The 57,671-nt window shown below is 69.5% G+C and carries 50 protein-coding genes (1 of these 50 cut by a window edge); 28 read left to right on the forward strand and 22 right to left on the reverse strand.

Features of this window, described 5'->3' with window-relative positions:
- The 3 genes in view from G6N45_RS12060 to G6N45_RS12070 are tightly spaced (at most 46 nt apart) and all read right to left on the reverse strand, a layout consistent with a single transcriptional unit that may run on beyond the window.
- Positions 1-2,092, reverse strand: the 5' portion of a protein-coding gene (locus G6N45_RS12060; protein ID WP_163722554.1) for a molybdopterin-containing oxidoreductase family protein. The gene continues 80 nt to the left of window position 1, outside the view; only the first 2,092 of its 2,172 coding nucleotides appear in the window; the start codon lies at positions 2,090-2,092; the stop codon falls past the left edge of the window.
- Between the two features lie 46 nt (positions 2,093-2,138).
- Positions 2,139-4,040, reverse strand: coding sequence for an ABC transporter ATP-binding protein (locus tag G6N45_RS12065; RefSeq protein ID WP_163722555.1), 1,902 nt, complete (start codon positions 4,038-4,040; stop codon positions 2,139-2,141).
- Complete coding sequence (locus G6N45_RS12070; RefSeq protein ID WP_163722556.1) at positions 4,037-5,764, reverse strand: ABC transporter ATP-binding protein; 1,728 nt, start codon at positions 5,762-5,764, stop codon at positions 4,037-4,039. The genes G6N45_RS12065 and G6N45_RS12070 overlap by 4 nt, the downstream gene beginning before the upstream one ends.
- A gap of 118 nt (positions 5,765-5,882) precedes the next feature.
- Between G6N45_RS12070 and G6N45_RS12075 the strand changes: the two genes are divergently transcribed.
- The gene (locus G6N45_RS12075) at positions 5,883-6,455 is read left to right on the forward strand and encodes a DUF3558 domain-containing protein (protein ID WP_163722557.1); all 573 of its coding nucleotides are present in this window, start codon (positions 5,883-5,885) and stop codon (positions 6,453-6,455) included.
- 2 nt (positions 6,456-6,457) lie between these two features.
- Positions 6,458-7,000 carry a DUF3558 domain-containing protein gene (locus G6N45_RS12080; RefSeq protein WP_156394848.1) on the forward strand — a complete coding sequence of 181 codons (543 nt, stop codon included), beginning with the start codon at positions 6,458-6,460 and terminating at the stop codon, positions 6,998-7,000.
- Here the strand turns inward: G6N45_RS12080 and G6N45_RS12085 are convergent.
- The gene (locus tag G6N45_RS12085) at positions 6,997-7,503 is read right to left on the reverse strand and encodes a SixA phosphatase family protein (protein ID WP_163728272.1); all 507 of its coding nucleotides are present in this window, start codon (positions 7,501-7,503) and stop codon (positions 6,997-6,999) included. The two genes, G6N45_RS12080 and G6N45_RS12085, sit on opposite strands and share 4 nt — an antisense overlap.
- A 105-nt stretch (positions 7,504-7,608) precedes the next feature.
- Here G6N45_RS12085 and G6N45_RS12090 point away from each other — a divergent pair, with 105 nt between their 5' ends.
- From G6N45_RS12090 to G6N45_RS12100, 3 genes are read left to right on the forward strand one after another with little or no spacing between them, the layout of a single operon-like run.
- A complete protein-coding gene (locus G6N45_RS12090; protein ID WP_163722558.1) occupies positions 7,609-8,757 on the forward strand; it encodes a metallophosphoesterase family protein in 1,149 nt (382 codons plus the stop codon).
- Positions 8,754-11,408 (forward strand): AAA family ATPase, encoded by a 2,655-nt coding sequence (locus G6N45_RS12095; RefSeq protein WP_163722559.1) that lies wholly within the window; start codon positions 8,754-8,756, stop codon positions 11,406-11,408. Before G6N45_RS12090 ends, G6N45_RS12095 begins: the two co-directional genes overlap by 4 nt.
- A 23-nt stretch (positions 11,409-11,431) precedes the next feature.
- Positions 11,432-12,973, forward strand: a complete 1,542-nt coding sequence (locus G6N45_RS12100) for a GMC family oxidoreductase (RefSeq protein ID WP_163722560.1) — start codon at positions 11,432-11,434, stop codon at positions 12,971-12,973.
- Here the strand turns inward: G6N45_RS12100 and G6N45_RS12105 are convergent.
- Entirely contained in the window at positions 12,962-14,317 is a 1,356-nt protein-coding gene (locus G6N45_RS12105) for an LLM class flavin-dependent oxidoreductase (protein ID WP_163722561.1), read from the reverse strand. The two genes, G6N45_RS12100 and G6N45_RS12105, sit on opposite strands and share 12 nt — an antisense overlap.
- An 11-nt stretch (positions 14,318-14,328) precedes the next feature.
- Entirely contained in the window at positions 14,329-15,543 is a 1,215-nt protein-coding gene (locus G6N45_RS12110) for an acyl-CoA dehydrogenase family protein (RefSeq protein ID WP_163722562.1), read from the reverse strand.
- Between the two features lie 110 nt (positions 15,544-15,653).
- On the opposite strand from G6N45_RS12110, the gene G6N45_RS12115 reads away from it, so the two are divergent.
- The gene (locus tag G6N45_RS12115; RefSeq protein ID WP_163722563.1) at positions 15,654-16,922 is read left to right on the forward strand and encodes an alpha/beta hydrolase; all 1,269 of its coding nucleotides are present in this window, start codon (positions 15,654-15,656) and stop codon (positions 16,920-16,922) included.
- Here G6N45_RS12115 and G6N45_RS12120 read toward each other — a convergent pair.
- From G6N45_RS12120 to G6N45_RS12140, 5 genes are all read right to left on the reverse strand, one after another.
- Entirely contained in the window at positions 16,909-18,576 is a 1,668-nt protein-coding gene (locus G6N45_RS12120; RefSeq protein ID WP_163722564.1) for an oligopeptide ABC transporter substrate-binding protein OppA, read from the reverse strand. The genes G6N45_RS12115 and G6N45_RS12120 overlap by 14 nt on opposite strands.
- Before the next feature lie 11 nt (positions 18,577-18,587).
- A complete protein-coding gene (locus G6N45_RS12125; RefSeq protein WP_163722565.1) occupies positions 18,588-20,426 on the reverse strand; it encodes an oligopeptide ABC transporter ATP-binding protein OppD in 1,839 nt (612 codons plus the stop codon).
- Positions 20,423-21,310, reverse strand: a complete 888-nt coding sequence (locus G6N45_RS12130) for an oligopeptide ABC transporter permease OppC (RefSeq protein WP_163722566.1) — start codon at positions 21,308-21,310, stop codon at positions 20,423-20,425. The genes G6N45_RS12125 and G6N45_RS12130 overlap by 4 nt, the downstream gene beginning before the upstream one ends.
- Positions 21,307-22,284: an oligopeptide ABC transporter permease OppB gene (locus tag G6N45_RS12135; RefSeq protein WP_163722567.1), complete on the reverse strand. Its 978-nt coding sequence runs from the start codon at positions 22,282-22,284 to the stop codon at positions 21,307-21,309. The genes G6N45_RS12130 and G6N45_RS12135 overlap by 4 nt, the downstream gene beginning before the upstream one ends.
- Positions 22,285-22,357: 73 nt before the next feature.
- Positions 22,358-22,912, reverse strand: coding sequence for a hypothetical protein (locus tag G6N45_RS12140; protein ID WP_246228963.1), 555 nt, complete (start codon positions 22,910-22,912; stop codon positions 22,358-22,360).
- Positions 22,913-23,084: 172 nt separating this feature from the next.
- Between G6N45_RS12140 and G6N45_RS12145 the strand changes: the two genes are divergently transcribed.
- The 12 genes from G6N45_RS12145 to G6N45_RS12200 all read left to right on the forward strand — a co-directional run bounded on the left by G6N45_RS12145 (position 23,085) and on the right by G6N45_RS12200 (position 36,788).
- Positions 23,085-23,789, forward strand: a complete 705-nt coding sequence (locus G6N45_RS12145; RefSeq protein ID WP_057148184.1) for a response regulator transcription factor — start codon at positions 23,085-23,087, stop codon at positions 23,787-23,789.
- Positions 23,767-25,371: a sensor histidine kinase gene (locus G6N45_RS12150; protein ID WP_163722568.1), complete on the forward strand. Its 1,605-nt coding sequence runs from the start codon at positions 23,767-23,769 to the stop codon at positions 25,369-25,371. The genes G6N45_RS12145 and G6N45_RS12150 overlap by 23 nt, the downstream gene beginning before the upstream one ends.
- A gap of 34 nt (positions 25,372-25,405) precedes the next feature.
- Positions 25,406-27,265 (forward strand): glycosyltransferase family 39 protein, encoded by a 1,860-nt coding sequence (locus G6N45_RS12155; protein ID WP_163728279.1) that lies wholly within the window; start codon positions 25,406-25,408, stop codon positions 27,263-27,265.
- 29 nt (positions 27,266-27,294) lie between these two features.
- The gene (locus G6N45_RS12160) at positions 27,295-28,575 is read left to right on the forward strand and encodes a bifunctional glycosyltransferase family 2/GtrA family protein (RefSeq protein ID WP_163722569.1); all 1,281 of its coding nucleotides are present in this window, start codon (positions 27,295-27,297) and stop codon (positions 28,573-28,575) included.
- Positions 28,572-30,467, forward strand: a complete 1,896-nt coding sequence (locus tag G6N45_RS12165; protein WP_163722570.1) for an ArnT family glycosyltransferase — start codon at positions 28,572-28,574, stop codon at positions 30,465-30,467. Before G6N45_RS12160 ends, G6N45_RS12165 begins: the two co-directional genes overlap by 4 nt.
- A 48-nt stretch (positions 30,468-30,515) precedes the next feature.
- Complete coding sequence (locus G6N45_RS12170; RefSeq protein ID WP_163722571.1) at positions 30,516-31,007, forward strand: beta-class carbonic anhydrase; 492 nt, start codon at positions 30,516-30,518, stop codon at positions 31,005-31,007.
- Positions 31,008-31,102: 95 nt separating this feature from the next.
- Complete coding sequence (gene cysD, locus G6N45_RS12175; RefSeq protein ID WP_407664321.1) at positions 31,103-32,035, forward strand: sulfate adenylyltransferase subunit CysD; 933 nt, start codon at positions 31,103-31,105, stop codon at positions 32,033-32,035.
- Between the two features lie 31 nt (positions 32,036-32,066).
- Positions 32,067-33,911: a sulfate adenylyltransferase subunit CysN gene (gene cysN / locus G6N45_RS12180; protein ID WP_163722573.1), complete on the forward strand. Its 1,845-nt coding sequence runs from the start codon at positions 32,067-32,069 to the stop codon at positions 33,909-33,911.
- A complete protein-coding gene (locus tag G6N45_RS12185) occupies positions 33,908-34,648 on the forward strand; it encodes a 3'(2'),5'-bisphosphate nucleotidase CysQ (RefSeq protein ID WP_163722574.1) in 741 nt (246 codons plus the stop codon). The genes cysN and G6N45_RS12185 overlap by 4 nt, the downstream gene beginning before the upstream one ends.
- A 9-nt stretch (positions 34,649-34,657) precedes the next feature.
- A complete protein-coding gene (locus G6N45_RS12190; protein ID WP_163722575.1) occupies positions 34,658-35,257 on the forward strand; it encodes a cysteine hydrolase family protein in 600 nt (199 codons plus the stop codon).
- Between the two features lie 9 nt (positions 35,258-35,266).
- Complete coding sequence (locus tag G6N45_RS12195; protein ID WP_163722576.1) at positions 35,267-35,743, forward strand: Rrf2 family transcriptional regulator; 477 nt, start codon at positions 35,267-35,269, stop codon at positions 35,741-35,743.
- A 25-nt stretch (positions 35,744-35,768) separates the two neighbouring features.
- The gene (locus G6N45_RS12200) at positions 35,769-36,788 is read left to right on the forward strand and encodes a nitronate monooxygenase (RefSeq protein ID WP_163722577.1); all 1,020 of its coding nucleotides are present in this window, start codon (positions 35,769-35,771) and stop codon (positions 36,786-36,788) included.
- On the opposite strand, the gene G6N45_RS12205 is transcribed toward G6N45_RS12200, so the two are convergent.
- The 3 genes from G6N45_RS12205 to G6N45_RS12215 are packed head-to-tail and all read right to left on the reverse strand — an operon-like array spanning position 36,785 to position 39,661.
- A complete protein-coding gene (locus tag G6N45_RS12205) occupies positions 36,785-37,657 on the reverse strand; it encodes a DUF4097 family beta strand repeat-containing protein (RefSeq protein WP_246228964.1) in 873 nt (290 codons plus the stop codon). The two genes, G6N45_RS12200 and G6N45_RS12205, sit on opposite strands and share 4 nt — an antisense overlap.
- A 37-nt stretch (positions 37,658-37,694) precedes the next feature.
- Positions 37,695-38,339 (reverse strand): response regulator transcription factor, encoded by a 645-nt coding sequence (locus tag G6N45_RS12210; protein WP_057148144.1) that lies wholly within the window; start codon positions 38,337-38,339, stop codon positions 37,695-37,697.
- Positions 38,327-39,661 (reverse strand): sensor histidine kinase, encoded by a 1,335-nt coding sequence (locus G6N45_RS12215; RefSeq protein WP_163722578.1) that lies wholly within the window; start codon positions 39,659-39,661, stop codon positions 38,327-38,329. The genes G6N45_RS12210 and G6N45_RS12215 overlap by 13 nt, the downstream gene beginning before the upstream one ends.
- A gap of 91 nt (positions 39,662-39,752) precedes the next feature.
- Between G6N45_RS12215 and G6N45_RS12220 the strand changes: the two genes are divergently transcribed.
- From G6N45_RS12220 to G6N45_RS12235, 4 genes are read left to right on the forward strand one after another with little or no spacing between them, the layout of a single operon-like run.
- On the forward strand, positions 39,753-40,877 hold the full coding sequence (locus tag G6N45_RS12220; protein WP_264060698.1) for a TDT family transporter: 1,125 nt from the start codon (positions 39,753-39,755) through the stop codon (positions 40,875-40,877).
- 39 nt (positions 40,878-40,916) lie between these two features.
- Positions 40,917-41,639: a FadR/GntR family transcriptional regulator gene (locus G6N45_RS12225; RefSeq protein WP_163722579.1), complete on the forward strand. Its 723-nt coding sequence runs from the start codon at positions 40,917-40,919 to the stop codon at positions 41,637-41,639.
- Complete coding sequence (locus tag G6N45_RS12230; protein WP_163722580.1) at positions 41,636-42,316, forward strand: sterol desaturase family protein; 681 nt, start codon at positions 41,636-41,638, stop codon at positions 42,314-42,316. The genes G6N45_RS12225 and G6N45_RS12230 overlap by 4 nt, the downstream gene beginning before the upstream one ends.
- A gap of 42 nt (positions 42,317-42,358) precedes the next feature.
- Entirely contained in the window at positions 42,359-43,240 is an 882-nt protein-coding gene (locus G6N45_RS12235; protein WP_163728289.1) for an LLM class flavin-dependent oxidoreductase, read from the forward strand.
- Positions 43,241-43,278: 38 nt separating this feature from the next.
- Here the strand turns inward: G6N45_RS12235 and G6N45_RS12240 are convergent, their stop codons facing one another.
- From G6N45_RS12240 to G6N45_RS12250, 3 genes are read right to left on the reverse strand one after another with little or no spacing between them, the layout of a single operon-like run.
- Positions 43,279-44,955: an NAD-binding protein gene (locus G6N45_RS12240; protein WP_163722581.1), complete on the reverse strand. Its 1,677-nt coding sequence runs from the start codon at positions 44,953-44,955 to the stop codon at positions 43,279-43,281.
- 50 nt (positions 44,956-45,005) lie between these two features.
- Entirely contained in the window at positions 45,006-46,112 is a 1,107-nt protein-coding gene (locus G6N45_RS12245) for an acyl-CoA dehydrogenase family protein (RefSeq protein WP_163722582.1), read from the reverse strand.
- A 16-nt stretch (positions 46,113-46,128) separates the two neighbouring features.
- Positions 46,129-47,304 (reverse strand): acyl-CoA dehydrogenase family protein, encoded by a 1,176-nt coding sequence (locus tag G6N45_RS12250; protein ID WP_246228966.1) that lies wholly within the window; start codon positions 47,302-47,304, stop codon positions 46,129-46,131.
- A gap of 250 nt (positions 47,305-47,554) precedes the next feature.
- Here G6N45_RS12250 and G6N45_RS12255 point away from each other — a divergent pair, with 250 nt between their 5' ends.
- The 5 genes from G6N45_RS12255 to G6N45_RS12275 all read left to right on the forward strand — a co-directional run bounded on the left by G6N45_RS12255 (position 47,555) and on the right by G6N45_RS12275 (position 52,961).
- The gene (locus G6N45_RS12255) at positions 47,555-48,586 is read left to right on the forward strand and encodes a hypothetical protein (protein ID WP_163722583.1); all 1,032 of its coding nucleotides are present in this window, start codon (positions 47,555-47,557) and stop codon (positions 48,584-48,586) included.
- Between the two features lie 171 nt (positions 48,587-48,757).
- Positions 48,758-49,666, forward strand: a complete 909-nt coding sequence (locus G6N45_RS12260; protein WP_246228967.1) for a peptidoglycan-binding protein — start codon at positions 48,758-48,760, stop codon at positions 49,664-49,666.
- A 42-nt stretch (positions 49,667-49,708) separates the two neighbouring features.
- The gene (locus G6N45_RS12265; protein ID WP_246228969.1) at positions 49,709-52,240 is read left to right on the forward strand and encodes a zinc metalloprotease; all 2,532 of its coding nucleotides are present in this window, start codon (positions 49,709-49,711) and stop codon (positions 52,238-52,240) included.
- 262 nt (positions 52,241-52,502) lie between these two features.
- The gene (locus tag G6N45_RS12270) at positions 52,503-52,739 is read left to right on the forward strand and encodes a hypothetical protein (RefSeq protein WP_163722584.1); all 237 of its coding nucleotides are present in this window, start codon (positions 52,503-52,505) and stop codon (positions 52,737-52,739) included.
- A gap of 21 nt (positions 52,740-52,760) precedes the next feature.
- Positions 52,761-52,961: a three-helix bundle dimerization domain-containing protein gene (locus G6N45_RS12275; protein ID WP_057148132.1), complete on the forward strand. Its 201-nt coding sequence runs from the start codon at positions 52,761-52,763 to the stop codon at positions 52,959-52,961.
- Between the two features lie 9 nt (positions 52,962-52,970).
- Here G6N45_RS12275 and G6N45_RS12280 read toward each other — a convergent pair whose 3' ends face one another.
- Positions 52,971-53,273 (reverse strand): hypothetical protein, encoded by a 303-nt coding sequence (locus G6N45_RS12280; RefSeq protein WP_163722585.1) that lies wholly within the window; start codon positions 53,271-53,273, stop codon positions 52,971-52,973.
- A 192-nt stretch (positions 53,274-53,465) separates the two neighbouring features.
- Between G6N45_RS12280 and G6N45_RS12285 the strand changes: the two genes are divergently transcribed.
- Positions 53,466-54,602 (forward strand): tyrosine-type recombinase/integrase, encoded by a 1,137-nt coding sequence (locus G6N45_RS12285; RefSeq protein WP_163722586.1) that lies wholly within the window; start codon positions 53,466-53,468, stop codon positions 54,600-54,602.
- Positions 54,603-54,609: 7 nt separating this feature from the next.
- Here G6N45_RS12285 and G6N45_RS12290 read toward each other — a convergent pair whose 3' ends face one another.
- From G6N45_RS12290 to G6N45_RS12305, 4 genes are all read right to left on the reverse strand, one after another.
- Positions 54,610-55,917 carry a hypothetical protein gene (locus G6N45_RS12290; RefSeq protein ID WP_163722587.1) on the reverse strand — a complete coding sequence of 436 codons (1,308 nt, stop codon included), beginning with the start codon at positions 55,915-55,917 and terminating at the stop codon, positions 54,610-54,612.
- Positions 55,918-56,152: 235 nt separating this feature from the next.
- Positions 56,153-56,857 (reverse strand): hypothetical protein, encoded by a 705-nt coding sequence (locus G6N45_RS12295; protein WP_163722588.1) that lies wholly within the window; start codon positions 56,855-56,857, stop codon positions 56,153-56,155.
- Positions 56,858-56,946: 89 nt separating this feature from the next.
- Positions 56,947-57,279 (reverse strand): hypothetical protein, encoded by a 333-nt coding sequence (locus tag G6N45_RS12300; RefSeq protein WP_163722589.1) that lies wholly within the window; start codon positions 57,277-57,279, stop codon positions 56,947-56,949.
- A gap of 18 nt (positions 57,280-57,297) precedes the next feature.
- Complete coding sequence (locus G6N45_RS12305; protein ID WP_246228971.1) at positions 57,298-57,558, reverse strand: HNH endonuclease; 261 nt, start codon at positions 57,556-57,558, stop codon at positions 57,298-57,300.
- Positions 57,559-57,671: the final 113 nt, after the last annotated feature.

The following is a 57,671-nucleotide window of genomic DNA, read 5'->3' on the forward strand; positions in this document are numbered from 1 at the left end:
CGTCGACCAGCAGATTGCGGTTGACGCCGAAGGACTCGGCGGGTGCGCCGCCGCGCGGATCGTAAACCCTTGAGCCCCAACCATGGTCGATGATCACCACGCCGGGTCGCGGCTCGTCGCCGACCGACGCGGTGAGCTCGATCCGCCCGACCTTCGACGTGACGCGGACGCGGTCGCCGTCGGTGACACCGAGGCGGAGCGCGTCATCGGGGTGAATCACCACCTCAGTGCCCTTGCCTGAGGGGTGCAGCCCCGGCAACTCGTTGAGCCAGGAGTTCATCGAGTGCCTGCGACGTCGGTTGGCCAGCGAGAACGGGAACTCCGCCGGTGGATCGGCGGGCGGCTGGGCGAGCAGGTCGCGGGCGCGGGCCACGAATTCGGGGGGCGCGAGCCGGACCTTGTGCTCCGGGGTGCGCAGCGCGTCCCGGAAGTGCCCGAACTCGCGGGGGCCGAGAACCCAGCCGTGGGGGTGGGCGCGCACGTCGCGCCATCGGATCCTGCGGCCGTTGACCTTTCGGCCCGTCGCCAGCACCAGCCGGTCGATCCAGTGAGGGCCGAACTCGAGCCCGCGGATGCCTGTGAGGCGGGCCAACTGTCGGGTCGCGCGGATGAACGTGTTGAGACCCGGGGCGCGAAACAGGGGCCGGCGCATCGCAATCGCGAGATCGACGAAGATGCGCCACTCCTGACGCGCACCCGGTGGTGGCTCGATGGCTTTCGCGCCGTACTGCACGTACGGCTCGTCGTGCATGTTGCTCGTGAACGCCAGCAGGTCGTCGCGCTCCAGCCAGTGCACGGCCGGCAACAACCAGTGCGCATGCCGATGGCTCTCCCGCTGCACGAAATCGACGGCCACCAGCAGATCCAGTTCGGCCAGCGCCTCGTCGAGCGCGGCCCCGTCCGGACCCGACACCACCGGGTTGCCGCAGTTGATCACCAGCGCCCGGATCTGACCCCGTCCCGGGGTGGTGATCTCGGCGGGGAGTTCGGACAGTGCGTGCCCTCCCGCCACCATCGGCCGGCCCGACAGCCGGTTGCGGTGCCGGCTCGCGCCGACCATGCCGGACATTCGGAGCGCGTCGACGTAGCCGGGCTCGTAGCGGCGGCCCCCTGGGCGGTCCATGCGCCCGGTGATGACGTTGAGCGCATGCCCCAGCCATTCCCCGACGGTGCCGGTCAGGTGCATCGACACGCCGGTCCGGGTGACCACCATCGCGGCCCGGGCGGTGGCGAAACCCCGTGCCACCGATTCGATCTGGGCCCGTGGCAACCCGCACCGCAGCGCGAGGTCGTCGAGGTCCGCCTCCGCGGCCAACGCGCGCAGCTCCGCGACTCCGGTGGCCAGCTCGGCACAGTCCTGCCGGTGCTCGAGGCCCTCGTCGAAGATCACCTTGATCATCGCGAGCAGCAGCGCCCAGTCCTGCGCCGGCCGCACCGGGAGATGGAGGTCGGCCCTGGCGGCGGATTCGGTCCGCAGCGGGTCGACGACGACGAGCGTGGCGCCGTGGGCCTGCCGGTCCAGCGCCCGCCGCCAGCCACCCGGCACCGTCTCGAGCCAATTCCAGGCGCTCACCGCGGGATTGGTGCCGACCAGCAGGAAGTAGTCGCAGTTGTCGACGTCGGACACCGGGGCCATCAGCATCGAGCCGTACATGGCTTCGGCGACCACGTGCATCGCGTTCTGGTCGATGGAGCCGACGAAGTACCGGCTCTGGGTGCCGACCGCGTCGAGCCAGCCGTTCATGAAGATGATGTTCGACGACGAGAAGCCGGCCGGATTCCCGTAGTACACGCCGACGGCGTCGGGGCAGTCCGCGTCGATCACGGCGTTCATCCGGGCGGCGATGTCGGTGATGGCCTCCTCCCACGTCGCCTCCACGTAGGAGTCGCCGACGCGGCGCATCGGGGCCACGATCCGCCGGGGATGCTCGACCAGTGCGGCAGCGGTGCGGCCCTTGGCGCAGAAATCCCGCCAGGTGTGCGGGTTCTGCTTGTCGGGCGAGATCTTGAGCACGCGGTTGCCGTCGACGGTGACGTCGACGCCGCAGGACGCCAGGCAGTACCGACAGAACGTGTGCACGGTCCGGGTCATACCGTCATGCTGCCGCAAGCAGATCGCTTAATCCGGCGATCGGCACTCAGGCCTGGATCATCGTCCAGTACTCACCGCGGCGCGCCATCAGCTCGGCGTGCGTACCGCGTTCGACGATCCGGCCGGACTCCATCACCAGGATGATGTCGGCGTCGCGGATCGTCGAAAGCCGATGCGCGATCACGAAACTGGTGCGGTCGCGGCGCAGTGAGGCCATCGCGTGCTGAATGAGCACCTCGGTACGGGTGTCCACGGAGCTGGTGGCCTCGTCGAGGATCAGCAGCTGCGGCCTGGCCAGCACCGCGCGCGCGATCGTGATGAGCTGACGCTCGCCGACGCTGATGTTGGTGCCGCCGTCGGCGATCCGGGTGTCGTACCCGTCGGGCAGCGTGTGCACGAAGCGGTCCACGTAGGCCGCGGTGGCCGCCTCGATGACCTCGTCCCGATCGGCGTCGGGGCGGCCGTAGGCGATGTTGTCGTAGACCGTGCCGGCGAACAGCCAGGTGTCCTGCAACACCATGCCGATGCGGGACCGCAGCGAGGCTCGGCTGACCGAGGTGATGTCGACGCCGTCGAGCAGGATCGCGCCCGCGTCGACGTCGTAGAACCGCATCAGCAGGTTCACCAGCGTGGTCTTGCCCGCGCCGGTCGGCCCGACGATGGCCACCGTGGTGCCGGGCTCGGCCACCAACGAGAGATCTTCGATCACCGGCGCGCCGGGACGGTAGGCGAACGACACGTCGCGGAACTCGACGCGGCCGCTGCCCGGTCCGCCGGCGGGGAGCTCGCGCAGCGATGCCGGCGGTTCCTCCTCGGCGTCGAGGAGATCGAAAACCCGCTCGGCGCTGGCGATCCCGGACTGCAGGGTGTTGTACATGCCGGCGATCTGGGTGAGCGGCTGGTTGAACTGTCGGACGTACTGGATGAACGCCTGGATACCGCCCAGCGTGATCTGCCCGGTGGCGACCTGCAGCCCGCCGACCACCGCCACCGCCACATAGCTCAGGTTGCCGACGAAGATGGTTGCGGGCGAGACCAGACCGGAGAGGAACTGGGCGCCGAAACTCGCGTGGTACACATCGTCGTTGAGTTTGCGGAACTCTTCCTCGGCCAGCGCGCGGTGACCGTAGGTGGTGACCACCGTGAAGCCGCTGTAGGTCTCCTCGATGTGCGCGTTGAGCTTTCCGGTGTTGGTCCACTGCGCCACGAACAAGCGGCGCGACCGCCGTGCGATCGACCGGGTGATCCACAGTGACAGCGGGACCGTCACGACGGTGAGCAACGTCAGCAGGGGGGAGATCGTGAGCATCATGACCAGCACGGCCACCACGGTCAGCACCGAGGTCAGCAGCTGGGTGATCGACATCGACAGCGACTGCTGCAGGTTGTCGACGTCGTTGGTGACCCGGCTGAGCACCTCACCGCGCTGCCGGGAGTCGAAGTAGCGCAACGGCAACCGGTGGACTTTGTCCTCGACGTCGGAACGCAGCGCCACCATCGTCTTCTGCACCACGATGTTGAGCAGTCGCGCCTGCAGCCAGACCATCAGCGCGGCAACCAGATACAGCCCCAGCGCCAGGGCAAGGGTGCGGGCCACCGCACCGAAGTCGACGCCCTGGCCCGGCACCACGTTCATGGCCGAAAGCAGGTCGGCGAATGTGGTGTCGCCACGGGCCCTGGCCGCCTCGACGGCCTGCTCCTTGGTCCGGCCCGAGGGCAACTGCCGGCCGATGACCCCGTTGAACAGCAGGTCGGTGGCATGCCCGAGGATGCGCGGACCGATGACACCGATCGCGATGCCGCCGATCCCCAGCAGCATCACCGCCACCGCCAGTCCACGGTGCGGAATCAGCCGCCTCACCAGCCGCAGTGCCGAGGCCGTGAAATCGCGTGAGCGGGCCTGCGGGGGCTCGGCCATCCGCATGGAACGCGCCAGCGGTCCGCTCATACCGTCCCCACCGACTGCGAATCGGCGAACTGCCGGTACTCCTCGCACGAACCGATCAACTCGTCGTGGGTGCCGGCGCCGACCACCCGCCCGTCGTCGATCACCACGATGTGATCGGCTTCGGCGACCGTCGAGATGCGTTGCGCCACCATGACGATCGTCGCTCCCGCGGACACCTCCCGCAAGCGGGACCTGACCGTGCGGTCGGTGTGCACGTCCAGCGCGGAGAACGCGTCGTCGAACAGGTACAGCCTCGGTCTGCGGATCACCGCGCGCGCGATCGCAAGGCGCTGGCGCTGTCCACCGGAGAAGTTCATGCCGCCCTGCGCGACGGGCTGGTCGAGACCGTCGGGATGGGCGGCGACGAAGTCGTCGGCCGCGGCCACCCGCAACGCCGCCCACATCTCGTCGTCGGTCGCGTCGGCCTTACCGAAGCGCAGGTTGTCGGCGATGGTGCCGGAGAAGAGGTAGCCGCGCTGGGGCACCAGACCGACCGCCGCCCAAAGCGTCTCGATGTCCAGATCGCGCACGTCGATCCCGTCGACGCGCACCGCACCGTCGGTCACGTCGTAGAGCCGGCAGATCAGCGACACCAGCGTCGACTTCCCCGACCCGGTCGACCCGACGATCGCGGTGGTCCTGCCCGGTCGCGCGGTCAACGAAACACCCTGCAGCACGGGCCGATCGGCTCCCGCATAGCTGAACGTCGCGTTGTCGAACCGGACCTCGCCGGTGATCGCCTCCGGTGTCAGCGCCGCGGCCGGACTGGTGATCGCCGGCCGGGTGGACAGCACCTCGGTGATGCGTTCCGCGCACACCGAGGCCCGCGGGATGATGACCAGGATGAACGTCGCCATCAGGACCGCGAAGAGGATCTGCATGAAGTAGGACAGGAACGCGATGAGCGAGCCGACCTGCATCTGGCCGGCATCGATGCGAAGGCCGCCGAACCAGATCAGCGCGACACTGGAGACGTTGATCACCAGCGTCGTCACCGGCAGCATCAACGCCTGCCACCGGCCCGCCTCGATCGCGGCGTCGGCCAGCGCATGGTTGGCCTCGGCGAACCGGTTGCGCTCGTAGCCTTCCCGCGCGAACGCGCGCACCACCCGCAACCCAGTGAGCTGTTCGCGCATCACCCGGTTGATCCCGTCGATCAGGCGCTGCAGCCGGCGGAAGATCGGCAGCAGGTGCGAGACGATCCAGTAGTTGGCCAGTGCCAGCACCGGAACACTGACGAGCAGCAGCCAGGACAGCCCGGCGTCCTGGTGCACGGCCATCGCGATGCCGCCCACACACATGATCGGTGCGGTGATCAGCATGGTGGCGGTCAACTGCACCAGCAGCTGGATCTGCTGCACGTCGTTGGTGGTGCGGGTGAGCAGCGACGGCGCACCGAAGCGGGCGGTCTCCTCGGCCGAGAAGCCGGTGACGTGGTGGAAGATCAGCGACCGCAGGTCGCGTCCGACGCCCATGCTGGCCCGCGAGCCGAAGTAGACGGCGCCCACCGCGCACACCACCTGCAGGGCGGACACCCCCAGCATCACCGCGCCGAGTTCGACGATGCGGCGCAGGTCGCCCTGGGCGACACCGTCGTCGATGATCGCGGCGTTGACGGTGGGCAGATACAGCGTGGCCAGCGTGCTGATCACCTGCAACGCCGCCACGATCGCCAGCAGCGGGCGGTACGGACGGGTATGCCGTCGGAGCAGGCCGAAGAGCATCCCGCTACTGTCGCATACCCGCCGACACCGGCGCCCGTCCGGCGGGCGCACCTGAGAATCGGCTGAACTCGCAGGTCAATCGGCATGTCGGTGGTTGACCCCTGAGCCTGCCGCTACAGTGCATGGCGTGACCGGAAGCCAGCGTGGACATCGACGGCCGTTGAGGGCCGTCGTTGCTGCCGCGGCCATCATCCCCGTGCTCGCGGCGTGCTCGAACGATCAGCCGTCGTCGCCCACGGTCCCGTCGGGTGACGCGCCGCCGCAGGCGGCCAAGCACGGACCGTTCTTCCCGCAGTGCGCCGGCATCAGCGACGAGGAGATCATCAAGCAGACCCAGGTGCCCGGGCTGACCAACACGGCGCAGAACTCGGTGGGCTGCCAGTGGCTGGCCGGCGGCAGCATCGTCGGCCCGCACTTCTCGTTCACCTGGTTCCGCGGCAGCCCGATCGGCCGTGAACGCAAGACCGAGGAGCTGTCGAGGACCAGCGTCGAGGACGTCAACATCGAGGGCCACGACGGCTTCATCGCCTCCAACGACGATCCCACCCTCGGCACCAACCTCTGCGAGATCGGCATCGGCTTCGGCGACGACTTCATCGAGTGGTCGATCAGCTACGCCCAGAAGCCGTTCCCGGATCCGTGCGACGTGGCCAAGGAACTCACCCGCCAATCGATTGTGAACTCCAAATGAGCATGCGTCGGGGAAGGGCCGCGGCGGCCGCCGCGCTGGCGGGCCTGGTCGTGCTGACCGGGTGCACGCAGACCGTCGAGGGCACCGCCGCCAAGTCCGGTTCCGGTGACGTCCCCCGCAACAACGACTCGCAGCAGAAGTACCCGAACCTGCTCAAGGAGTGCGAGGTCCTGACCGAGGACATCCTCGCCCAGACGGTCGGGGCGGATCCGCTCGACATCCAGAGCACGTTCGTCGGTGCGGTCTGCCGGTGGCAGGCCGCCAACCCGGCAGGGCTGGTCGACATCACCCGGTTCTGGTTCGAGCAGGGCGATCTGGAGAACGAACGCAAGACGGCTCAGCAGCTCAACTACCAGATCGAGAACCGGTCGATCGCAGGCATCCAGTCGTTCGTGATGCGGCCCAACGACCCCAACGGCGCCTGCGGCGTGGCCAGTGACGCCGCGGGAGTGGTGGGCTGGTGGGTGAACCCGCAGGCACCCGGCATCGACGCATGCGGCATGGCGATCAAGCTGATGGAGCTCACGCTCGCCACCCGCGCCTAGCGCGGCACGTGGAAGTCGACGAGTTCGGCCCCGCCGAGTCCCAGCTGCCCCCACGGCACGGCGGTACGCAGCACCGCGATCGCCGACGTCGGGTACTTCGCCGAGACCTTCTCCGCGACAAGGCCGTTGGCGCTGTCCTCGTCGGCCAGCCCGAGCGCCAGTGACGACATCACCGGCTCGTGGCCGACGACCAGCAGCGCGGTCACGTCGTCGGTGATCCCGTTGATCTCCTCGATGACGATGCCCGGCGTGGCCTCGTAGATGCGGCCCGAGAACTGCGCGGGCGCGGCAATTCCGGTGCGGTCCAGAGTCTGCCGGGTCCGGGTGGCCGTCGAACACAGCACGGCGTCGATCTGCCCGAGGTGTTCCCGGATCCAGTCGCCGGCCAGCTCGGCCTCCCGGACGCCGCGCGGCGCGAGCGGACGCTCGTGATCGCCCACCCCGTCGGGGTAGTCCGATTTGGCGTGCCGCATGAGCACCAGCGTGCGTGTTCGATCGCTCATCGGGAGATAACGGTAGTCCATCCGGTGCGCGTCCCGGGACTTGTCGGCGGCCCGCAATAGACTTCCCGCAACGACGACGCCGACGACGGAAAGGACGGTCATCCGATGCGATTTCTGCACACCGCCGACTGGCAGCTCGGCATGACCCGGCACTTCCTCAGCGGCGAGGCCCAGCCCCGGTACTCGGCGGCCCGGCGCGGCGCGGTCACCGCCCTGGGGCCGCTCGCCACCGACACCGGCGCCGAGTTCGTGGTGGTCGCCGGGGACGTCTTCGAGCACAACCAGCTCGCCCCGCGGGAGGTCAGCCAGTCGCTCGAGGCGATGCGCGGCATCGGCGTGCCGGTGTACCTGCTGCCCGGCAACCACGACCCGCTCGACGCCGCCTCGGTCTACACCAGTGCGCTGTTCACCGCTGAGCGCCCGGACAACGTGATCGTCCTCGACCGGCCGGGCGTGCATCAGGTGCGCCCCGGGCTGGAGCTGGTCGCGGCACCGTGGTCGTCGAAGTTCCCGACCATCGATCTGGTCGCCCAGGTACTCGACGGTCTGCCCGCCGACGGGGTGACCCGCATCGTGGTCGGGCACGGCGCGGTCGACATCCTGGTGCCCGACAAGGATCGGGCGTCGCTCATCGGGCTGTCCGCACTGGAGGCGGCGCTGGCCCGCGGCGCGGTGCACTATGTCGCGTTGGGCGACAAGCATTCTGTGTTGAACGTCGGATCCTCGGGCCGGGTGTGGTACTCCGGTGCGCCGGAGGTGACGAACTTCGACGACGTCGAACCGGATCCGGGCAACGTGCTGGTCGTCGACATCGACGAGGCGGACCCTCGCCGGCAGGTGCGGGTCGATCCGCGCCGGGTCGGCACCTGGCGGTTCCTGTCGCTGCGCCACGGCGTGGACAACAGCCGCGACGTGGCCGATCTCGACATCAATCTCGACCTGATGCCGGACAAGGAACGCACGGTGATCCGGCTCGGGCTGACCGGGTCACTGACCGTCACCGACAAGGCAGCGCTCGATGTCTGCCTGGACCGCTACGCCCGCGTGTTCGCCGCTCTGGTGCCGTGGGACAGGCAGACCGACATCGCGGTGATGCCCGCCGATGGGGAGTTCGACGACCTCGGTATCGGCGGGTTCGCCGCCGCCGCGGTCGACGAGCTGGTCGCCACTGCGCGCTCGTCGGGAGACGACGCCGAGGACGCCCGCGCGGCGTTGGCCCTGCTGCTGCGCCTGACCGAGGGGGGAGCAGCGTGAAGCTGCACCGGTTGACGCTGACCAACTATCGCGGAATCACCCACCGGGACATCTGCTTCCCCGACAGCGGCGTCATCGTGGTCAGCGGCGCCAATGAGATCGGCAAGTCGTCGATGCTCGAAGCGCTGGATCTGCTGCTGGAGTCGAAGGACCGCTCGACCAAGAAGGACGTCAAGCAGGTCAAGCCCACCCACGCCGACGTCGGCGCCGAGGTGACGGCCGAGATCTCCACGGGCCCCTACCGTTTCGTGTATCGCAAGCGTTTCCACAAGAAGCCGGAAACGGAACTGACGGTGCTCGCGCCCCGTCGTGAGCAGCTCACCGGCGACGAGGCGCACGAACGGGTCCGCGCGATTCTCGCCGAGACCGTCGACCTCGACCTCTGGCAGGCGCAGCGGGTCATCCAGTCGGCGTCGACGTCGGCGACCGACCTGTCCGGGTGCAACGCGCTGTCCCGGGCCCTGGACGTGGTCGCCGGCGAGGTCGACGCGACGCCCGTCGCCGGCGCAGGGCCGGTCGACACGCTGCTGGTCGACCGCATCGATGAGGAGTATCGGCGCTATTTCACCGCGACCGGGCGGCCCACCGGCGAGTGGCTGACGGCCACCACCCGCCTGCGCAGCGCGGACGAGGACGTGGCCCGCTGCGCCGCGGCGATCGCCGAGGTCGACGACGCCGTGCGCCGGCACGCGACGCTCACCCGTGACCTGAACGCGCTGGCAGCTGAAAAGGTCGCTGCCGCAGCATCTCTGACGGCAGTGCGCGCCGCAGCCGAGGCGATCGCCGTCCTCACCGGAGAGCTCGCGCAGGCCAGAGTGCGCGCGGGGGCGGCGGAATCCACGCATGCCGCGTCGCTGGCAACCCTCACCGAGCGGCGGCGTACCCGGGCCGAGATCGACGAGCGCACCGCGACCGTCACCCGCCTGCAGCAGGAGGCCCAGACCGCCGCCGACGATGCCGACACCGCGCGCGAGATGCGGGTGAGCGCCGACGAGACCGCGCAGCAGGCCCGGACGCTGCTCGAGGCCTGCAAGCAGCGCGTCGACGCGGCGCACGCCGCGGTGGCACTGCTGGCCGACCGGGAGGAAGCCGACCGCCTCGCCGCGCGGATCGCCACCATCGAGCGGCATCAACGCGAACTCGACGCCGCAACACGGGATTTGGCGAAGATCACGCTCACCGCCGAGCTGATGTCGACCATCGAGAAGGCGGCGGCCGCGGTCGACCGGGCCGCGTCGGCCGTCGACCTGACCTCGGCCCGCATCGAGATGACCGCGGCCACCGACGTGGATGTCGCGGTCGACGGCGAGGCGGTGACGCTGCAGCCCGGCCAGCGCTGGTCGGCGGCGGTGACCGGCGCGACGGAGCTCGACATCCCGGGTGTGCTGACCGTGCGGGTGGTGGCCGGCGCCACCGCCAGCAGCACCCAGGCGGCACTGGACCGCGCGACCGAGACGCTGGGCGCCGCGCTGCGCGAGGCCGGGGTGCCCGACCTCGACGCCGCCCGGGCGCTCGACGCCCGACGGCAGGAACTGCAGGCGGCAGGCAGGCAGGTACGGGCGATTCTGGCGGCGCTGTCCACCGACGATTCGCTCGATGCGCTCCGGACGCGGCTGGCCGACGTGCGGGGCCGGCTGCCGGCCGAGGACGGCCTGTTCGACGCCACCACGGCCGCGGTGCAGGATCCCGCCGCGCAGCGTCGTGAGCTGATCGAGGCCACCGCGGCACACCAGCAGGCCCTGCGTGACTGCGAGACCCACGCCAAGGTCGCCGAGGCTGCCGCCACGCTGGTGACCGAACGGGAGCTGCGCGCCGCCCGCGTCAAGGAGAAGCTCGCCGTCGTGGCCGAGGAACTGGCCGCCGCGGGGCACCGTCTGGCCGAGGCCCGCGCCACGGTCGCCGACGACCAGCTGGCCGTCACGACCCAAGCCGACGCCGACGCGGCGACGGCGGCGGCGGCAGAGGTGGCCCGGCTGACCGAGGAGCTGGCCCGCCACGCCCCCGAGGAGGTCGCCGCGCGCCTCGACGAGGCCGAGCGTGTGGCCGCGAGTGCCGTCGCGCGGCACGACGAGGCCGCCGAAGCCCTGCGCGAGGTCGCCGCGCAGCTGAAGGTCTTCGGCACCGAGGGGCGCAAGGGAAGGCTCGATGCCGCCGAGACCGAACGGGAGCGGGCCCACGCCGACTACGGGCGGGTGCAGCGCCGGGCCCGCGCCGCGCAGCTGCTGCGGACGGTGATGGGCCGGCACCGAGACGCCATGCGGTCGCGCTATGTCGATCCGTTCCGCACCGAGGTGGAACGCTTGGGCCGCATCGTCTTCGGGGAGACCTTCGAAGTCGACGTGGACAGTGAGCTGCGTATCGGCCACCGCACCCTGTCAGGGCGAACGGTCCCGTATGACTCGCTGTCCGGTGGCGCCAAGGAACAGCTGGGCATCGTCGCCCGGCTGGCGGGGGCCACGCTGGTCGCCAAGGAGGACAGCGTGCCGGTGGTGATCGACGACGCGCTCGGCTTCACCGACGCCGAGCGGCTGACCCGGATGGCCGAGGTGTTCGACGCGGTGGCCGGTGACGGGCAGGTGATCATCCTGACCTGCAGCCCGCAGCGCTACGCCGGGGTGCAGACCGCGCGCCACATCGAACTGGTCACGTAGCCGCGCGGCTAGACTTCGCGGTCGTGGATGCCGACTACGTGGTGGTGGGGACGGGTTCGGCCGGCGCGGTGGTGGCCAACCGGCTCAGTGCCGATCCGTCCGTCCGCGTGGTGGTGCTCGAAGCAGGCAAGCGTGACCGCGACCCCTTCGTGCACATCCCGGCCGGCTTCTCGAAGCTGATGCGCGGTCCGCTGGACTGGGACTACCTGACCGAACCGCAGCAGGGGCTGGCCGGTCGGCGGGTGTACTGGCCGCGCGGCAAGGTGCTCGGCGGGTCGTCGTCGATGAACGCGATGATGTGGGTGCCCGGCTTCGCGGCCGACTACGACGCATGGGGCGAACAGGCGGGTCCGTCGTGGGACTTCGCCCACCTCGAGCCGTATCTGCAGCAGGTGCAGGCCGGCCCGCTCGTCATCTCCGAACAGCGCAGCCCCCGCGCCTCGACCGCCGCGTGGCTGACCGCCGTGCGCGAGTGCGGGCACCGCGTCGAGGAGCCGACGTCAGCGCAGCCCCAAGGCTTTTGCCAGACCAAGGTCACTCAGCGGCGCGGCGCACGGTGGAGCAGTGCCGACGCCTACCTGAAACCCGTTCGCCGGCGTAAGAACCTCACCGTGCTCACCGAAGCGACCGCGACCCGGGTCGTGTTCGCCGGGGACCGCGCGATCGGAGTCGAGTTCGACGGCAAGGGCGGGCGCACCGTCGTCACCGCGCGCCGCGAGGTGGTGCTGTGCGCCGGGGCGATCAACACGCCGCAATTGTTGATGCTCTCCGGTGTCGGCGACCACGACCAGCTCGCCCGCCACGGCATCACCACGGTGGCGCACCGGCCGGCGGTTGGCGCGAATCTGCTCGACCACCTCGTCGTCCCGCTGGGCTTCGACGTGCCGTACGACACGCTGTTCGCCGCCGAGAAGCCGCTGGAGCTGCTCAACTATCTGCTGCGCCGCCGCGGCATGCTCACCTCGAACGTCGGTGAGGCGTACGGCTTCGTCAAGAGCCGTCCCGAGCTCGAGCTACCCGACCTCGAGCTGATCTTCGCTCCCGCACCGTTTTTCGACGAGGCCATCGGCGATCCCTACCTCAACCACGCCGTCGTCATGGGGCCCATCCTGCTCACCCCGGCCAGCAGCGGCGTGATCGCGCTGCGCTCAGCGGACCCGTACGACAAGCCGCTGATCGATCCCCGCTATCTGAGCGATTACGCCGGGGCCGACCGCGAGGCGTTGATGTCGGGCCTGCGGATGTGCGCCGACATCGCCAGGTCCCCGGCGCTGCGCGGCACCATCGGCCGGATCGCCCGCCCGCTCAACGCGACCGAGCTCGACGACGACACGCTGGCGCGGGCGCTGGAGACGGTGTCGCACACCCTGTACCACCCCGTCGGCACCTGCCGCATGGGCACCGACGAGGCCAGCGTCGTCGATCCGGAACTGCGGGTGCGCGGTGTGCGCGCCCTGCGGGTGGCCGACGCATCGGTGATGCCGACGCTGATCCGCGGCCACACCCATGCGCCGACCACGGTCGTCGGTGAGAAGGCCGCCGATCTGATCCGCTCAGCTCACTGACTGCAGGCGCTGCGGCGCGTCGAACGTCACCGGTGGAAGGCCGAGGTGGTCGCGCAACGTGTTTCCGGTGTACTCGGTGCGGAAGAGCCCGCGCCGCTGTAGCTCCGGGACGACGGCGTCGACGAAATCGTTGAAGGTGCCCGGGGTTTGGGCCGCCGACACCATGAAGCCGTCGGCCTCACCGGCCCGGAAAGACTCCTCGATCTGGTCGGCCACCTGGCCGGCGGTGCCCACGAACTGTGGCAGCAGCACGCCCTGGGCGTACCAGTTCCCGATGTCGCGCAAGGTGAGGTTGTCCCGGTTGGCGACCCGTCGCGCGGTGTCGAACAGTCCCTGCGTGCCGCTGACGGTGACGTCTTCGACCGGGGCGTCGAGGTCGTAGACCGAGAAGTCGTGGTCGGTGTGCACCGACAGTGTGATGAGCCCGGAGATCGGGTCGGCCAGTTCGTTGTGGAACGCCTGTTTCTCGCGGGCGATCGACTCGGTCTCGCCGATGAAGGGGATGAACGCCGGGAAGATCAGCACCGAGTCGGGGTCGCGGCCGACGTCGGAGGCGCGGGACTTGATGTCGTCGTAGTAGGCGCGCCGGCCTTCCGGCGTCGGGTCGATCTCGAAGATCGCCTCCGCCCACCTCGCGGCGAAGTCCCTGCCCGTCGCGGAGGAGCCGGCCTGGATCAGCACCGGGCGGCCCTGCGGTGAGTGCGGAACGTTGAGCGGTCCGCGGGTGCGGAAGTACTCGCCGTCGTGGTCGACGCGGCGGATGCGCGTGGGGTCGGCGAACACGCCGGACTCCTTGTCGAGCACCAGCGCGTCGGGGTCCCAGCTGGACCACAGGTCCAGTGCGGTCCGGACGAATTCATCGGCGCGCTGGTAGCGGTACTCGTGGGCGAGATGGTCGTCGTGGCCGAAGTTCTGCGCTTCGCTCTGCGTCAATGAGGTCACGATGTTCCACGCCACCCGGCCCGCGGTGATGTGGTCGAGGCTGGCGAAGATGCGCGCCAATTCATAAGGGTGGAAGTAGGTGGCCGACTTGGTGATCGCGACCCCGAGCTTGGAGGTGACCGCCCCGATGCTGGCCGCCACGATCGAGGGGTCCAGGGTCGCGGTGGCCTGCGTTCCGCGTCGCAGCGGTTCGGTGATGTCGTCGCCGTAGCGCACCGGCGCGGCCAGCAGGTCGGCGAAGAACACGAAGTCGAACTTGCCGCGTTCCAGGATGCGTCCGATCCGGTGGTAGTAGTCCGGTGTGGTGAAGCGGGTGTCGCTGGCGGGATGACGCCAGGCGGCATGGGAGTGGGTGACCTGCGAGGCGATCTGAAATCCGCCGAGGTGCAGTTGTCGAGTCATGGTGGCTCCGATCAGAAGTAGGCGTTGGCGGGCAGGGCGGTGCCGTGCAGAAGGTTCTGGCCGATCGCCCGCGCCTTGAGCCCCACCGGGTTGTGCAGCGTGATGGTGCGGATGTTGCGCCAGTGCCGGTCGAGGTTGCGTGTTCTGCTCGACGCGCTCGCCCCGCCCAGCTCGAGCAGCCGCGTCGCCGCCTCGGGCGCCACCGCGTCGAGGTGCACCTTGACCTTGGCGACCTTGAGCTGCGCCTCGGTCGCCAGCTCGGCGTCGGGCACCCCGGTGGCGGCCTGGGAGTCGGTGGCGGCACCGATGGCTGCGGCGGCGTCCAGCACGGCCGCGCGGGCGATGAACGCGGTGCTCGCGATCTCGCCGAGCTGGCGCTGCAGCAGCGGATCCTCGGTGGGCCGTTCGGTGACGGCGTGACTGAAACTGCGCTCCCGGGAGCGCAACAGTGCCACGCCGTCGTCGACCACCGACTCGAGGATCCCGGCGACCACGGCGTGGATGAACAGCTGCAGCGACGCGTACTGCACCGTCGGCTCGGCTTCGGCGTCGTACGGCGTGTCGGTGAGCAGCTCGCCGGGAGCCACCGTCACATCGCTGAACACCGTGGTGCCGGTGCCCGTGCGGCGCTGCCCGAAGCCGTCCCAGTCGTCGATCAGCCGCACGCCGGCCCGGTCGGCGGGCACCACGACGGTGGCCACCGAGTCGTGGTCGGTGGTGGCCGCGACAGTCAGGTAGTCGGAGAACAGGGTGCCGGTGCTGTAGAACTTCTCCCCGTCGAGCCGGTACCCGCCGTCGGCGGGCAGCAACCGGGTGTTGAACACCAGGCTGCCGACCGCGTTGGCGCCTTTCTCGCTGAACGCGTTGCCGAACGTCTTGCCCTCGACCACCTTGGCCAGCCACGCCTGCGAGGTGGGCTTCTCGGCGGTGCGCAGCCTCTCCTCGACGAACCAGAAATGGGTCCGGAAGATGTGCGCCACAATCGGATCCGCGCGCGCGACGTCGACGACAGCGGAGAACAGTTGCGGCACAGACAGTCCCGGCCCACCGAAGCGGGCGGGCAGCCGCAGCGCACCGAAGCCGGCCCGCTTGAGTGCGCTCACCTGGTCAAAGGGGTTCTCGTCATTGCGATCTCGATCGCTGGCGCCGGCGCCGATCTCGGTGAGCAGGGCCGCGAAGCCGGCGGAATCGGGAAGCAGTGCGTGTGCGTGGTCCACGGAGGTCATGGGGTCAATGTGTACCGGCGGGCCGCTGCGCAGCGCACGGCTTTGGATCAGCCCGAACCGAACCGGTGCCGGCGTGACCGACCTGCGCAGACGGGGCACAATGGGGCTCGATGACGATGAACGCCAAGCGTCGCCGCGCGCACGCCAAGCTCGCCGCGCTGCCCGGTGTCCGGCCGGTGCGCCGACCGTTCGGGACCGGCGCGGCCACCGGCGGTGACGACGAGTTCGACGTGTACTACGTGCGGACCGGCCGCAAGTCGGCCCACCCGCTGCTGGTCATCCCGGGTGGCCCCGGCGCCGCCTCGGTTGCGCTGTACCGGGCGTTCCGGCGGCGCGCCGCGGTCGCGGGCCTCGACGTGATCATGGTCGAGCACCGCGGCGTCGGCCTGTCCCGGCACGACGACCGGGGCGCCGACCTGCCGCCCGAGGCGCTGACCGTGCGGGCCGTGGTCGACGACCTCGCCGCCGTGCTCGATGACGCCCAGGTCGACAAGGCCATCGTCTACGGCGCCTCGTACGGCACCTACCTGGCCGCCGGGTTGGGCAAATCGCACCCGTCGCGGGTGCACGCGATGGTGCTGGACTCGCCGCTGCTGTCGTGCGCCGACATCGCCGAGGTGCGGGCGATGACCCGCCGCGTGCTGTGGGACGGGACGGTGCCCGGAACCGCGGACCTGGCCGCCAAGGTGCGCCGCCTCGTCGGCGACGGCGTGGTCAGCTCCAAGGACGTCCAGCTGATCGGCGACATGTACGGAGTCGCCGGACCGGAGGTGCTGTGCCGGCAGCTGAACCTGCTGCTGGCCGGTCACGACTGGTTGTGGGCGGCCGTCGGGTTCGGGGCGCGCAACCTGCTCGAACGCAAGACCCCGTACCAGCACGAGCCCGACCTGGTGGAACGCATCGCCTACCGCGAGCTGAACTACGGCGCCGAACCCGACGGCAAACCCCTGGACCCGGCCGTCGCGTTGCGCGAGATGGCAAGCGGTGACGTCGACTTCGAGGCCGAGCCCTACGATCTCGCCTCGGCGATGCCGGGCTTCGCCTGGCCCACCGCCGTTCTCACGGGCGGCCGCGACCTCACCACTCCGCCGGCGGTCGCGCACCGGGTCACGGACCTGATCCCCGGCTCGGTGCTCGTCGACCTGCCGACGGCAGGGCACAGCATGCTCGACACCCGCGAACACGCGGCGCTGCAGGTGTGCCGGGCCGTCGTCGCCGGGCAGATCGACGAACTACCCTCGCGCGCCGCCGAACTCGACGCGTTGCCCGCCAATCTGAGCGTGCGCCTGCTGGTGGCAGCGATCCGGCTGGCCGCCAGTGCCGAGGGCAAGGTGCCCGACGCGGTACCGCGAGTGGTGCGCCAGGTCAGCCCTTCATGAAGCCGATCGCCGTGTAGTTGAGGTCGCCGATGCCGGCCGGGCCGAAGTTGGCCAGCGTGCTGCGCACCGCGACGTTGCCCGGCGCCTGGAACAGCGGCAGGCTGAAGACTTCCTGCCAGAGCATGGTGTCGACCTCGTTGGCCAGCGTGCGGGCCTTGGTCTGATCCAGCTCGGAGAGGGTCTGCTCGATCTTCGCGTCGATCTCCGGGTTGCCGATCTTGCCGTAGTTGCTCTCGCCCTGTGACGCGTAGATCTGCGTGAGTCCTGACAACGGGAACGCGTCGCCGCCCCAGGCGAATTGAACGAGGTCGAAGTTGCCGGGCGTGACGAAGTCGGGGAACAGCTTGCCGCCTGCGGCGGCGACGAGCTGCAGGTCGACGCCGATCTGCTGAAGGTTGTTCTGAGCGATCCTGCCGATCTGTCCGGTGCTCACGCTGTCGTAGAACACGTTGCGCACCGTCAGCCGGCGGCCGTCCTTCTCGCGGAACTGGCCGTTGAGCCGCCAGCCCAGCGCGTCGAGTTCCCGCTTGGCCGCCTCGGGATCGAACGCGATGCCGTTGTCCTGGTAGCCCTCCTGGCCCGCCACGAAGATGTGGTTGTTCAGCGGCACCGGCTTGTCCACGAGGCCGTTCTGGGCGACGGTGACGATGCCCTGCCGGTCGATGCCCTTGGCGATCGCCCTCCGCAGCGCCGGGTCGGCGAGGATCGAGCCGGGCGCACCGTTGAACGTCAGGTGGTACCAGCTCGCCGAGGGGGCCCGCCGGATCGCGATGCCGGGTGTGCCGCGGGCTGTCGTCAGTTCGGGGAGCGAGGCCAGGCCGGTGGCGTCGAGTGCGTTGTTCTGCAGCGCGGGGATCCGGGCCGCGTCGTCGAGCACGCTGTAGCTGATCGAATCCAGCAGTGGGGGCGTTCCCCACCACTTCGGGTTGCGCCCCAGCGTGATGCGTTGCGCCACCCGGTCGATGTTCGTGATGATGAACGGGCCGGCCGACGGTGGCGGGGCGTCCCGGAACCCGGTGTTGAAGGCCTCGGGCGTGCCCGTCATCTCCTTCGGGAAGAGCATGCCGTTGCCGGCGAACAGACCCTTCCAGTCGGCATAGTGCTTGGCGAACGTGACGACGGCCTGCCGGTCGTCGACACCCTTGGTGACCGACCCGACCCGGTCGGCGCCGTTCGGCGAGGCGAACAGGAACCTCTTGTCCCTGCCGCTGGTCGCTGTCACCTGGGCGGCGAGATCCTCCCACGTCACCGGCCTGCCGTTGCTCCACACCGCCTTCGGATTGATCGTGTAGGTGACGACCTGGGGTTCGGTGCTCGTCAGCTCGACGTTGGTGAAGAAGTCGCTGTTGACGGTCATCTCGCCGTTGGGCTTGATGAAGTACGCGCGGGGCATCATCGCCTTGTAGATCGCGCCGATCTCGCCGAGGTTGCCGTCGATGTGCAGGTTGTTGAAGTTGGCGGGGAACCCGGTGAGTGCAAGTCGAAGGTTGCCACCCTGCCGCAGCGTCGCGGGGTCCTGCGGGTTGATGTCGGCGGACGCGCCGAGCTCGGCATTTCCCCCGGCCGAGGGCGTCTCGGTGTTCGAGCCGGAACAGCCCGTCAGGACCAGGGCGACGGTCAGGCCGACGCCGATCAGTCGCAGAAGCAGAGTCATGCGGACAGACTCTAACCGGGATCGGGCTGCGGCCGGGGGACTGCCGCGAGCAACCGCCGCGTGTACTCGTCGCGGGGGTCGCCGAACACCGCCTCGTTGCTGCCCTGCTCGACGATCCGGCCCCGGTGCATCACCGCGACGTCGTGGGCGAGGTGCTTGACCACGGACAGGTCGTGGGAGACGAACAGGTAGGCCAGGCCGAACCGGTCCTGCAGGTCGAGCAGCAGGTTGATGATGCCGGCCTGGATGGACACGTCCAGCGCCGACACCGGTTCGTCGAGCGCCAGGATCTTCGGCTGCAGGGCCAACGCGCGGGCGATGCCGATGCGCTGCTTCTGCCCACCGGAGAACTCGGCCGGGTAGCGGCCGGCGTCCTCGCGGCGCAACCCCACCAGGGTGAGCAACTCCGCCACTCGCGCCTCGGTGGTGGCTTTGTCGGATCCGTTGGCCTGCAAAGGTTCTGCGAGGACGTCGAACACCGGCAGTCGCGGATCCAGCGACGCGACGGGATCCTGGAACACCACCTGGAGGTCGCCCCGCAGGGCTCGGCGGCCGGTGCGGTCCAGTGTGGCGACGTCGGCGCCGAGCACCTCGATGCTGCCCTTCTGCGGCGCGGACAGTCCCAGGATCTGGTGCAGCGTGGTCGATTTGCCCGATCCGGACTCGCCGACGATGCCCAGGGTCCGGCCCTGCCGCAACGTCAGGTCGACGCCGTCGACCGCACGCACCTCGCCGGTCCGGCGGCGCAGCACCACACCCTTGGTCAGCGGGAAGGTCTTCACCAGGTCGCGCACCGCCAGCACGACGGGCCGCTCGCCGGTGTCGTCGGCGGCGGATCCCGGTGCGGTGGACACGCCGTAGATGTCGGCCGCGCTGCGACCGGCGACGTCCTCGTGCCGGATGCAGGCGACCCGGTGCGCGGGGCCGACGGATTCCAGCGCAGGCTCGGCCGTGCTGCACTCCTCGACGGCCAGCGGGCAGCGCGGCGTGAACGGACAGCCGCTGGGCAGCGCAGCCGGCGACGGGGGAGCGCCGGGGATCGGCACCAGCCGCGCGCCCTGCGGCGCGTCCAGGCGCGGGACCGAGCCGAGAAGGCCTGCTGTATAAGGCATCCGGCGCTGGCTGTAGAGGTCGGCGACGGGCGCCGTCTCGACCGCCCGGCCTGCGTACATCACCAGCGCCCGGTCGGCGAACTCCGCGACGACGCCGAGGTCGTGGGTGATGATCAGCACGCCCGCGCCGGTGACGTCGCGCGCGGTGCGCAGCACGTCGAGGATCTGGGCCTGCACGGTGACGTCCAGCGCGGTCGTCGGCTCGTCGCAGATCAGCAGATCCGGATCGTTGGCGATGGCGATGGCGATCACCACCCGTTGGCGTTCCCCGCCGGAGAGCTCGTGCGGGAACGCCCGGGCCCGCTGCGCCGGCTGGGAGATGCCGACCAGTTCGAGCAGTTCGACGGCGCGGGTGCGGGCCGCGCCACGGCTGACGTCGCGATGATGGACGCGGATCGCCTCGGCGATCTGGTCGCCGACGGTGTAGACCGGCGTCAGCGACGACATCGGATCCTGGAAGACGGTGCCGATCCTGGCGCCGCGCACCCGCGACATCTCGGCGTCCGACCCGGTGAGCAGTTCCTGACCGTGTAACCGCACCGACCCGGACACCTCGGCGTACTCGGGCAGCAGCCCGACGACGGCCATCGCACCCGCCGATTTGCCCGCACCGGATTCGCCGACCAGGGCGACCACTTCGCCGGAGGCGACGTCGTAGTCCAGGCCGCGTACCGCGGCCACCCGTTCGGTGTCGGTGGGGAACGTGACGGTCAGCCCGCGCACCTCGAGCAGGCTCATCGGCGTGCCCCCCGCCGCCGGGCCGGCCGCATCCCCGGGTCGAGCGCGTCGCGCAGCCCGTCCCCGATCAGGTTGGCGCACAGCACGATCAGCACCAGCACACCGGCGGGGAACAGGAACACCCACGGGAACGTCGTCACCGAACCCGTGCCGGCGGCGATCAAGGTGCCCAGCGACACGTCGGGCGGCTGCACCCCGAAACCGAGGAAACTGAGCCCGGTTTCGGCGAGGATCGCGACCCCGACGTTCAGCGTGGTGTCGATGATCAGGATGGACGCGACATTCGGCACGATGTGGCGGGCGATGATCCGCGGGTTGCTCACCCCCATATACCGTGCGGCGGCCACGAATTCGCGGTCCCGCAGGCTCATCGTCATCCCGCGGACCATGCGCGAGCTGATCATCCAGCTGAACGCGGCGAGAAGCACGATGAGCCAGATGACGGTGCCGCTGCCCCTGGTGCTCGGCGTGACGATCGCGATCAGGATGAAGCCCGGCACGACGAGCAGCAGGTCGACGAACCACATCAGCACCGTGTCGCGCCAGCCGCCGAAGTATCCGGCGACCGCGCCCACCGTCGCGGCGACCAGCGTGGAGATCACCGCCACGCAGACGCCGATGATCAGCGATTTCTGCATACCCCGCAGGGTTTGGGCGAGCAGATCCTGGCCGAGTGCGTTGGTGCCGAACCAGTGCTGGGGCGACGGCGGCTGCTGCAACGCGTAGTAGTCGAGGTCGGTGTAGGAGTAGGGCAGCAGCGGGGGCAGCGCCCAGCACCCGACGAACAGCACCACCAGCACCACCACCGACACCATCGCAGGCCGGTTGGCGCGGAAACGGCGCCACACCAGCGTGCGTCGGGTCACGAACTCCGGCGCGGTCACGAGACACGCACCCGCGGGTCGAGGGCGGCGTAGATGACGTCGGACAGCAGCCCGCCGAGAAGGATCGTCGTGCCGGAGAAAACGGTGAACGCGACGACGATATTGGTGTCCTGGGCCGCGATGCCCTGGACGAACCACTCGCCCATGCCGTGCCAGCCGAAGATCTTCTCGACGAACACGGCGCCCGTGACCAGACCGCTGATGCCGTAGGCGAACAGCGTCGCCATCGGGATCAGCGCGGTGCGCAACCCGTGTTTGAACAGCGCCTGACGACGGGTCAACCCCTTGGCCCGGGCGGTGCGGATGAAATCCTGGCCCAGCACGTCGAGCATCGCGTTGCGCTGATAGCGGCTGAAGCCGGCGATCGAGGCCAGCGCCAGCGTGGCGGTCGGCAGCACCAGGTGCTGCAGCCGGTCGACGAACTGGTTCCATCCGCCTCCGACCGCGTCCGACGACGTCTCACCGGTGTATTCGAACAGCTGCACACCGAGCACCGAGTTGACCTTCAGCGCACCGAGGATCAGCAGGTTGGCCACCACGAACGTGGGGGCGCTGATCACCAGCAGAGAGAGCACGGTGATCACGCGGTCGGACAACCGGTACTGCCGGACCGCGCCCCAGGCGCCGACCACCACGCCGATGATCGTGCCGAGCACCGAGCCGATCACGACGAGCCGCAGGCTCACCCCGACACGCCGCCACAGCTCGTCGGTGACGGGCTGGCCGGTGACGGTGGTGCCGAAGTCGCCGCGGACCGCGCCGGACACCCACTGCGCGTACCGCAGCGGGATCGGCTGATCGAGGCCGAGTTCGGCGGCCTTGGCGTCGATCACCGCCTGGGGCGGCCGCGGGTTGCGCTCGAGCAGGCTGTCGAGGGGGTGGAAGGTCAGCGACGTCAGGCAGAACGCCAGGAACGACGCCAGCCCCAGCAGCACCAGATAGTTGAGCAGCCGACGCGCGAGGAAGCGGGTCATCCGGCGGGTCCGCCTCGGGGCTGCATGCGGACAGGTTAGGAGATGTGTCCGCCGGTCAGCGCGTCGATGCCCGTCAACGCGGCGCGGCGGCCCCCATCGGACCCATGCCGGCGGGCAGGCCGGGAGCCTCCCGGGGGTCGAGGATCTCAGTGATCCGGACGGCGCCGCCCTCGCCGTCGCGGACTGCGCGGATCGTCACCTGGTCGTCGACGGCAGGCGCGCGCAGCCCGGCGCCGATCGCATACTGCTGGCTGAAGCCGTCGGCGCTGCGCACCGTCACCGATGCCGGCGACACCGCCGTCACCGTGCCGGTCTGGATCACCAGCGTGGTGTAACCGCCACCGGTGGCAGGCACCACGAACTGGCCGTGCAGCGCCGGACCCCGTGTCTCGGCGGCCCCACCCTGACCGTCGGGCGGCCCGCCCGGCGGGCCGAACGCGTGGCTGCCCATGGGCCCCGCGCCGTGCGCCGACTGCCCTGTCGCCGCGTAGATCGCGGCGCCGCCAAGGCCGGCGATCACCGCCGCGATCCCCACCGCCACCGCGGTCTCCCGTGCTCCCCATCGGCGCGGCGCAGGGTGCGGTGCGCCCCAGACGGCGTCGTCGAACGTCACGTGATCAGCACTCATGCTCCCCACGATGACGGTCCGAGATGTGTGCGCGCTGTGAGCGGGGTTTCACAGCCCGCACATAGGAACGGCACAGTCGGCACCTAGTGCGCGCGCCCATAATGGGGCGGTGGCCAACCCCTCCGACACCGGGACGACCGGGACCACCGGGGCCGACGCCGCCCGGGTGGCGATGCGCCGAGCCGACGGCAGCCCCGTGCACGTGCTCGTCGTCGACGACGAACCGGTGCTGGCCGAACTCGTCTCGATGGCGCTGCGCTACGAAGGGTGGGAGATCTCGACAGCCGGCGACGGCGCCACGGCCATCGCACTGGCGAAGGACAACCCGCCCGACGTCGTCGTGCTCGACGTGATGCTGCCCGACATGAGCGGTCTGGACGTGCTGCACCAGCTGCGCCGCCAGATTCCCGGTCTGCCCCTGCTGCTGCTCACCGCCAAGGACTCCGTCGAGGACCGCATCGCCGGGCTGACCGCGGGCGGCGACGACTACGTCACCAAACCGTTCAGCATCGAAGAGGTGGTGTTGCGGCTGCGGGCGCTGCTGCGCCGCACCGGGGTGAGCACCGAGACCGGCGGGGCCACCATCGTCGTCGGCGACCTCGTGCTCGACGAGGACAGCCACGAGGTGACCCGCGCCGGCGAGGTCATCACGCTGACCGCGACGGAGTTCGAACTGCTGCGGTTCATGATGCGCAACGCCAAGCGCGTGCTGAGCAAGGCCCAGATTCTCGACCGGGTGTGGAGCTACGACTTCGGCGGACGGTCCAACATCGTCGAGCTGTACGTGTCCTATCTGCGCAAGAAGATCGACAGCGGCCGCGAGCCGATGATCCACACGCTGCGCGGTGCCGGGTATGTCCTCAAGCCCGCGCGCTGAGCGGTCGCGCCTGAGCGTGATCAGCTCGCCGCGCAGCTGGTCGCTGCGCGCCCGGCTGCTCGTCACACAGGTGGTCCTGCTGGCCGTGGTGTGCGCAGGCATCGGCCTCGCGACCGAGTTCGCGCTGCAACGGTTCCTGATGAACCAGCTCGACGAACAGGTGGTCGAGGCGGGCAGACGCTCGTCGGTGATCTTCGAGTTCGGGCCGCCCCCACCGCCGGGTGCGGGACCGCCCGACATGATGCCGGCTCCGCCGCCGCCCCGGCCGCCGCGCCGCGTGATGATCCGCGACAAGGAAGGTCCCGGCCCGGAGTTCCTCAACGCGCCCGGGCAGGCCATCTTGACCGTCGGCGCCGTCGTCGCGGGCGGGCGGGTGCTCGACGCCGGGATGATCACCACCGACGGCGCCCGGGCCGCGATCCCCGCCGCGGCGGCTGCACAACTCGCCGCGCTGCCGGCCGACGAGCGGCCCGTCACGGTCGACCTCGACGGCCTGGGCCGCTACCGGGTGGTGAGCTTTCCCGCGCATCATCCCGGCCAGTCCGTCGTCGCCGGGCTGCCCACCAGCGACGTCGACGACACCATGCTGTGGGTCGCGGCGATCTTCTGCATTGTCGCCGTGGTCGCGCTGGTCGGCGCCGGCACCGCCGGCATGGTGATCATCCGCCGCCAGCTCGCCCCGCTGGCCCGCGTATCGGCCGCCGCTCAGCAGGTCGCCGACCTGGAACTCGACCGCGGCGAGGTGCGGTTGCCCACCCCGATCGTCAGGGTCGACCCCGCCGCGGCGAACACCGAGATCGGGCAGCTGGGCTCCGCGCTGAACCGGATGCTCGACCGGATCGCCGGGGCACTGTCGGCGCGGCACGCCAGCGAGACGCGGGTGCGTCAGTTCGTCGCCGATGCCAGCCACGAACTGCGCACACCGCTGGCCGCGATCCGCGGCTACACCGAACTGGCGCAGCGCAAGCACGATGAGCTGCCCGACGACGTCGCCCACGCGATGAGCCGTGTCGAGTCGGAGACCGAGCGGATGACCCGGCTGGTGGAGGACATGCTGCTGCTGGCCCGGCTGGACACCGGCCGCCCGCTCGAGCGGGGACCCGTCGACCTCACCCGCCTGGTCGTCGACACCGTCAGCGACGCGCACATCGCCGGCCCCGACCACACCTGGGAGCTGGACCTGCCCGACGAGCCGGTCGCCGTGCCCGGCGACGAGGCGCGGCTGCACCAGGTGCTGGCCAATCTGCTGGCCAACGCCCGCACGCACACCCCGCCGGGCACCTCGGTGACGACCTCGCTGACCATCGACGACCGCGGTGACGCCGTTCTGACCGTCCTCGACGACGGTCCGGGCATTCCGGTCTGGCTGCAGCCGGAGGTGTTCGAGCGGTTCGCGCGCGGGGACTCGTCGCGGTCCCGGCGGGGCGGCAGCACCGGGCTGGGCCTGGCGATCGTCGCGGCCGTGGTGCGCGCGCACGGAGGCACGATCGTCGTGCACAGTGTGCCCGGCCGGACCGAGTTCGTGGTCACGCTGCCCGGTGATTCACAGCCAAGGCACAGCGGGGGCCCATCAGACGCCTAGCGGGGCCGCCGATGATCGAGCCGTGACCTTGCAGATGTCGGCCGAGCAGACGCGAACTCGGCCGACACAGGCCGCAGGAGCACGAGTTCGCGTCTGCTCGCCGGCCCTGGTCGCGCTGCTGATCGGCACCGCCGTGCTGTACCTGTGGAACCTCGGCGCCTCGAAGTGGGCCAACTCGTTTTACGCCGCCGCCGTGCAGGCCGGGTCGACCGACGCGACGGCGATGCTGTTCGGGTCCAGCGATGCGGCCAACGCGATCACCGTCGACAAGACCCCGGCCGCGCTGTGGGTGATGGACATCTCGGCACGGCTGTTCGGGTTCAACACATGGAGCATGCTGGTGCCGCAGGCCCTGATGGGCGTGGCCGCGGTGGCCCTGATCTACGCCTGCGTGGGCCGGCTGCTCGGACCCGGGGCCGGCCTGCTCGCCGGAGCGATCCTCGCGCTGACACCCGTGGCGGCGCTGATGTTCCGCTTCAACAACCCCGATGCGCTGCTGGTGCTGATGCTCGTGCTCGCCGCCTACTGCACCCAGCGCGCCTGCGAGAAGGACGCCAGCCGGTGGTGGCTGGTCGCGGCCGGCGCGGCCGTCGGGTTCGGCTTCCTGGCGAAGATGTTGCAGGCGCTTCTCGTACTGCCGGCGCTTGCCGCGGCGTACCTGCTCGCCGGGCACCGGCCGCCGCGCACGCGCATCCTCGACACCGCGCTCGCCGCGTTCGCGGTCGTGGTGTCGGCCGGGTGGTACGTCTCGCTCGTCGAGCTCTGGCCCGCTTCGGCCCGGCCCTACATCGGCGGCTCACAGCACAACAGCATCGTCGAACTGGCCCTGGGCTACAACGGTGTCGGCCGGCTCACGGGAAACGAACCCGGCGGGCTGGGCAACCTCAACCACGACGTCGGGTGGGGCCGGCTGCTCGGCTACGGAATGGGCGCCGACATCGGCTGGCTGCTGCCCGCCGCGGTGATCTGCATCGCCGCCGGTTTCGTGCTCACCCGCCGATCGCCCCGCACCGACCCCACCCGCGCGGCGCTGGTGCTCTGGGGCGGGTGGCTGGCCGTCACCGCTGTGGTGTTGAGCTTCATGAACGGCATCGTGCATCCCTACTACACCGTGGCGCTCGCGCCCGCGATCGCCGCCGGTATCGGCATCGGCGCAACGTTGTTGTGGCGCAACCGAACCGACATCCGCGCCGCGACGGCGCTGGCCGGCGCGGTCGTCGTCACCGTGGTCCTGGCCGCGCAACTGCTGTCCCGCACCGCGGACTGGCTGCCGTGGCTGCGGGCGGCTGTCGCGGTCGGCGGCGTGGGGGCCGCGGCGCTGATCCTCGTCGCGGGCCGGCTGGGCCCGATCGCCGCGCGCGTCGTCGCGGGTGCGGCCGTGGTGTCCTGTCTTGCCGCGCCCGCGGCGTACGCGGTGGCCACCGCGGCGACCCCGCACAGCGGCGCCATCCCGTCAGTGGGCCCCGCGCGTAGCGGCGGTTTCACCGGCGGCGGCTTGTTGAGCTCACCGACGCCGCGTGCCCACCTGATCAGGGTCCTCTCCGCCGAGGCGGACCGATTCACCTGGGCCGCCGCGGTGGTCGGCTCCAACAACGCCGCCGGCTACCAATTGGCCATCGGCGCACCGGTGATGGCCATCGGCGGGTTCAACGGGACGGATCCCTCGCCGACGCTCGACCAGTTCGTCCGTGCCGCGTCCGAGGGCCGGATCCACTACTTCATCCAGGGGCGGGTGATGACGATGGGCCGGTCCGATGCGAGCGAGGCGAAGGACTCGGTCGCGATCCGGAATTGGGTCGACGCGCACTTCCCGGCGCAGACCGTCGACGGCACGGTGATCTACGACTTGACGGCCGGCATCTCACAGCCGGCGCATAGCTCGGGCCAACGCTGAGCACACCTGCGCAGCTGAACATGGACGTCATGACAGACACCGAGCTCGTGGCCGAGACACGTTGCGGCCGAATTCCGTTCGAACGGCGACCGCATGCCGCGCGGACCGCGCGCGCCACTGGGGCGCCCGTGCTGGACGTCGTCGTTCCCGTCTACAACGAGCAGGCCGCGCTGGCCGCCTCGGTGCACCGGCTGCACCGCTACCTGGGCGACGCGGTGCCGTTCCCGGCGCGGATCACGATCGCCGACAACGCCAGCACCGACGACACCCCGCGCATCGCCGCCGCGCTGGCCGCCGAGCTGACCGACGTGCGGGTGGTGCGCCTCGAGCAGAAGGGTCGCGGCCGGGCGTTGCACCACGTGTGGTCCGCATCGGACGCAGCGGTGCTGGTCTACACCGACGTCGACCTCTCGACCGACCTCGCCGCGCTGGGACCACTGGTGGCCCCTCTGATCTCGGGGCACTCCGACCTGGCGATCGGCACCCGGCTGGCCCGCGGCGCGCAGGTGACCCGTGGCCCGAAGCGGGAGATCATCTCCCGCTGCTACAACTTCATCCTGAAATCCACGCTGTCGGCCGGCTTCTCGGACGCGCAGTGTGGTTTCAAGGCCATCCGCGCCGACGTGGCCGCACGTCTGCTGCCGCACGTGGAAGACACCGGCTGGTTCTTCGACACCGAGCTGCTGGTGCTCGCCGAGCGCAGCGGACTGCGCATCCACGAGGTTCCGGTCGACTGGGTCGACGATCCCGACAGCCGCGTCGACATCGTCGCGACGGCAGCGGCCGACCTGCGGGGCATCGGCCGGCTGCTGCGGGGTTTGGCCACCGGCGCGATCCCGGTGAACACCATTGCGGCTCAACTCGGTTCGTCGCGCAGCTCCGCCGCACCCAGTTCGCTGCTGCGGCAGGTGGTGCGGTTCGGCGCCGTCGGCGTCGCGTCCACCGCGGCCTATGTGCTGTTGTTCGTGCTACTGCAGGGTGCCGTGGGCGCGCAGCTGGCGAACCTGTTCGCCCTGCTGCTCACCGCCATCGGGAACACCGCGGCCAACCGGCGGTTCACCTTCGGGGCGGCAGGCCGCGCCCTGCTGGCCCGGCACCATCTCGAGGGGCTGCTCGTCTTCGGCATCGCCCTGACCATCACCAGCGGGTCGCTGAGCCTGTTGCACGCCACCGCCGCGGCACCACACCGCATGCTCGAACTCGCCGTGCTCATCGCGGCGAACCTGCTCGCGACCGTGGTCCGCTTCGTCCTGCTGCGCGGCTGGGTCTTCCACCCGCGTCGCACCGTCACAGAAGGATTCGTTCGATGACACTCGCCGCCGACATCCCGGTGAGCACCACGCCCGCTCCGTCGCCCGAGCGGCCGAACCGCTGGACACGCCCCGCCCTGGTGGCGCTGCTGGCCGGCACCGCCGTGCTCTACCTGTGGGGCCTCGGCTCCTCGGGCTGGGCCAACGACTTCTACGCCGCCGCCGCACAGGCCGGCACCCAGAGCTGGAAGGCCTGGCTGTTCGGTTCGCTGGACGCGGGTAACGCGATCACCGTCGACAAGCCTCCCGCCGCCATCTGGGTGATGGCGCTGTCCGGCAGGCTCTTCGGCTTCAGCCCCTTCACGATGCTGCTGCCGCAGGCCCTGATGGGAGTGGCGTCGGTCGGTGTCCTCTACGCCGCGGTGCGCCGCGTCAGCGCGCCCGGCGCGGGCCTGCTCGCGGGCTTGGCGCTCGCCGTCACGCCGGTGGCCGCCTCGATGTTCCGGTACAACAACCCTGATGCGCTGCTGGTGCTGCTGCTCGTGGTCGCCGCGTACCTGATGGTGCGTGCGATCGAGTCCGGCGCCACGCGCTGGGTGGTGGGCACCGGTGTGGTGCTCGGCTTCGCGTTCCTGACCAAGATGCTGCAGGCGTTCCTCGTCGTGCCCGGTCTGGCGATCGCGTTCCTGGTCGCCGCGCCGGTCGCGTTCTGGCCTCGCGTCGGCAAGCTGGCCGCCGGGGCGGCCGCGATGATCGCGACCGCCGGTCCGTTCCTGGCGCTGGTGAGCCTGTGGCCCGCCGACTCGCGGCCCTACATCGGCGGCTCCACGGACAACAGCCTGCTGCAACTCGCATTGGGCTACAACGGGATTCAGCGCGTGATGGGCGGTGAAGGGGGCATGCCCGGCGGTGGCGATCGCCCGGGTGGGGGAGCGGCCCTGTTCTTCGGCGGCGAGCCCGGCATCGGGCGCATGTTCGGGGCGTCGTTCGGCGCCGAGGCCTCCTGGCTGCTGCCCGCCGCGCTGATCGGACTGGTCGCCGGCCTGTGGTTCACCCGCCGCACCGCGCGCACGGCGGCCGTCCGCTCGAGCCTGCTGCTGTGGGGCGGATGGCTGCTGGTCACCGCCGCCGTCTTCAGCTTCATGGACGGCACCATCCACCCGTATTACACGCTGGCGCTGGCGCCGGCAGTGGCGGCGCTGGTCGGCATCTGCGCGACCGAACTGTGGCGCGGCAGGCAGTTCTGGGCGCCGCGCGCAGTGCTGGCCGTGATGTCGGCGGTCACCGGGGTGTGGTCGTTCATCCTGCTCGACCGGGCGCCCGACTGGCAGCCCTGGCTGCGGTGGGTGGTGCTGGTCGGCTCGATCATCGTGGCCGCGATCATCGCCGCCGGTGTGCACCGGCTCGGCCGGTTCACCGTCGCGGTCGCGACTGCGGCGATCCTGCTCGGCGGTGCCGGGTCAGCGGCCTACGCCATCGAGACGGCGGCGCACGCCCCCAGCGGCCCCGGCGCCATGGCGGGTCCCGCCGCGGCGCACGCCGACTTCGGCGGGTTCGGAGGCCCCGGCGGCGCAGGTGGCCCCGGTGGCCCGGACGGGCCCGGCGGCTTCGGGAAGGCGGTGTCCGAGAACACGAAGCTGCAGAATCTCGTGAAGGTGACCGACAACCGCTGGGCCGCGGCGAGCGTGGGCTCGATGACCGCGGGCAGTCTGGAGTTGCAGACGGGCACCTCGGTGATGGCGATCGGCGGTTTCACCGGCAGCGACGACTCACCCACGCTGGCGCAGTTCCAGGCCTATGTGGCCGACGGTCAGGTGCGCTACTTCATCGCGGGCGGGCACCGCGGGCCCAGGGGTGACTCCGGCGCTGCCGCTGAGATCACCGCGTGGGTCGAGAAGACCTTCGCACCGATGGACGTCGGCGGCACGACGGTCTACGACCTTGCGCGCTGACGGATTCTTACCCGTGACATGGCGCGGCCGTTCCCTTATGGTCGCGCCATGTCGGTGACAGACGAGTACCTGTTGAACAACCAGGAGTACGCGAAGACGTTCTCCGGCCCGTTGCCGCTGCCGCCCAGCAAGCACGTCGCGGTGGTCGCCTGCATGGACGCGCGGCTCGACGTGTACCGCATCCTCGGGCTCGCCGACGGCGAGGCGCACGTGATCCGCAATGCCGGCGGCGTCGTCACCGACGACGAGATCCGCTCGTTGGCGATCAGCCAGCGTCTGCTCGGCACCCGGGAGATCATCCTCATCCACCACACCGATTGCGGGATGCTGACCTTCACCGACGATGGCTTCAAGCAGCAGATCCAGGATGAGACAGGCCTCAAGCCCGAGTGGGCCGCCGAGGCCTTTCAGGACGTCGACGAGGACGTCCGGCAGTCGCTGCGCCGCATCGAGGCAAGCCCGTTCGTGACCAAGCACGAATCGCTGCGCGGTTTCGTCTTCGACGTCGCGACCGGCAAGCTCGCCGAGGTCACGCTGTAGAAACACTCGGCCGGCGTTGACACATCCGCCGGTCGGCGGCTACATTCCCCGTTGATGATCGTAAATCTGGTCAAATCAACCAACATTACAGGGAAATGATGACCGCGACCGAACAGATCGCCCCCAACGCGGGGCGCTACGAGCTGAGCCACCTGCGCGCGCTGGAGGCCGAGGCCATCCACATCATCCGAGAGGTGGCTGCCGAATTCGAGCGTCCGGTGCTGCTGTTCTCGGGCGGTAAGGACTCGATCGTCATGCTGCACCTGGCGATCAAGGCGTTCCGGCCCGGCCGGCTGCCGTTCCCGGTGATGCACGTCGACACCGGCCACAACTTCGACGAGGTGCTGCAGGCGCGCGATCAGCTGGTCGCCGAGTCGGGCGTGCGCCTGGTGGTGGCGAAGGTGCAGGACGACATCGACGCCGGCCGCGTGGTCGAGACCATCCCGTCGCGCAACCCGATGCAGACGTTCACCTTGCTGCGCGCCATCCGGGAGAACAAGTTCGACGCCGCGTTCGGCGGAGCCCGCCGCGACGAGGAGAAGGCCCGCGCCAAGGAGCGGGTGTTCAGCTTCCGCGACGAGTTCGGCCAGTGGGATCCGAAGAATCAGCGGCCCGAACTGTGGAACCTCTACAACGGGCGGCACCACAAGGGGGAGCACATCCGCGCCTTCCCGCTGTCCAACTGGACCGAGTTCGACATCTGGTCCTACATCGGTGCCGAGAAGATCGCCCTGCCGTCGATCTACTACGCGCACCAGCGCAAGGTGTTCGAACGCGACGGGATGCTGCTGGCCGTGCACAAGTTCCTGCAGCCGCGCAAGGACGAGCCGATCATCGAGAAGACCGTGCGGTTCCGCACGGTCGGCGACGTCACTTGCACCGGCTGTGTCGAATCGACCGCGGCCACCGTGTCCGAGGTGATCGCCGAGACGGCCATCTCCCGTCTCACCGAGCGCGGCGCCACCCGTGCCGACGACCGGATTTCCGAGGCAGGAATGGAAGACCGCAAGCGCGAGGGGTATTTCTGATGGGGCGAGCGAAGCGACGGGGGAAATAAAGATGGCTACGTTGCTGCGCATCGCGACCGCCGGTTCGGTCGACGACGGTAAGTCAACGCTGATCGGCCGGCTGCTCTTCGACAGCAAGGCCGTGATGGAGGACCAGCTCGCCGCTGTCGAGCGCACCTCGAAGGAACGCGGACACGACTACACCGACCTGGCCCTGGTGACCGACGGTCTGCGCGCCGAGCGTGAGCAGGGCATCACGATCGACGTCGCCTACCGCTATTTCGCCACGGCCAAGCGGAAATTCATCATCGCCGACACCCCCGGCCACATCCAGTACACCCGCAACATGGTCACCGGGACATCGACGGCGCAGTTGGCGATCGTGCTCGTCGACGCCCGCCACGGCCTGCTTGAGCAGTCGCGCCGCCATGCGTTCCTGGCGTCGCTGCTCGGTATCCGCCATATCGTGCTGGCCGTCAACAAGATGGACCTCGTCGACTGGAGCCAGGAACGGTTCGAGAAGATCCGCGAGGAGTTCCACGAGTTCGCCGCGCGGCTGGACGTCCAGGACGTCACCACGATTCCGCTGTCGGCGCTGAACGGCGACAACGTCGTCACCAAGTCCGACGTCACGCCGTGGTACGACGGTCCGTGCCTGCTGAGCCACCTGGAGGACGTCTACATCGCGGGCGACCGCAACCTCGTCGACGTCCGCTTCCCGGTGCAGTACGTGATCCGGCCGCAGACCCATGAGCACGCCGATCACCGCAGCTATGCCGGCACGGTGGCGAGCGGCGTGATGCGGCCCGGCGACGAGGTCGTCGTGCTGCCCACGGGCAAGTCGTCGCGGATCACCGCGATCGAGGGCCCGGGCGGCCCTGTGCAGGAGGCGTTTCCGCCGATGGCGGTGTCGGTCAGCCTGGCCGACGACATCGACATCTCGCGCGGCGACCTGATCGCCCGGCCCAACAACCAGCCGCGGGTCACCCAGGAGTTCGACGCGACCGTGTGCTGGATGGCCGACGAGGCGTCGCTGGAGCCGGGCCGCGATTACCTGATCAAGCACACGACCAGGACCACCCGCGTGCGGGTCACCGCGCTGGACTACCGGCTCGACGTCAACACCCTGCACCGCGACAAGACCGCCACGGCGCTGAAACTCAACGAGCTGGGTCGGGTGTCGCTGCGCAGCCAGGTGCCCCTGCTGCTCGACGAGTACAGCCGCAACGCCGCCACCGGGTCCTTCATCCTCATCGACCCCCACACCAACGGCACCGTGGCGGCGGGGATGATCCTGCCCTACGTGAGCGCGCGGACGGCGAGTCCCAACACCGTGCGGCACCAGTCGCTGTGCACCGCGGAGGACCGGCTGTCCAAGGGCCGCACGGTGTGGTTCACCGGACTGTCGGGCTCGGGCAAGTCCTCGGTGGCGATGCTGGTCGAGCAGAAGCTCCTCGAAAAGGGAACCCCTGCCTACGTTCTCGATGGGGACAACCTGCGTCACGGCCTCAACGCCGATCTCGGCTTCTCGATGGCCGACCGCGCCGAGAACCAGCGCAGGCTCGCTCACATCGCGGCCATCCTCGCGGACTCGGGCCAGGTGGTGCTCGTTCCGGCGATCAGCCCGCTGGAGGAGCATCGCGCGCTGGCGCGCGAGGTGACCACCGCGGCGGGGCTCGACTTCTTCGAGGTGTTCATGGACACCCCGCTCGAGGACTGCGAGCGCCGCGACCCGAAGGGGCTCTACGCCAAGGCCCGCGCCGGGGAGATCACCCACTTCACCGGCATCGACAGCCCCTACCAGCGACCGAAAGACCCCGACTTGCACCTGACGCACGAGCATTCCCTCGACGCACTGGCCGACCGGGTCATCGAGTTGCTGGAGTCCACTCCGTGACCGCCACCGACCACGAGGTGGCCGCGCGGCTGGCCACCGAGGCGGGCACGCTGCTTCTCGACGTGCGGGCCGAGTTCGCCGATGCCAGCTCCGACGAGCGGAAGGCGGCGGGGGACAAGCGTTCTCACGACTTCCTGATGGAGGCGCTGGCCGCCGAGCGGCCCGATGACGCCGTGCTCTCCGAAGAGGGCGTCGACGACCCCGTGCGGCTGTCGGCCACCCGTGTGTGGATCGTCGATCCGTTGGACGGCACCCGGGAGTTCTCCGAACTGGGCCGCACCGACTGGGCCGTGCACGTCGCGCTGTGGGAATCCGGTGAACTCGTGGCCGGCGCGGTGGCGCTGCCGGCGCAAGGAATCACGCTGGCCACCCCGACGGTGCCCGCACCGCCCGCGCAACCCGGATCGCCGCGCATCGTCGTCTCCCGCACCCGGCCACCGGCCGTCGCGCTGGAGGTCAAGGACGCCCTTGGCGGCACGCTCGTCGAAATGGGTTCGGCCGGTGCGAAAGTGGCGTCGGTGGTGCAGGGCCTTTCGGACGTCTACGTGCATGCGGGCGGACAGTACGAGTGGGACTCGGCGGCCCCCGTCGCGGTCGCTCGCGCGGCAGGTCTGCACACGTCGCGGATCGACGGCTCGCCGTTGATCTACAACCAGCGCGACTCCAAGCTGCCGGACCTGATCGTCTGCCGGCCCGAGCTGGCCGATGCGGTGTTGGCGGTGACGGCCCGGCGGTAGGCTGCGGACGTGGCTGAACCCAATACGATGCGCGCGCTGGCCGGGCTGCCGCTGACTCCGGTCGGCCTCGACGAGTCGGTGCTGGTGATGATCGACTGCCAGAACACCTACACCCACGGGGTGATGGAGCTCGAGGGCGTGCACGCAGCGCTCGACGAGGCGGCCGTACTGCTGGACCGTGCCCGCTCGGCGGGCATCCCCGTCATCCACATCCAGCACGACGACGGCCCCGGCTCGCTGTACGACATCCACGGGGAGAGCGGCGCCATCGTCGACCGGGTCGCGCCGCGCGAGACCGAGCCGATCGTGGTGAAGAACTATCCGAACGCGTTCGTGCAGACCGAACTGTCCGACCGGCTGGAGTCACTCGGCGCCCGCAACCTCGTGCTCGCGGGATTCATGACGCACATGTGCGTGAACTCCACGGCGCGTGGCGCGTTCAACCTCGGTTACGCCCCGACTGTCGTCGCCGCGGCGACCGCGACGCGCGCGCTGCCCGGTCTGGAGCAGGACCCGGTGCCCGCCGCGGCGATCCAGGCGGCGAGCCTGGCGGCGATCGCCGACCTGTTCGCCGTGGTCGTGCCGAAAGCGGCGGACATCCCCGGTTAGCCTGGCCCCATGCGGATGTCGGCGAAGGCGGAATATGCCATCCGCGCGATGGTTCAGCTCGCCACCGCTGACGACGGCGCCCTGATCAAGACCGAGGACCTGGCCAAGGCGCAGGGCATTCCGGCGCAGTTCCTGGTCGACATCCTGTCCGATCTGCGTACCGACCGGCTCGTGCGCAGCCATCGCGGCCGTGACGGCGGGTACGAGCTGGCCCGCCAGGCCACCGAGATCAGCATCGCCGATGTGCTGCGCTGCATCGACGGCCCGCTGGCCAGCGTGCGTGACATCGGGCTGGGCGATCTGCCCTACAGCGGACCCACCGCCGCGCTGACCGACGTGTGGCGGGCGCTGCGGGCGAGCATGCGGTCGGTGCTCGAGAAGACGAGCCTGGCCGACGTCGCCGCCGGGCACCTGCCCGACCATGTCCGGGTGCTCGCCGACGACTACCGCGCGCAGGAGGAGCAGCGCGGCCGCTCCGTCACCTAGAACCCAGACTGGGAGGAAAGCTCCGATGGCCTTCGATTTCCGTGATCTCGCCGCGCCGGTGTCGGTCGCTCCGATGGCCGGCGGCCCCTCGACTCCGGAGCTCGCCGCGGCGGGCACCAACGCCGGCGGGCTGGGTTTCGTCGCGGCCGGTTACCTGAGCGCCGACGCGTTCGCCGAGCGCCTGACCGCCGCGACGCGGCTGACCTCGGGCCCCGTCGGCGCCAACCTGTTCGTACCGCAGCCCAGCGCGGGCACCGCCGAGGCGGTCGACGCGTACGCCGCCGAGCTGGCGCCCGACGCGCAGCGATACGGTACGGCGCTCGGCGAGCCCCGGATCGACGACGATGCCTGGCAGGGCAAGCTCGAGGTCCTGCTCGACGTGCGGCCGGCGGTGGCGTCCTTCACCTTCGGCCTGCCGGACGCCGAGGAGATCGGGCGGTTGCGCGGTGCCGGCATCACGGTCGCCGGCACGGTGACCACGCTGGCCGAGGCCCGGGTGGCGGCCGACCGCGGCGTCGACGTGCTCGTCGCCCAGGGACCGGCGGCAGGCGGGCACCGCGGCACGTTCGACGCGACGGCGCGGCCCTCGGAGGAGTCCCTCGACGATCTGCTGGCCGGCATCGCCGCCGCGCTCGATCTGCCCGTGGTGGCCGCCGGCGGGTTGATGACCGCCGCCGACATCGCCCGGGTGCGTCAGGCAGGCGCCGTCGCCGCACAGCTGGGCACCGCGTTCCTGCTCGCCGACGAGGCCGGCAGCACGCCGGTGCACCGGGCGGCGCTGACCAGTCCGGAGTTCACCGAAACCATTGTCACCAAAGCATTTTCGGGCCGGTATGCGCGCGGGCTGCACAACCGGTTCGTCGACGAGCACGAGGCGGGCGCCCCGTTCGGCTATCCCCAGGTGCACTATCTGACGAGCCCGCTGCGCGCGGCGGCTGTCCGCGCCGGCGACCCGCACGGGGTGAACATCTGGGCCGGCACCGGTTTCCGGCTCGCCGAGGCCGCCCCCGTCGCCGCGATCATCGACAAGCTCACAAACGGTTAGCGCAGCTCTTCGACGGTGACGTCGCCGGTTCCGGAGCGGACGGTCACCACGGAGGCGGCGGCGCGGGAATCGCGGGTCTGCGGCACGCGCACCATGGTGGAACCCCACGGTTGGCCCGTCGTCGCGTCGACGACGTACGGTCCGGGCTGAGGCAGCGCGACGGTCACGTCCCCGTTGTCGGTCCGGGCGTCCAGCGTCTTGGGGGCGCCGGCGAAGTCGACGTCGATGTCGCCGGTCTGCGTGGTGGCCTTGAATGTCTCGGACACCGACACCGCGTCGCGGGTGTCGACGTCGCCGTGTGAGTTGCTGATGTCGATGTCGCGCGCCGAGCCGCTCAGCACCACCGCGCCGTCGCGGGTGCGGGCCACCAGCTGGTCGATGTCGGCCTGCAGCATCACCACACCGGTGTCCTGCTGGGTCGTCACGGTGGTGCGCCGCGCCAACTCGGCCGGCAGCACAAGGGTGATCTGCGACGCGCGGCCCCAGTCCAGGATCGGAGACTGCTCGGCGTCGATCGTCACGCGTGCCGAGGCACCGTCGGCGTCCACCGCCAACGGATCGGAGCCGGCACGGGCCGAGTTCACCATCGTCATGTCGACGCGCGGCTCGCGAGCCTCCCGGTCACTGGTGATGCGCACGATCACCGGGACCGAGCCGGTGTCGACGGCGATCGAACGCAGCGTCGCCGGCAGAGCCACGCTGTCGGTGACGACGCGGAACGTGCTGACGCCCCAGGCGAAGACGCCCAGGGACAGCACGGTGCCGACGACGAGCACCCCGGCGGCGCCGACCAGCACGGCGCGCAGCGCGGTGCGCCCGCCCGGGGACATCGGCGGGGGAGGAGAGGGAGGGGCGATGGTGGTGGTCACGGGTGAAGTCCTTTCCGCGCGAACAGGATTCGAGGTATCAGGATTCGAGGTACCTGAGTACTGCGAGGACACGGCGGTTGCCGCTGTCGTCGGGAGCGAGGCCCAGCTTGGTGAAGATGGAGGCGATGTGCTTCTCGGCCGATCCGACCGACATGTGCAGGGCCGCGGCGATAGCGGAGTTCGTCTTGCCCTCGGCCATCAGCTGCAGCACCTCGCGCTCGCGCGCGGTCAGCGCGTCCAGGACGTTGCGGCGGTGCGAGCGGACGAGGATCTGCGACACCACCTCCGGGTCGAGCACGGTGCCGCCGGCCCCCACCACGGCCACGGCGTCGAGAAACGCCGGGACGTCGGCCACCCGGTCCTTGAGCAGGTAGCCGAAACCTCTGGTGTCCGAGGCGATCAGGTCCGCTGCGTAGCGCTCCTCGACGTAGTGCGAGAGCACCAGCACCGGCGACTCCGGATTCTGGCTGCGCAGCAGAGCCGCGGCGCGGATGCCCTCGTCGGTGAACGTCGGCGGCATCCGCACGTCGAGGATCGCCAGGTCCGGTCGCGTCTCGTTCACCAGCCGCAGCAGGTTGGTCGCGTCGGGCACGCCGGCAACCACCTCGTGTCCGGCGTCGGTGAGGATCCGTTCGATGCCCGCCCGCAGCAGGGCCGAATCCTCGGCGATCACGATGCGCATGGCAGCACCGCGGTGATGACGGTCGGACCGGTGACGGGGCTGGACACGCCGAAGGTGCCGCGCGCAGCCCGCACGCGTTCGTCGAGGCCGCGCAGTCCGGTGGCTTCGGCGCCGGCGTCCTCGGGGACGATCCGCGCACCTCCACGGCCGTCGTCGAACACGGTGACGTGCAGCAGGTTTGCCGCCTCGTCGAGCCGGACGGTGACCGCGGCCTGCGTCGCGCCGGAGTGCCGGGTGACGTTGGTCAACGCCTCGGCGACGACGAAGTACGCGCATGCCTCCACCTCCTCGGGGAGCCGCCGGGGCAGGTGCACGCTCAGCGTGGTCGGCACTCCCGAGTTGGTGGCGCGCTGCACCACCGCCGACAGCGCGGCGTCGAGGCCACGGTCGGAAAGGATCGTGGGCGCGATGCCGCGAACCACGTTGCGCAACTCCACCAGGGCGGTCTTGGCGTCGTCGTGCGCCTCGGCGATCAGCGCCTTGGCCGCGGGCAGATCGGTGTCGAGTTTCGTCTGGGCCAGGCCGATCGTCATGGCGAGGGACACCAGTCGCGGCTGCACACCGTCGTGCAGGTCGCGCTCGATGCGATGCCGTTCGGTCTGCGCGGAGGTGACCGCACCCTGCCGGGCGTCGGCCAGCGCGCTGACCTGGTACTGCAAGGCGGCGGTGGGCGACGGCGACAGCAGCCAGCGGTCGATCGTCGCGTCGAGCGCCGGCGCGAAGATCAGCAGGACCACCGCGGCGGCGAGCGCCACCACGGCCAGCAGCCAGGCCACCGGGGTCGGCAGGAACGACAGCCCCGCATCGGCGTCACTGTTGCCGATCGCGATGGCCGCCGCGGGAGCCAGGAACGTGAACCCCAACAGCGCCAGCGCCAGACCGGTGATCAGGATGTCGTAGGTCATCCGAAGATAGTGGTGCGCCACCGTTTTCCAGAACCGAGCGCTGCTGATGTCCAGCAGGAGCTGGTGGGCCCATCGTTGGAAGCCGGTGTAGGTGGACAACCTTCGCGGCGGGATCCCGATGCCCATGCCGAAAACCGCCTCGCTGCGCACCCGTTCGACACGGTCGACGCCGCGCATCACGTAGACGAACACGACGGCGGCCAGCACGAAGCCGATGACGCTCGGGATGGACGAGATGCCGATGACGAGCAGGCCCAACGGGATCCAGAACCAGACGGTTGCCAGCGCGGCTCCGGTGACCATCGAGGCGGTCGGCACGAGACCGAGGCCTCGCACCCGCGGTTGCGCCGGCGTTGGCTGCGCCACGACGGCGGACCCGGCGCCGACGATCTCCTCGGTGTCTGCTGTTGCGGTCATGACACCAACCTAGGGACCGTGGTGCGTCCGCGACACAGCGTTTTCCCGAGACTCCTCTGGGGGCTAACCCCCGGCTCGCCATACTGTCGTGGTGACCGACAGGGCCGGCTCGGGGCCGGCGATCCTCAGTTACCTCGGACCGAACTGGTTCGCCTCGGTGATGGGCACCGGCATCGTCGCGACCGCGGGCGCGACCCTGCCGCTGCACGTACCCGGCCTGCGGGGCTTCGCCCTCGCGGTGTGGGTGGCGTCCGCGCTGTGGCTGATCGTGCTGCTGATCGCGATGGTCGGGCACTGGGTCCGCACTCCCGTGGTGGCGCGCAGCCACGTCCGCAACCCGCAGATGGCGCACTTCTACGGGGCCGCACCGATGGCGTTGCTCACCGTGGCGTCCGGAGCGCTGCTGGTCGGCAGGGATCTCATCGGCGAGCGCGCGGCCGTGGACGCGGCGTGGGTGCTGTGGACCGCGGGCACCCTCGGCGGGCTGATCACCGCGATGAGCATCCCGTATCTGATGTTCACGCAGTACCGGTTGGAACCCGATGCCGCGTTCGGCGGCTGGCTGATGCCCGTTGTGCCGCCGATGGTTGCGGCGGCGACGGGTGCGTTGCTGATCCCGCACATGGCGCCGGGTACTGGCCGGGCGACGATGTTCTACGGCTGTCTCGCGATGTTCGGGCTGTCTCTGGTCGCCTCGCTGATCATCATCACGATGGTGTGGAGCCGGCTGGCGCATTTCGGCACCTCCGCGACCGCTCGCGTCCCGACCTTGTGGATCGTTCTCGGTCCGCTCGGCCAATCCATCACGGTCGCAGGGCTTCTCGGCACAGACGCGGCGCTGGCCGTCGACCCGCGGCTGGCCGACGGCATGAGCATGTTCGCCGTGCTCTACGGCGTGCCGGTGTGGGGCTTCGCCGTGCTGTGGATCGGGCTGGCCACGGCGCTGACCGTTCGCACGCTGCGGCGCGGGATGCCGTTCGCGCTGACCTGGTGGAGCCTGACCTTCCCGGTCGGCACGTTCGTCACCGGGACGACGCAACTGGCGGCGCACACCGGACTGCCGGCGTTCCGGGTGGCTGCCGCAATCGCCTATCTGGGGCTGCTGAGTACGTGGCTGTTGGTGGCGGTGCGCACGCTGCGCGGCGGACTGCGAGGGGGTCTGTTCGCGCCGCCGGCGCCGGGTCCGATCCGGGCGGCCAAAGATTTACTGGTCTGACCACTTGACCTCCTGACCGATGTCGGCCATGGTGGAGGCATGGCTCTGCGACCGGTGCACCGACGCTCGGTACCCGAGGACGTGTTCGACCAGGTGATGTCCGATGTGCTCAGCGGGGAGATGCGGCCCGGTGAGACGCTGCCCAGCGAGCGGCGCTTGGCCGAGGTGTTGGGCGTGTCACGGCCGGCGATCCGCGAGGCGCTCAAGAGGTTGGCGGCCGCGGGGCTGGTCGAGGTCCGACAGGGCGGCTCGACGACGGTTCGGGACTTCCGGCGCACCGCCGGGCTGGACCTCCTGCCGCAACTGCTGATGCGCGGCGGCGAGCTCGATCTCGCGGTGGTCCGCAGCATTCTCGAGACCCGACTGCACAACGGTCCCAAGGTGGCCGAACTGGCCGCCCAACGCCACGGCCCCGACGCGCGTGAAGCCCTCGAGGCTGCGGTGCGAGCCTTGGCGGAGGAAGTCGATCCCGTTGCGGCGCAACGGTATGCGCTCGACTTCTGGGACCACGTCGTCGACGGCGCCGACTCCATCGCCTTCCGGCTGATGTTCAACACGCTGCGCGCCACCTACGAGCCCGCGCTGCCCGCCCTCGCCGCGGTGATGACCGGCGAGGTCGGCCAGGTGGACGCCTACCGGGCCCTGGCCGAGGCGGTCGTGTCCGGGGACGCGACCGCTGCCCGCGACAACGCCCACCGTCTGTTGGAGCCCGCGACCACCGCGTTGCTGACGGCGCTGAACGAACTGGAGGAGAGCCGATGACCACCACCAACCGACCGCTGCCCACCCGTTCGGGGCGCCGACACGTCACACTCGGCGACGCCGCGCGCGAGTTCGGCCGGCACCCCACGCCCTGGATGATCGGCGCGACACTGGTCGTCGCCGCAGGCGTGCGAATCATGTTGGGGGACTGGACGTGGGCCGACGTCGCGGTGCCGGTCGTGATGCTCGCCGCGTTCCCGTTCTTCGAATGGGCGGTGCACGTGTGCATCCTGCACTGGCGGCCGCGCCAGATCGGGGCGCTACGTGTCGACCCTCTGTTGGCGCGCAAACACCGCGAGCACCATGTCGATCCGCGTGATGTCGCGCTGATCTTCATCCCGTGGCAGGCGCTGCTCTGGGTGCTTCCCGTCGCGGTCGCTGTCGCGGTGCTCGCCTTCCCCCGCCCCGGACCGGGCCTCACGTTCCTGACCAACTTGGCGGTGCTGGGCCTGTGCTACGAGTGGTGCCACTACCTCGTGCACAGCGACTACAAGCCCAAAACGGCGGCCTACCGGGCGATCTGGCGCAACCATCGCCAGCACCACTTCAAGAACGAGCACTACTGGTTCACCGTCACCAGCGCGGGCACCGCCGACCGTGTGTTGGGCACCTATCCGGATGCGGGCGCGGTGGCCACATCACCCACCGCCAAGAACCTGCACGGGCAGCCCTCCTGACGCCACCCGCCGGCATGTCAGAATCGCCACGTGCGAATCGGGATGACGATGCCGGTGATGGAACCCGACCTGGACCGCGCGACACTGCGCGACTGGGCGCGGTTGATCGACGACGGTCCGTTCTCGTCGCTGTGCTGGGGTGAGCGGATCGCGTTCGACAACCCCGAGAGCCTGACGCTGCTGGGCGCTCTGGCCGCGTGGACGGACCGGGTGCGGCTGGTCACCACCGTGGTCATTCCCCAACTGCATGACCCGGTGATGCTGGCCAAGGCGATGGCCACCGGCGACATGCTCAGCGGCGGTCGGCTGACCGTTGGTATCGGTGTCGGCGGCCGGCACGAGGACTATCGTGCCGTGGGCGCCGACCCGGCGACCCAGACCATGCGGGAGATGGCCGATCGCGTCGCGGTGATGCGACGGGTGTGGGCGGGGGAGAAGGTCACGGAGTCGACGCTCCCGGTCGGGCCGCCGCCGGTGCAGCACGGCGGCCCCGAATTATTGGTCGGCACAACGGGTCCCAAGACGGTCCGCAGCTCGGCGAGCTGGGCCGACGGACTGGCGGGCATCACCCTGGACCTCGACGCCGCTGCCCAGAACGAGCTGTTCGACGTGGCGCGTGACGCATGGCGTGCGGCGGGCAGGACTGCGCCGCACCTGGCGACCTCCTTCTGGTTCGCCGTCGGCGAGGGCAGCGCGCCGCGCGAGCAGGTGCACCGTCACCTGCTGCGCTACATGAACTGGATTCCGGCGGAGATCGTCGACGCGATGGCACCGACGACGGGGTGGGCCGGCACCCAGGACGACTTGCGTGCGGTGCTGGCCCGGTTCGCCGACATCGGAACCGACGAGATCCACCTGATCCCGACGAGCAGCGATCTCGACCAGGTGCGCCGAGTCGCCGAGGTGGTCGCCGACCTGGTGTGACGGCGGCGCACCGCCTCAGCTCAGCGCCGGGGCCGACCTCAGTTCATCGCTGTCGCAGCGCTGCTGCCCTGCCCCTTGCGCAGCGTGTCGAGCAGCTCGCGGTACGGACCCACCAGATACGCGATATCACCGGCGTGCAGCTGAGAATCACGGCGCGGGTGCAGCTCCCGGGTGCCGTCGCGGCCGACGATCTCGATGACCCGGGTCTGCGTGGACAATTCGGCCATCCGGATCCCGTCCAGTTCGCTTCTCGCTCCGACCCGCACGCCACCCACCATGAAGGACGCCTGACCCACCGAGAAAGTGCCGAACACGGTCAGCCCGAGTGCCGCGCCGATGAACCACGGCGCCGCCAGATCCACGGTGGAGAGCACATTCTCGAACCGGAACCGGTGGGCCACCGCCGAACCCAGGGCGCGGTCGAACACCCGCAGGACCACCGGCACCTCCACGTGCCGGTCCTTGGACCGTTCGCGGGACACGATCGCCGTCTCGATGTTGACCATGTCGTCGTCGGTCAGCACGGCCACCGCCACCGCGTCGTCGATGCGCGCCGCCTCCAGCGTCGACCGCAACGTCGCGTCGCCGAAGATCACCGGAATCCCCAGTTCGATGGCCGCGGAGAGGTAGCGATTCTCGTCGTTCAGTTCGATCACGGCGACGTCGTGGCCGGCGGCCTTGAGGTCCGAGGCGACCCGGACGCCGAAGGAGCCCAGCCCCACCACGATCATGTGGTCCTGCAGTTCGCGCACCTTGCGCCGTCCCGCCGAGTACGCCAGACGCCGTGAGAGCAGCACGTCGGCGATGAAGGCCACCAGCACGGCGGTGGTGGTGATGCCCGCGAACATCAGCACGATGCTGAACAGCCGTAGCCAGGTCGCTTGGCCGCTGAAGCTGAAGTCGCCGTAACCGACGGTCGCGATCGTCTCGGTCGAGAAGTAGAGGGCGTCGACGAAACTCATGCCCGGCTTGTCGTAGGTGAGCCACAGCAGAATGGTGGAACTGAGGAGCAGGCCCAGCGACGCCGACAGCGCCCGGTAGAAGTTGGGGTTCACGTCCTCGTGGAAGGCGCGCGCCGCGTTGCCGATTCGGGTCAGCGGCGAGCGGTGCGACCCCGCCGCTCGCGCGCCGGCCACCGGGCCGTCGGCGGCCAGTTCGTCCTCGGTGCCGATCACGGCGACCCAGTCACCTTCGTCGACGTGCAGATCGCGGCCGGGGCAGGCCACCATCTCACCGGGTGTCGGCGACTGCGCGCCGCGCACGACGGCCACCGGCGCCAGATCGCCGTAGACGTCGCGCAACGTGCCCGACCGCGGCGTGTCAGCCCCCGACACGACGAACCGAAGGTCGCCTGCGGCGATGGAATGCGTGGTGCGCTGCAAGCAGGCCTCGACGACCGACGGCGCGGCCAGATCGGCGACGTCGAGGACGGCGCCCGGTCCGTGCCCGGCCGCCATCGCCTCCCGCAGCACACCGTTGGCCAGTCGGGTCACCACCCGCACGGTCGCACTGAGACGACGTGCCAGAAGGGCCATCTCGAGATTCGCGGCGTCGTCGGCCCCGGCGCACACCACCGACGCCGCCGTGGCGAGGCCGGCTGAGGACAGCTGATCGGCACGGTCGATCACCGTGACCGTGGCGCCGGCGCTGCGCAACTCCGCGGCGATGCGCACCGCCAGCGCGTCGGCACCGCTGACGATGATGTGGCCGACCATTGCAGCAGGCTACGCAATGTCGCCGCGACGGGCAGGCTGAAACCCCGACTTCAGATCGTGACGACCTCGTATCCGCCGAGTTGACCCACGAGGGTGTGCAGATGGTCCTGCGACGAGCCGAGCGTCTGCTCGATCGCCGTCAGCCGCGCGGCGTAGTGGCCCACCGGGTACTCCGCGGTGACGCCGATACCGCCGTGGAGCTGGATGGCCTCCTGGCTGATGTGTCTGCCGGAGCGGCCGATCTGCAGCTTGGCCCGCGCGGCGATGGTCGGGTCCAGGTCGCCGTCGGCGATCGACATCGCCGCGTACAGCGCCATGCTCCGTGCCAGTTCGAGCGAGACGTACATGTCGGCGGCGCGCTGGGTCAACGTCTGGAACTTGTTGAGCGTGACGCCGAACTGCTTGCGCTGGGTGAGGTACTCCGTGGTCAGCCGCAGCGCCTCTTCCATCGCGCCGAGGGCCTCCGAACACAGGCCGGACGTGATCCGCACGAGCGCGCGCTCGATCGCGGCCGATGCGTCCGCCGCCTCCCCGAGCGGCTCCGCGGCTGCCGCGTCGAGATCGATCTCGGCACCCCGCTGACCGTCGAAGGTGCGGTAGGCCCGGCGCTGCATCGCGCCGGCGTCGACCAGGAACAGCCCGGTGCCACCGTCGGGCAGTGCCGCAGTGACCACCAGGGTGTCGGCGGAGTCGCCGGCCAGGACGGGATTCTTGCGGCCGCTGACGGTCCACGAAGCACCCTGGCGTGCAGCGGTTGTCGACACCGTGGTGGTCGGCCGCCGCATCCCCGGCTCGTAGTGGGCGAAGGCCAGCAGGCGCTCGCCTGCGGCGACCTCGTCGAGGATCGCGCGCTGCTCGGCGCTGCCCGACTCGGCGATCACCGCGCCGGGTCCGAGCGCGGCGTGCAGCACCGGCTCCGGCGCCAGCCGCCGACCGGCCTCGGTGAGCACGGCGTGGATCTCGATCTGACCGCCGGCGTCCTCGTCGAATCCGAGTCCGAGCACCCCGACCTCGGCCAGCTGGCCCCACACCTCACGACTCCAGCCGAGCTCGGTGTCGAGGGCCTTGAGCCTGCTCTCGGGATCGTAGGCGCGCGTGAGCATCTCGCGCGTCGTGTCGCGCAGCAGCGTCTGTTCTTCGCTGAGTTGGAAGTCCATGATGTCCGCCTTGTCTCTACAGTCCGAGGATGGTCGACGAGATGATCGTGCGCTGCACCTCGTTGCTGCCGCCGTAGATCGAGGTCTTGCGATAGTTGAGGTAGCGCGGCGCGCTGTGTTGCGCCCACTCCGGCGACGCGATCTCGGCGCCGTTCGGGAACGGCAGGATGTCGGGGCCGGCCACCTCCATCATCAGCTCGGTGGCGAGCTGCTGCAGCTGGCTGCCGCGCAGTTTCAGCACCGAGGACGCCGGGTTGGGCTTGCCGCCCTTCGACCCCGAGGTGACCCGCATCTGCGTCAGTTCCAGTGCGAGCACGTCGTTTTCGGCCTCGGCCAGGCGGGCGGCGAACAACGGATCCTCGAGAAGGCCGTTGGCCTTGGCCCGCTCCTTGACCTCGGCGAGGCGCACCTTGGTGCGACCGACCTGGGCGATGCCGGTGCGCTCGTTGCCCAGCAGGAACTTCGCGTACGACCAACCCTGGTTCTCCTCGCCGACCAGGTTCTCGGCGGGCACCCGGACGTCTTCGAAGAACACCTCGTTCACCTCGACGCTGCCGTCGACCAGTTTGATCGGCCGCATGGTGATGCCCGGGGTGTCGAGGTTGATCAGCAGAAACGAGATACCGGCCTGCTTCTTCGGGGCGTTGGGGTCGGTGCGGACCAGGCAGAAGATCCAGTCCGCGTACTGGCCCAGCGTCGTCCACGTCTTCTGCCCGTTGACCACGTAGCTGTCGCCGTCCCGCAGCGCTGTGGTGCGCAGCGACGCGAGGTCGGAGCCGGCCTCGGGTTCGGAGAAGCCCTGGCACCACCAGATGTCGAGCGAGGCGGTCGGCGGCAGGAAGCGCTCCTTGACGGCCTGGGAGCCGAACTCGGCGATCACCGGCCCGACCATCTTGGCGTTGAAGTTCAGCGGCTCGGGAACACAGGCCAACTGCATCTCGTCGAGCCAGATCTGGTGCTGGGTCGGCGTCCAGTCCTTGCCGCCCCACTCGACCGGCCAGCTGGGCACCGCGAGGCCGTGGTCGTTGAGGATCTTGTGCGCCGTGACGATGTCGTCCTTGCTGATCTCCGTGCCCGCTCGGCTGCGTTCCCGGATCTCGGCCGGAATCTCGGTCGTGTAGAAGGTGCGAAGCTCGTCGCGAAAGGCGGCTTCCTCGGGTGTCAGTGCCAGCATGGCGGCCTCCTGCTCCATCGATGGACCTGCATGCAGACTAACCACTTGGTTGGCCAGGGCTGCTGCGGGTGCGGAGTATGCCATCGCGCGATGCATGTTATTGCCCCGTGCGTCAGTTTGCGGCGTAGCCTCACCAGGTGTCCAGACGGCCAGGATCAGTTCGCCGCGATCGATCGGCAGCTGGGGGCATAGCTCCGCTCCGCGGGCGGTGAACCGATCGGGGCGCGGAATCGTGCCCCCTACATCAGCGTCGATGTAGGGGGCCACGATGAAGTCACCCACAGCACTTCAGACCGCGATCGCCACCGCAGGGCTATCTGTGGTGTCCGCCGCCGCCGTGGTGATGGGGCCGCCGGCGTCCGCGGCGCAATCGCCGCCTCCGGTCACTCGCGAGGTCACGTTGACGGCCGCGGCCGTGCCGCCGGGCGGTCTGCTCGCCAGCGTGCTGATCAATCAGGTCCGCTACTGCGCGATCATCTGCCCGCTGGTCGTCGACACGGCCGTCACCGCAGGCACGACGATCCTGCGCGTGCCCGTGACGTTCTTGAGTGCCTTGCCGTCCAGCGACCTGCTGCACGCCATCGGCGCTGCCGCGGCATCGGTGACCGGGCCGACCAACGAGGCCGCGCAGGCGGCCATCGTCGCCGACGGTTCGCGGGTCGCGCCCCGCGCGCTCAATGCGCTCGAGGTGGGTGTGGTGGGTCTGCTCGACGTGCTGCCCGCGACGGCCGGCGGATTACCGGGCATCGTCGACGCGCTGCAGACCGCCCGCGAGGACACCTTCACCGCGTTGAACGCGCCGATCGTCGCCGACCCGGCGCCGACCGCACACCCTGACGGCGTGCTGCAGGTTGTGGTGGTGGAGTCCCTCAATGTCGTTGGCGCTGTGATCTTCCCGGCGTTCAACCACGTCTTGTCCGCGGTGTTCGACGTTCCGGATGCGTTCGCCAGTGAGCTCGCCGTCTCTGGGAACCTCGGCCTGGCGGCGGCCGCGGGGGTGCGCACGGCTGCCGGCCATGTTCACGCGGCCGTCTCCGTGGTGGGCCAGACGGTGCGCACGGGACTGCAGCACGTCGCCACCGCGATCGAGGACTCGCGCCCCCAGCGCACGTCGGCGAAACGGGACGTCGACGCCGCGACGCCTCAGCGGCGCGACAGGCACACCGAGACCGCGGGCGTGCGCCACGTCCGCGGTGCCCGGGCGTCTCGGACCGAACGGGCCGACGCGACGTCGGCCGGCAAACGCCTGGCTGAACGGGCAGACAGGGGCCGTGGCGCGAGGGTGGAACGACGGCGGTGATCCGGGACCGCCCGTGATCACGTTGCCCCGTGATTGCGGGAACAATTTTTTGGACCGGCCCGGCTAATCTTTTGACCTTGATGAGAAGCGTTTAAGCAGCGCACTCTCGAATCCATGGCCGCGGCCAGCGATGTGTAGCAAACCTAACCAGCCTGAGAATTTCTGAGAATCGTGTTTGACATCGCTGTCAATAGAGCATTCAAGCCCACGAATGGATGGCCCCGCAGCACGGAAGCGGGACCGCGGCCGAACGCAGGAGAAGGAACCATGGCTAATCAAGGACTGACCCCTGAAGAGCTGCAGGCAGAGGTCGGCATCGCGCTACCGGACAAGGAGGTCGTGTCGATCATCGACGTGAACGCCGACATCAACGTCGGTATCGACGCCGCCTCGCCGATCGACCTGTCCGCGGCCGCCAACCTCAACGTCGCCGCGCCGATTCAGGCCGGCGCCGGCGCCAACGTGCTGACCTACGGCTCGGGTGCCGACGCCACCGTCACGCACTCCGCCGACGGCGGCGTCGTGATCATGCAGACGATGGACAACGTGACCGCCGACGCCACCTCCGTCCAGGACAGCGGTATCGATCAGGCCGGCGACACGTCGACCGGGACGGTGACCAACCCCGGTACGGACACCGGCACCGACCCGGGCACCGGCACGGGCACCGACACCGGAGCCACCGTCGACACCGGCACCGGAACCTTCTCCGACGGCGCGCTTCTGAACGTCGACGTGAACGTCGACCTGAACGCCGACCTGGCGGCGCCGATCGCCGGCGCGGTCGCGGCCAACGCGAACGTGGCGGCGCCGATCAATGCGGGCGTCGCGGCCAACATCGGCTCGATCGATTCCACGGCGGACGCCGTGTCGATCCAGGACGCCACCATCACGCAGACGATGAACGACGTCCACGCGACTGCCGACTCCGACCAGACCTCGAGCATCGCGCAGGGCGGCACGAGTAACACGGCCGACGGCACGACCTCGAGCGGCACGACCTCGAGCGGTACGACCTCGAGCGGTACGACCTCGAGCGGCACGTCCGGCACCAGCGGTGGCACCAGCTCCGCTGCCTGACGGCACGCGCTGACGCGGTTCGACGATCGAGGAGTGTTCTAGGTGACCGTGACGAGCGAGGGGTCGGCGCCTCCGCAGGAGGTGCTGAAGCGGGCCGACGGCGTCGAGCTGATCGGGGAGATGGCGGGATCGGGCTACAAGGTCCCGCCCTCCCTGGTCCGCCGCGCCGACGGGCAGACGATCCAGCTCACCCCGCTGCTCTACGCGATCCTGCGCGAAATCGACGGCGCCCGCACCCCGGAGATGGTCGCGGCCGCGGTGTCCGAGGCGACCGGGCGCACGGTCTCCGAGGACAACATCCGTCACCTTGTCGACAAGCAGTTGCGGCCACTGGGCCTGCTGGTGCTGCCCGACGGCGGCCAGCCGGCGACAAAGAAGCGGAACCCTTTGCTCGGCTTGCGGTTTCGCTATGCAGTGACCGAACCCGACCGCACCCGCCGGCTCACCGACCCGTTCCGGTTCCTGTTCCGGCCGTGGATGGTCGTTCCGATGCTCGCGGTGTTCGCGGTCGTGTGCTGGTGGGTGTTCTTCCGCAAGGGTCTGGCCCACGCCGCCTACGACGCTTTCGAACGACCCGGGCTGCTGATCCTCGTCTTCGTGGTGACGATCCTGTCCGCGGGGTTTCACGAATTCGGGCACGCCGCGGCGGCGCGCTACGGCGGTGCCACACCGGGTGCCATGGGGTTCGGGGTCTACCTCGTCTGGCCGGCCTTCTACACCGACGTGACCGACACCTACCGCCTCGGTCGTCGGGCCCGGGTGCGCACCGACCTCGGCGGGCTCTACTTCAACGCGATCGTCGCGGTGGCGATCGCCGGCCTGTGGTGGTGGCTCAAGTACGACGCCCTCCTGCTCGTGGTCGCAACGCAGATCCTGCAGATGCTGCGCCAGCTCGCGCCGATGGTGCGGTTCGACGGCTATCACGTGCTCGCCGACCTGACCGGTGTCCCGGACCTGTACTCGCGGATCAAGCCGACCCTGCTCGGGCTGTTGCCGTGGCGCTGGGGCGATCCGCACGCGCGGATGCTCAAGCCGTGGGCCCGCATCCTCGTCACGGTCTGGGTGCTGGTGGTGGTTCCGATGCTGCTGTCGGCGATCGCCGGCGCGATCCTCGCGCTGCCCCGCCTGCTCGGCTCCGCATGGTCGGCCCTGGGGACGCAGAGCGACGTGCTCACCAATTCGTGGGCCGACGGCGACTTCATCCAGGTCGTCGCCCGTGTCCTGGCCATCGTGGCGATCGTCATCCCGGTGGCCGGCGTGCTCTACATGCTCGTCCGGTTCGGCCGGCAGACCGCGCTGAGCGCGTGGAAGACCACGGCCGGCAAGCCGGTGATGCGGGTGCTGGTCATGTTGGCCGGTGCCGTGCTCGCGAGTGGGATCGCCTACGCGTGGTGGCCGGGGGAGTCGAACTACCGGCCGATCCAGCCGTGGGAGCGGGGCACCGTCGGTGACATCGCCTACGCGCTGGGCATGGAACGCCTGGCGCATGAGAAGCCGCTGCAGCGGACGGAGGGGACGCGGCCCGTCGCCGCGAGCCGGACGATCGCGCCGGGGCAACGCGGCGTGATGCAGGTGATGTGGGACACCCGCACGTCCCTGCCGAAGGCGGGTCAGCCGCGGCTGATGGTCGTGCTGATCCCCCGGATCCTGCGCAGCGGTGGCGCATCGACCGGCGCCACGACAGTGGCCGACAAGGGCTGGGTGTTCCCCGTCGACAAGCCGCTCACCCCGGGCCCCGGCGACAACCAGGCGCTGGCGGTCAACACCCGGAACAACACCGTGGTCTACGAGGCCGCCTTCGCGCTGGTGTGGGAGACCGACGAGAACTACGCCGAGAACATCAACGACGCGGAAGCCTATGCGTCGTGCCGGAATTGCGGTGCGGTGGCGGTGGCCTACCAGGTGGTGTTCGTCATCGACAACGACGACACCAACGACAACGTGGCCACGCCGCAGAACCTCGCGGGCGCGTTGAGCTACGACTGCATCAACTGCCTGACCTACGCGCTGGCGCAGCAGCTGTTCATCACCGTCGACGAGCCGCTCTCGGCCGGGGCGATGGCGAAGATCGACGAGGTGTGGACGCGGGTCGCCGCCTTCCAGAAGTCGATCGAGGCGGGTCAGGTGAAGCTCGCCGACATCCAGCCCCAGCTGCAGGCCTACACCGACGAGATCAAGGCCATCGTCGAAGAGGATCAACCCGGCACGTTCGCGACGTCGACAGCGGTGGCCACGACATCCGCGCCCGCCGCACCGTCCTCGAGCGCCGCGCCGAGTGTGTCGGCCACCCCGGTGGCGACGCCGACCAGTGGTACCCCGGAGCCCAGCGCCAGCGCCGCGCCGTCACCGAGTGAGACGGCCGCCCCGTCGACCTCCGCGGCGCCGACGACGACGGCGGGCTCGACGTCGACCGTTGTGGTGTCCGACCCCACCGCGACGGTTGACCCGTCGGCGACGGGCTCGACGTCGACGGGAACGGCGACGTCGGGGGACACCACGTCCGGTGGCACGACGTCCGGTGGGACGACGTCGGGTGGGACGGCATCGGACGGGGGCACGGCAAGTACGCCGTGAGGCGCCGAACGTACGGTTTCTGACGTCGCCACTCGCGTTCCGCGTCACAAAGCGAACACTCGGCGTGATTGATACGTAGCAGTGGCCGTCACCCACCGACCCCGTCGTCCAGACCGGGGATGGGGTGCCGAAGTACCACGGCGCAGTATCGCGTGGCGGGGCCGCGCACTGGACCGTGTCCCGGCAGACGGACGAATTGACGTTCATGTATCGCTTACCGCCCGTTCACGCCGGCATGACCCCGAGCAACTAGCGTCGGCCGATGCCGGCAGAAGCGCGGGCCTACGGTGCCCACCAGACCTTCCAGAGTGCCCTCCTCCTCGCCCTCACCGAGGGTCGAAGGGCTGATCGCGCAACACAATTCAGTGAGCAAACCTGGCATTTCATCGATGCTGTCGCGGGTGCGCACCCCGATGCCACGGCGGCCCTGATCAGTGCGGCGTACGACTCATTCGAACGGGATTGTGACGAGGCGTTGCGAAATATGGCCGAATGGTGAACGGAGTGCGACCATCCGCAGATGGTCGATTCAAGCGAATGGACGGCTATCCAGCACGTGGTGGAGCGGCTGACACAGTGCTACCCCGCTGTCGAGCCGGACACCGTCATGACGGTGGTGCACCGCTCCCACGCGATGTTCGACGGGCGGCCGCTCCGTGACTTCGTGCCGCTGTTCGTCGAACGGCGCTCCCGCGAGGAGCTCGCGAAGATCGGCGGCTAGAAAGGCCGGCTACGTATCGTCGGGCTGGAGAGCGAATCGCTGATCGATACGGGCGATCATGGCGTCGAGTCGGGCGAGGTCGTCCTCGGCTCTGTGCATGTCGGCGATCACCCTGCTGGTGCTGTAACCGTCGCGGATGATGTCGCTCCGGTTACCGATGCGGTCCATCACCTGGCGCCGCTCGGCTGCCAGTTCCCGGCGCAGGCTCCGCGCTTGCTCCAGGTCCGCTACCCGCGCGGCATCTCGGGCATCGTTGCCGGCATCGTCGACGTCATCATGGACACGGTAATGACCCGGTCGCGGGATTCTCACACGGCCGATTTAGGTGGTGCCCCCGGCAGGATTCGAATCTGCCGCTTCACACTTCTGGCACATAGCTGGCGACCAGCCGAAACCACCCTTAAGCTTTAGCGATACACGCCTAACCACGTTGCAAGCAACGGCACTGCGCGTACTGTGACGAAGTACAGATCGTGCAGAGATCGTGCAGGAGGAGCAAACAGCATGGGCGGGAAGCAAGGGCGACGAGGGTGGGGCCACGTCGTGCGGATGAGGTCGAAGCGCTACCAGGCGAGTTACGTGTGGCCGCTGGGCGGGCCCCGGCATTACGCGGCGACGACCTACACGGCCAAGACCGACGCCGAGCACTGGCTCGGCGTCGAGCGGCGGCTGATCGAGCGCGGCGAGTGGACGCCACCGGCTGAGCGGGCCGCTGCGGCGACGGTGGCCGGTGTGCGGCTGGCCGTCTACGGCAGGCAGTGGATCGAGCAGCGCAAGCTCAAGCCGCGCACTCGGTCGCTGTACGAGTCGCAGCTCGCTCAGTTGATTGAGCCGTCACTGGGCAGGCTGCCGGTCACCTCGATAACCCCGGCCCGCGTTCGCGGCTGGTACGCCGCTCTGGACGGTGTGAAGGTACGCCGCAACTCGCAGGCGTATGGGCTGCTGCACTCCATCCTGGCCACGGCAGTCAAAGACGGCCTGCTGGCGACCAACCCGTGCCAGATCGAGGGCGCGATGAACACCCACCGCCGCCGTGAGCCGGTGATCCTGTCGGTGCCCGACATGGCTCGGCTCGCCGAGGCCGCACCGGACAACCGGCGAGCGCTGATCCTCCTGGCGGCGTGGTGCGGGCTGCGGTGGGGCGAGGTCGCTGAGCTTCGCCGCCGCGACCTCAGCGAGGGCTGCAAGATCCTTACCGTTGCGCGGTCGGTTACTCGCCGCGACGGAGTTACCCGCGTCGACACACCTAAGACCACGAAGCCGCGGAAGGTGGTGCTGCCGCCGCACATTCGCGAGGCCGTCAAGCACCATCTCGACGTGCATGTCACGCCGGACGCTGACGCGCTGCTGTTCCCCAACGGCAAGGGCGAGCACCTCAACGACAAGGTGTTCGCCGACTCGGTGTTCCGGCCTGCACTGAAAGCCATTGAGCGCGAAGGGGTTCGGGTCCATGATCTGCGGCACTTCGCCGGGACACAGACGGCTCGTGTTGGCAACCTGGTGGAGACCATGTCACGGCTCGGGCACACGACGGCGAAGGCAAGCCTGCTTTATCAGCAGCAGGTCGATGGCCGGGACGCAGTGATCGCCGATGCGCTGTCGAAGCTGGCCGAAATCGAGGCTAAGGCACACCTCAACTAGGGTCGACTCAGATCCCGCGCGCTCGCTCAAGCTCGCCCGTTTCCGATGCGTGTTGGGTGGATTGATCAGCGATTTCGGATCCTTGGATACTGAGTCGCTTGAGTAGTTCACCATCCGGTCCGTGAAGTTCCACTGTGACGGGATCCCGCGTAGCAGTTAGTGGCACACTTAAGCGGTCGAATCCTGTTGTGACCCAGTTTCTCACTACATCAACGGCTGCTGCGGCCGCCTCAGCGAGCGGCTCTGGCGCAAAGCTGGTGTCAATAAAGATCGATATTGCTCGGGCTGTGGCCTGGTTTTCACCGCCGGGGTCTCGGTAGAACAGATCCGGCGTGAACCCGCGATATGCGAATCCATCTGAGAATTCGTTGAATTCGGCTACTAGCGTCTGCGGCATGGCGTCCTTGCGGCCTGCTATCTCGATTCGGACCGGTCCGTAGTCAGGATGACCGGGATACATCCTCGCGTAGATCTCTCGCTGCTCGGGTGTGTGCGCAGGGATGTTCTCAACCCATGACTTGAAGTTCTCGACGCTTTGCGAGCGCACCACACCCAATTGCACTGCTCCGATCATCAGTGACCTGAAAGCGAGGTTTCGCGTGTGGCCTTGTGCCAGCAACACGACGACGGGGATCAGCGCCAGGAGCCACCATCGCGATTGGGTGCAGGCAAGGTACATCGTGATTACAAAGAGTGGGGGTACTACTGCCAGGCGCAGTTCTCTTTCCGCTTTAAGCCTGTCGGCTTCCGAGAACAGCATGGGTTCGTTGCCGAGTAGCAGAGTTGCCGGTAGCTCCAATTCCGCCTCTAGAGCTCTGCGTGCTGCGCTGCCTTTCTCGCCGATCTCCTTATCCGGATTCACGAATTTGCCATCCTCGGTGATGGTGGGGTGCTGGTACAGCCTTCCGGCTGCTTGCATCTCGTACTCATGAATCACATCGTGCTGCGATCCGGTGCCGACCGCCGCGACCCTGCGGTAAGCCCTGGTGATTCTTCCCCAGTCGCCCTTCTTGATCCGTTCGCCCGCAGACTTATCAAACCGTCGAAAGTAGGCAGTCATACCTTGGCTTAGCAAGGGCGATGCCGCTTGCGAGACCGATCCGATCAAGTAGGCGACTATGCCGGTGGCGAGTCCGATCCAGATTGGCCCAGCGGTCACCGCTAAGTCGTAGACGGCGGCGGCGACTTCGTTGGATGGTCGCGTGTTGATGTCCGGCTTGATCAGCATGCAAAGGAAGACCAGCCACATGTAGCCGGCGGCGAGCGGTGCCCGCAGGTCGCGGAAACCAGGAAGCGCCGAAGCGAGAATCTGCACATGACAACCATCCACCCTCCGGCCGGGCAAACGGTGCATTTCCCGCCCTGAGAAATTCCTCGGGCTAAGAGTCCCTGACCCGTACAGAACTGAAAGTGCAGTTCGTGCCGGTGGGGTTTGCGCGGGTGGGGAGGGGTCTGGTGCCGGGGTGTGTGCTGCTGGGGCTGTGTGGGCCGTGGAGCGACGTTCGGGGTGTCGGTGGTGTGGTGGTGTGGGTGTGTCGACTGAGGGCCTCTCAGCCCTGCTTCGCGGCCCTGTTCGCGGCGCGGGTCTGCGCGGCCTTCTGGGCGCGTGCCTGGTTCCTGGCCCGCGTGGCCTCTCTGCGCCTGAGCATCTCGTCCATCGTCGTCGGCAGGTCGGTGGGCAACCGGACCTTCTCGTCCTTGACGAGCAGCAGTTCGATGCGCGGGTCGCTGGTGAGGATCGTGAATGCCTCGTCGAGTTTCGTGACGGGCAGGTTGCACTGGTCGCCGTGGGTGTCGGAGTGCAGGGCTGCGATGAGCTTCTTCCACTGCGACCGTGTGATCAGGCCGTCGGCCTTGAGTGCGGCGACGGCGGTCTGGTGCTTGTTGCGCTCGGCGTCGAGCTGGGCCTGGTACTCGGCTTCGACCTCGCGCCGGATCTTGCGGCGCAGCTCGGCCTCATCCGTAGTCGTAACAGTGGTGGTGTTAGGAGACATCGGTGCCGAAGAGGATTCGGGCGAAGAGGGCTTCGACACCGAAGAGGTAGAGGTCGTTGAAGGGTTGGCGCGCTTGCCATTCGTAACACCGTCGCTGTTACGAGAAGGGTTGGCGCGCTTGCCATTCGTAACACCGTCGCTGTTACGAGACGCGTAGACGCGGTGCTTGGTCGAGCAGAAGCGTTGCTTGGCCGCCATTGGCCCTGGCGTCGGGGTGAAGGGTTCGTTGCAGTACTCGCAGTTACGCGTCACTTCAGGCATGCCGACAGGTTACGCGTAACCGACCGGAGCCGCCACAACGAATTCTGTTCCCTCTCAGAGCCGTTCGTCAGCTACGAGAGGGGACAGGCTTACTTGCGTGCGCGGCCCTTCGCGGCCTTGACCACGCCAGCGGGGCCGCCGGTCTGCCGGTCGCGGGCCGGGGTGCGGTGCGGAGAGCGAGCGGCCTTGGCGCGGGCCAGGTCGTCGGCTCGCTGCTCGTCTGCTGCGCGGGCCCGACGGGCGCGATCCGACTCTGTGGCGGTGGCGGCCTGGGCGACAGCCTCGACGCCCGACGCCACCAGGGCGTCGTGCTCCGGTGTCCAGTCGGGTCGGCCCCGCAGGGTGGTGAGCTTGTCGGCGAGCAGCGACAGGTCAGCGGTGATCTTCTCGGCTGCCTGCTGCGGTGATCCAACAGCGGTCATGGTGTCCTCCAAGAGTGGTTATCGGTGGCGGGCTTTCGCGGCGTGCTGGGCGGTCTTTCTGCGATGACAAGGCGCGCAGCAGGACTGGGCGTTGTCGAGGGTGTCGGAGCCGCCGTCGGCGACCTCGACGATGTGATCCACATCGGTGGCGCGGCCCACGCAGAGGCCGGGGATGCGGAGCTGGCACTGGTAGCGGTCGCGGGCCAGGGCGGCGGGCCGGACCACGCTGCGCCAGTGGTGGCGGTCAGTCGCGACTGACGACGCGGTGCGGGGGCTCATGTTCCAGCCGACGTGCTCGGGGCAGCGCTTCGCCGGTGGTGTGACCAGTCGTCGGCATCCGTTGCGGCCACAGTGTTTTGGTGCTCGGGCCATGGCTCAAACCGCCTGTCTCG

This window comes from Mycolicibacterium psychrotolerans (assembly GCF_010729305.1).
Classification (GTDB): Bacteria; Actinomycetota; Actinomycetes; order Mycobacteriales; family Mycobacteriaceae; genus Mycobacterium; species Mycobacterium psychrotolerans.

Bases quoted from the DNA above. Each gene is read 5' to 3' on its own strand.
- G6N45_RS12065 (WP_163722555.1), bottom strand. From the start codon at position 4,040: ATGAGCGGACCGCTGGCGCGTTCCATGCGGATGGCCGAGCCCCCGCAG.
- G6N45_RS12070 (WP_163722556.1), bottom strand. From the start codon at position 5,764: ATGCTCTTCGGCCTGCTCCGACGGCATACCCGTCCGTACCGCCCGCTG.
- G6N45_RS12080 (WP_156394848.1), top strand. From the start codon at position 6,458: ATGCGTCGGGGAAGGGCCGCGGCGGCCGCCGCGCTGGCGGGCCTGGTC.
- G6N45_RS12085 (WP_163728272.1), bottom strand. From the start codon at position 7,503: ATGAGCGATCGAACACGCACGCTGGTGCTCATGCGGCACGCCAAATCG.
- G6N45_RS12090 (WP_163722558.1), top strand. From the start codon at position 7,609: ATGCGATTTCTGCACACCGCCGACTGGCAGCTCGGCATGACCCGGCAC.
- G6N45_RS12105 (WP_163722561.1), bottom strand. From the start codon at position 14,317: ATGACTCGACAACTGCACCTCGGCGGATTTCAGATCGCCTCGCAGGTC.
- G6N45_RS12110 (WP_163722562.1), bottom strand. From the start codon at position 15,543: ATGACCTCCGTGGACCACGCACACGCACTGCTTCCCGATTCCGCCGGC.
- G6N45_RS12115 (WP_163722563.1), top strand. From the start codon at position 15,654: ATGACGATGAACGCCAAGCGTCGCCGCGCGCACGCCAAGCTCGCCGCG.
- G6N45_RS12120 (WP_163722564.1), bottom strand. From the start codon at position 18,576: ATGACTCTGCTTCTGCGACTGATCGGCGTCGGCCTGACCGTCGCCCTG.
- G6N45_RS12125 (WP_163722565.1), bottom strand. From the start codon at position 20,426: ATGAGCCTGCTCGAGGTGCGCGGGCTGACCGTCACGTTCCCCACCGAC.
- G6N45_RS12135 (WP_163722567.1), bottom strand. From the start codon at position 22,284: ATGACCCGCTTCCTCGCGCGTCGGCTGCTCAACTATCTGGTGCTGCTG.
- G6N45_RS12140 (WP_246228963.1), bottom strand. From the start codon at position 22,912: ATGAGTGCTGATCACGTGACGTTCGACGACGCCGTCTGGGGCGCACCG.
- G6N45_RS12145 (WP_057148184.1), top strand. From the start codon at position 23,085: ATGCGCCGAGCCGACGGCAGCCCCGTGCACGTGCTCGTCGTCGACGAC.
- G6N45_RS12150 (WP_163722568.1), top strand. From the start codon at position 23,767: ATGTCCTCAAGCCCGCGCGCTGAGCGGTCGCGCCTGAGCGTGATCAGC.
- G6N45_RS12155 (WP_163728279.1), top strand. From the start codon at position 25,406: ATGTCGGCCGAGCAGACGCGAACTCGGCCGACACAGGCCGCAGGAGCA.
- G6N45_RS12160 (WP_163722569.1), top strand. From the start codon at position 27,295: ATGACAGACACCGAGCTCGTGGCCGAGACACGTTGCGGCCGAATTCCG.
- G6N45_RS12165 (WP_163722570.1), top strand. From the start codon at position 28,572: ATGACACTCGCCGCCGACATCCCGGTGAGCACCACGCCCGCTCCGTCG.
- G6N45_RS12170 (WP_163722571.1), top strand. From the start codon at position 30,516: ATGTCGGTGACAGACGAGTACCTGTTGAACAACCAGGAGTACGCGAAG.
- cysD (WP_407664321.1), top strand. From the start codon at position 31,103: ATGATGACCGCGACCGAACAGATCGCCCCCAACGCGGGGCGCTACGAG.
- cysN (WP_163722573.1), top strand. From the start codon at position 32,067: ATGGCTACGTTGCTGCGCATCGCGACCGCCGGTTCGGTCGACGACGGT.
- G6N45_RS12195 (WP_163722576.1), top strand. From the start codon at position 35,267: ATGCGGATGTCGGCGAAGGCGGAATATGCCATCCGCGCGATGGTTCAG.
- G6N45_RS12200 (WP_163722577.1), top strand. From the start codon at position 35,769: ATGGCCTTCGATTTCCGTGATCTCGCCGCGCCGGTGTCGGTCGCTCCG.
- G6N45_RS12210 (WP_057148144.1), bottom strand. From the start codon at position 38,339: ATGCGCATCGTGATCGCCGAGGATTCGGCCCTGCTGCGGGCGGGCATC.
- G6N45_RS12215 (WP_163722578.1), bottom strand. From the start codon at position 39,661: ATGACCGCAACAGCAGACACCGAGGAGATCGTCGGCGCCGGGTCCGCC.
- G6N45_RS12225 (WP_163722579.1), top strand. From the start codon at position 40,917: ATGGCTCTGCGACCGGTGCACCGACGCTCGGTACCCGAGGACGTGTTC.
- G6N45_RS12230 (WP_163722580.1), top strand. From the start codon at position 41,636: ATGACCACCACCAACCGACCGCTGCCCACCCGTTCGGGGCGCCGACAC.
- G6N45_RS12235 (WP_163728289.1), top strand. From the start codon at position 42,359: ATGACGATGCCGGTGATGGAACCCGACCTGGACCGCGCGACACTGCGC.
- G6N45_RS12240 (WP_163722581.1), bottom strand. From the start codon at position 44,955: ATGGTCGGCCACATCATCGTCAGCGGTGCCGACGCGCTGGCGGTGCGC.
- G6N45_RS12245 (WP_163722582.1), bottom strand. From the start codon at position 46,112: ATGGACTTCCAACTCAGCGAAGAACAGACGCTGCTGCGCGACACGACG.
- G6N45_RS12250 (WP_246228966.1), bottom strand. From the start codon at position 47,304: ATGGAGCAGGAGGCCGCCATGCTGGCACTGACACCCGAGGAAGCCGCC.
- G6N45_RS12255 (WP_163722583.1), top strand. From the start codon at position 47,555: ATGAAGTCACCCACAGCACTTCAGACCGCGATCGCCACCGCAGGGCTA.
- G6N45_RS12270 (WP_163722584.1), top strand. From the start codon at position 52,503: ATGCCGGCAGAAGCGCGGGCCTACGGTGCCCACCAGACCTTCCAGAGT.
- G6N45_RS12275 (WP_057148132.1), top strand. From the start codon at position 52,761: ATGGTCGATTCAAGCGAATGGACGGCTATCCAGCACGTGGTGGAGCGG.
- G6N45_RS12285 (WP_163722586.1), top strand. From the start codon at position 53,466: ATGGGCGGGAAGCAAGGGCGACGAGGGTGGGGCCACGTCGTGCGGATG.
- G6N45_RS12295 (WP_163722588.1), bottom strand. From the start codon at position 56,857: ATGCCTGAAGTGACGCGTAACTGCGAGTACTGCAACGAACCCTTCACC.
- G6N45_RS12300 (WP_163722589.1), bottom strand. From the start codon at position 57,279: ATGACCGCTGTTGGATCACCGCAGCAGGCAGCCGAGAAGATCACCGCT.
- G6N45_RS12305 (WP_246228971.1), bottom strand. From the start codon at position 57,558: ATGAGCCCCCGCACCGCGTCGTCAGTCGCGACTGACCGCCACCACTGG.